The sequence below is a fragment of the Paeniglutamicibacter psychrophenolicus genome (assembly GCF_017876575.1).
Lineage (GTDB): Bacteria > Actinomycetota > Actinomycetes > Actinomycetales > Micrococcaceae > Paeniglutamicibacter > Paeniglutamicibacter psychrophenolicus.
The window spans coordinates 4,569,075-4,625,571 of sequence record NZ_JAGIOE010000001.1; the positions used below are offsets into that span (position 1 = coordinate 4,569,075).

The 56,497-nt window shown below is 64.6% G+C and carries 51 protein-coding genes, 1 pseudogene and 1 riboswitch (1 of these 53 running past the window's edge); of the genes and pseudogenes, 15 read left to right on the forward strand and 37 right to left on the reverse strand.

The window, feature by feature from the left end; translation table 11 throughout:
- The 4 genes from JOF46_RS20540 to JOF46_RS20555 form a co-directional block, all read right to left on the reverse strand.
- On the reverse strand, nt 1-31 hold the start of the coding sequence (locus JOF46_RS20540) for an STAS domain-containing protein (RefSeq protein ID WP_209910848.1). It extends 302 nt beyond the left edge of the window; only the first 31 of its 333 coding nucleotides appear in the window; the start codon lies at nt 29-31; the stop codon falls past the left edge of the window.
- Nucleotides 32-87: 56 nt separating this feature from the next.
- The gene (locus JOF46_RS20545; protein ID WP_209910850.1) at nt 88-2,022 is read right to left on the reverse strand and encodes a glycosyltransferase family 2 protein; all 1,935 of its coding nucleotides are present in this window, start codon (nt 2,020-2,022) and stop codon (nt 88-90) included.
- A gap of 244 nt (nt 2,023-2,266) precedes the next feature.
- Nucleotides 2,267-4,801: an ABC transporter permease gene (locus JOF46_RS20550; RefSeq protein ID WP_209910852.1), complete on the reverse strand. Its 2,535-nt coding sequence runs from the start codon at nt 4,799-4,801 to the stop codon at nt 2,267-2,269.
- Nucleotides 4,802-4,804: 3 nt separating this feature from the next.
- Complete coding sequence (locus JOF46_RS20555) at nt 4,805-5,557, reverse strand: ABC transporter ATP-binding protein (protein ID WP_209910855.1); 753 nt, start codon at nt 5,555-5,557, stop codon at nt 4,805-4,807.
- A gap of 126 nt (nt 5,558-5,683) precedes the next feature.
- Here JOF46_RS20555 and JOF46_RS20560 point away from each other — a divergent pair, with 126 nt between their 5' ends.
- From JOF46_RS20560 to JOF46_RS20570, 3 genes are all read left to right on the forward strand, one after another.
- Complete coding sequence (locus JOF46_RS20560; protein ID WP_209910858.1) at nt 5,684-6,241, forward strand: VanZ family protein; 558 nt, start codon at nt 5,684-5,686, stop codon at nt 6,239-6,241.
- 127 nt (nt 6,242-6,368) lie between these two features.
- Nucleotides 6,369-7,118 carry a FadR/GntR family transcriptional regulator gene (locus JOF46_RS20565; RefSeq protein WP_209910860.1) on the forward strand — a complete coding sequence of 250 codons (750 nt, stop codon included), beginning with the start codon at nt 6,369-6,371 and terminating at the stop codon, nt 7,116-7,118.
- Nucleotides 7,115-7,819, forward strand: a complete 705-nt coding sequence (locus JOF46_RS20570; protein ID WP_209910865.1) for a cache domain-containing protein — start codon at nt 7,115-7,117, stop codon at nt 7,817-7,819. Before JOF46_RS20565 ends, JOF46_RS20570 begins: the two co-directional genes overlap by 4 nt.
- A 49-nt stretch (nt 7,820-7,868) precedes the next feature.
- Here JOF46_RS20570 and JOF46_RS20575 read toward each other — a convergent pair whose 3' ends face one another.
- The 10 genes from JOF46_RS20575 to JOF46_RS20620 form a co-directional block, all read right to left on the reverse strand.
- Nucleotides 7,869-8,693 (reverse strand): gamma-glutamyl-gamma-aminobutyrate hydrolase family protein, encoded by an 825-nt coding sequence (locus JOF46_RS20575; protein ID WP_209910867.1) that lies wholly within the window; start codon nt 8,691-8,693, stop codon nt 7,869-7,871.
- Nucleotides 8,690-9,460: a gamma-glutamyl-gamma-aminobutyrate hydrolase family protein gene (locus JOF46_RS20580; RefSeq protein WP_209910870.1), complete on the reverse strand. Its 771-nt coding sequence runs from the start codon at nt 9,458-9,460 to the stop codon at nt 8,690-8,692. Before JOF46_RS20580 ends, JOF46_RS20575 begins: the two co-directional genes overlap by 4 nt.
- Nucleotides 9,457-10,179 (reverse strand): ABC transporter substrate-binding protein, encoded by a 723-nt coding sequence (locus JOF46_RS20585; protein WP_209910873.1) that lies wholly within the window; start codon nt 10,177-10,179, stop codon nt 9,457-9,459. The genes JOF46_RS20580 and JOF46_RS20585 overlap by 4 nt, the downstream gene beginning before the upstream one ends.
- Complete coding sequence (locus JOF46_RS20590) at nt 10,179-11,594, reverse strand: glutamine synthetase family protein (RefSeq protein ID WP_209910877.1); 1,416 nt, start codon at nt 11,592-11,594, stop codon at nt 10,179-10,181. The genes JOF46_RS20585 and JOF46_RS20590 overlap by 1 nt, the downstream gene beginning before the upstream one ends.
- Before the next feature lie 28 nt (nt 11,595-11,622).
- Complete coding sequence (locus JOF46_RS20595) at nt 11,623-12,852, reverse strand: NAD(P)/FAD-dependent oxidoreductase (protein WP_209910880.1); 1,230 nt, start codon at nt 12,850-12,852, stop codon at nt 11,623-11,625.
- A gap of 2 nt (nt 12,853-12,854) precedes the next feature.
- Nucleotides 12,855-13,046: a ferredoxin gene (locus JOF46_RS20600; protein ID WP_209910882.1), complete on the reverse strand. Its 192-nt coding sequence runs from the start codon at nt 13,044-13,046 to the stop codon at nt 12,855-12,857.
- Between the two features lie 52 nt (nt 13,047-13,098).
- Complete coding sequence (locus JOF46_RS20605) at nt 13,099-14,310, reverse strand: cytochrome P450 (RefSeq protein ID WP_209910885.1); 1,212 nt, start codon at nt 14,308-14,310, stop codon at nt 13,099-13,101.
- A 74-nt stretch (nt 14,311-14,384) separates the two neighbouring features.
- Nucleotides 14,385-15,902, reverse strand: a complete 1,518-nt coding sequence (locus JOF46_RS20610) for an APC family permease (RefSeq protein WP_209910888.1) — start codon at nt 15,900-15,902, stop codon at nt 14,385-14,387.
- Nucleotides 15,903-16,377: 475 nt separating this feature from the next.
- Nucleotides 16,378-17,292, reverse strand: a complete 915-nt coding sequence (locus tag JOF46_RS20615; RefSeq protein ID WP_209910891.1) for a cation diffusion facilitator family transporter — start codon at nt 17,290-17,292, stop codon at nt 16,378-16,380.
- A complete protein-coding gene (locus JOF46_RS20620) occupies nt 17,289-17,687 on the reverse strand; it encodes an ArsR/SmtB family transcription factor (protein ID WP_209910893.1) in 399 nt (132 codons plus the stop codon). The genes JOF46_RS20615 and JOF46_RS20620 overlap by 4 nt, the downstream gene beginning before the upstream one ends.
- A 64-nt stretch (nt 17,688-17,751) precedes the next feature.
- Here JOF46_RS20620 and JOF46_RS20625 point away from each other — a divergent pair, with 64 nt between their 5' ends.
- Both JOF46_RS20625 and JOF46_RS20630 read left to right on the forward strand, forming a co-directional pair.
- Nucleotides 17,752-18,348: a DNA-3-methyladenine glycosylase I gene (locus JOF46_RS20625; protein ID WP_209910896.1), complete on the forward strand. Its 597-nt coding sequence runs from the start codon at nt 17,752-17,754 to the stop codon at nt 18,346-18,348.
- Entirely contained in the window at nt 18,345-19,289 is a 945-nt protein-coding gene (locus tag JOF46_RS20630; protein ID WP_209910900.1) for a DNA-3-methyladenine glycosylase family protein, read from the forward strand. Before JOF46_RS20625 ends, JOF46_RS20630 begins: the two co-directional genes overlap by 4 nt.
- Before the next feature lie 12 nt (nt 19,290-19,301).
- Here JOF46_RS20630 and JOF46_RS20635 read toward each other — a convergent pair whose 3' ends face one another.
- The 6 genes from JOF46_RS20635 to JOF46_RS20660 form a co-directional block, all read right to left on the reverse strand.
- Nucleotides 19,302-19,850, reverse strand: coding sequence for a hypothetical protein (locus JOF46_RS20635; RefSeq protein WP_209910901.1), 549 nt, complete (start codon nt 19,848-19,850; stop codon nt 19,302-19,304).
- Between the two features lie 68 nt (nt 19,851-19,918).
- Nucleotides 19,919-20,533, reverse strand: coding sequence for a hypothetical protein (locus JOF46_RS20640; RefSeq protein WP_209910904.1), 615 nt, complete (start codon nt 20,531-20,533; stop codon nt 19,919-19,921).
- Complete coding sequence (locus JOF46_RS20645) at nt 20,515-21,087, reverse strand: hypothetical protein (RefSeq protein ID WP_209910906.1); 573 nt, start codon at nt 21,085-21,087, stop codon at nt 20,515-20,517. Before JOF46_RS20645 ends, JOF46_RS20640 begins: the two co-directional genes overlap by 19 nt.
- Before the next feature lie 118 nt (nt 21,088-21,205).
- Nucleotides 21,206-22,606, reverse strand: a complete 1,401-nt coding sequence (locus JOF46_RS20650) for a putative T7SS-secreted protein (RefSeq protein WP_209910909.1) — start codon at nt 22,604-22,606, stop codon at nt 21,206-21,208.
- Between the two features lie 18 nt (nt 22,607-22,624).
- Nucleotides 22,625-22,948 (reverse strand): hypothetical protein, encoded by a 324-nt coding sequence (locus JOF46_RS20655; RefSeq protein ID WP_209910912.1) that lies wholly within the window; start codon nt 22,946-22,948, stop codon nt 22,625-22,627.
- A gap of 120 nt (nt 22,949-23,068) precedes the next feature.
- A complete protein-coding gene (locus JOF46_RS20660; RefSeq protein ID WP_209910914.1) occupies nt 23,069-23,356 on the reverse strand; it encodes a WXG100 family type VII secretion target in 288 nt (95 codons plus the stop codon).
- Between the two features lie 144 nt (nt 23,357-23,500).
- On the opposite strand from JOF46_RS20660, the gene JOF46_RS20665 reads away from it, so the two are divergent.
- Both JOF46_RS20665 and JOF46_RS20670 read left to right on the forward strand, forming a co-directional pair.
- Nucleotides 23,501-24,541, forward strand: coding sequence for an RDD family protein (locus JOF46_RS20665; RefSeq protein WP_209910917.1), 1,041 nt, complete (start codon nt 23,501-23,503; stop codon nt 24,539-24,541).
- Nucleotides 24,538-28,995 carry a type VII secretion EssC family protein gene (locus JOF46_RS20670; RefSeq protein WP_209910921.1) on the forward strand — a complete coding sequence of 1,486 codons (4,458 nt, stop codon included), beginning with the start codon at nt 24,538-24,540 and terminating at the stop codon, nt 28,993-28,995. The genes JOF46_RS20665 and JOF46_RS20670 overlap by 4 nt, the downstream gene beginning before the upstream one ends.
- Before the next feature lie 154 nt (nt 28,996-29,149).
- On the opposite strand, the gene xdhC is transcribed toward JOF46_RS20670, so the two are convergent.
- The 6 genes and pseudogenes from xdhC to JOF46_RS20695 all read right to left on the reverse strand — a co-directional run bounded on the left by xdhC (nt 29,150) and on the right by JOF46_RS20695 (nt 36,327).
- The gene (xdhC, locus tag JOF46_RS20675) at nt 29,150-29,980 is read right to left on the reverse strand and encodes a xanthine dehydrogenase accessory protein XdhC (protein ID WP_209910924.1); all 831 of its coding nucleotides are present in this window, start codon (nt 29,978-29,980) and stop codon (nt 29,150-29,152) included.
- Between the two features lie 2 nt (nt 29,981-29,982).
- Entirely contained in the window at nt 29,983-32,337 is a 2,355-nt protein-coding gene (gene xdhB / locus JOF46_RS20680) for a xanthine dehydrogenase molybdopterin binding subunit (protein ID WP_209910927.1), read from the reverse strand.
- Nucleotides 32,334-33,839 (reverse strand): xanthine dehydrogenase small subunit, encoded by a 1,506-nt coding sequence (locus JOF46_RS20685; protein WP_209910929.1) that lies wholly within the window; start codon nt 33,837-33,839, stop codon nt 32,334-32,336. The genes xdhB and JOF46_RS20685 overlap by 4 nt, the downstream gene beginning before the upstream one ends.
- Nucleotides 33,840-34,135: 296 nt before the next feature.
- Nucleotides 34,136-34,326, reverse strand: a pseudogene (locus JOF46_RS22415) (NCS2 family permease); the annotation flags it as partial.
- A gap of 407 nt (nt 34,327-34,733) precedes the next feature.
- A complete protein-coding gene (locus JOF46_RS20690) occupies nt 34,734-35,582 on the reverse strand; it encodes a siderophore-interacting protein (RefSeq protein WP_342592523.1) in 849 nt (282 codons plus the stop codon).
- 133 nt (nt 35,583-35,715) lie between these two features.
- On the reverse strand, nt 35,716-36,327 hold the full coding sequence (locus JOF46_RS20695) for a histidine phosphatase family protein (RefSeq protein ID WP_209910932.1): 612 nt from the start codon (nt 36,325-36,327) through the stop codon (nt 35,716-35,718).
- Between the two features lie 46 nt (nt 36,328-36,373).
- Nucleotides 36,374-36,496, forward strand: a riboswitch (SAM riboswitch).
- A 14-nt stretch (nt 36,497-36,510) separates the two neighbouring features.
- Here JOF46_RS20695 and JOF46_RS20700 point away from each other — a divergent pair.
- Complete coding sequence (locus JOF46_RS20700; RefSeq protein WP_209910934.1) at nt 36,511-36,945, forward strand: hypothetical protein; 435 nt, start codon at nt 36,511-36,513, stop codon at nt 36,943-36,945.
- Here the strand turns inward: JOF46_RS20700 and JOF46_RS20705 are convergent.
- Together JOF46_RS20705 and JOF46_RS20710 are read right to left on the reverse strand one after the other, a co-directional pair.
- Nucleotides 36,942-37,373 (reverse strand): acyl-CoA thioesterase, encoded by a 432-nt coding sequence (locus JOF46_RS20705; RefSeq protein ID WP_209912100.1) that lies wholly within the window; start codon nt 37,371-37,373, stop codon nt 36,942-36,944. The two genes, JOF46_RS20700 and JOF46_RS20705, sit on opposite strands and share 4 nt — an antisense overlap.
- Nucleotides 37,374-37,402: 29 nt before the next feature.
- Nucleotides 37,403-38,485, reverse strand: coding sequence for an App1 family protein phosphatidate phosphatase (locus JOF46_RS20710; RefSeq protein WP_209910937.1), 1,083 nt, complete (start codon nt 38,483-38,485; stop codon nt 37,403-37,405).
- Between the two features lie 128 nt (nt 38,486-38,613).
- Here JOF46_RS20710 and JOF46_RS20715 point away from each other — a divergent pair, with 128 nt between their 5' ends.
- Both JOF46_RS20715 and JOF46_RS20720 read left to right on the forward strand, forming a co-directional pair.
- A complete protein-coding gene (locus JOF46_RS20715; protein ID WP_209910940.1) occupies nt 38,614-39,045 on the forward strand; it encodes a pyridoxamine 5'-phosphate oxidase family protein in 432 nt (143 codons plus the stop codon).
- Nucleotides 39,046-39,086: 41 nt separating this feature from the next.
- Nucleotides 39,087-39,923: a DUF3626 domain-containing protein gene (locus JOF46_RS20720; RefSeq protein WP_209910941.1), complete on the forward strand. Its 837-nt coding sequence runs from the start codon at nt 39,087-39,089 to the stop codon at nt 39,921-39,923.
- Between the two features lie 6 nt (nt 39,924-39,929).
- On the opposite strand, the gene JOF46_RS20725 is transcribed toward JOF46_RS20720, so the two are convergent.
- The 4 genes from JOF46_RS20725 to JOF46_RS20740 all read right to left on the reverse strand — a co-directional run bounded on the left by JOF46_RS20725 (nt 39,930) and on the right by JOF46_RS20740 (nt 45,040).
- A complete protein-coding gene (locus JOF46_RS20725; RefSeq protein WP_209910944.1) occupies nt 39,930-40,808 on the reverse strand; it encodes a 3-hydroxyacyl-CoA dehydrogenase family protein in 879 nt (292 codons plus the stop codon).
- A 138-nt stretch (nt 40,809-40,946) separates the two neighbouring features.
- Nucleotides 40,947-42,410 carry an aldehyde dehydrogenase family protein gene (locus JOF46_RS20730; protein WP_209910947.1) on the reverse strand — a complete coding sequence of 488 codons (1,464 nt, stop codon included), beginning with the start codon at nt 42,408-42,410 and terminating at the stop codon, nt 40,947-40,949.
- Between the two features lie 31 nt (nt 42,411-42,441).
- Nucleotides 42,442-43,629: an acyl-CoA dehydrogenase family protein gene (locus tag JOF46_RS20735; protein WP_209910950.1), complete on the reverse strand. Its 1,188-nt coding sequence runs from the start codon at nt 43,627-43,629 to the stop codon at nt 42,442-42,444.
- Nucleotides 43,630-43,678: 49 nt separating this feature from the next.
- The gene (locus JOF46_RS20740; RefSeq protein ID WP_209910953.1) at nt 43,679-45,040 is read right to left on the reverse strand and encodes an aminotransferase class III-fold pyridoxal phosphate-dependent enzyme; all 1,362 of its coding nucleotides are present in this window, start codon (nt 45,038-45,040) and stop codon (nt 43,679-43,681) included.
- A gap of 82 nt (nt 45,041-45,122) precedes the next feature.
- Between JOF46_RS20740 and JOF46_RS20745 the strand changes: the two genes are divergently transcribed.
- The 3 genes from JOF46_RS20745 (at nt 45,123) to JOF46_RS20755 (ending at nt 48,231) form a co-directional block, all read left to right on the forward strand.
- Entirely contained in the window at nt 45,123-46,676 is a 1,554-nt protein-coding gene (locus JOF46_RS20745; protein ID WP_209910956.1) for a PucR family transcriptional regulator, read from the forward strand.
- A 326-nt stretch (nt 46,677-47,002) separates the two neighbouring features.
- Entirely contained in the window at nt 47,003-47,599 is a 597-nt protein-coding gene (locus tag JOF46_RS20750) for a hypothetical protein (protein ID WP_209910958.1), read from the forward strand.
- A 56-nt stretch (nt 47,600-47,655) separates the two neighbouring features.
- Nucleotides 47,656-48,231 carry an RES domain-containing protein gene (locus JOF46_RS20755; RefSeq protein ID WP_209910960.1) on the forward strand — a complete coding sequence of 192 codons (576 nt, stop codon included), beginning with the start codon at nt 47,656-47,658 and terminating at the stop codon, nt 48,229-48,231.
- A gap of 94 nt (nt 48,232-48,325) precedes the next feature.
- Here JOF46_RS20755 and JOF46_RS20760 read toward each other — a convergent pair whose 3' ends face one another.
- From JOF46_RS20760 to JOF46_RS20775, 4 genes are all read right to left on the reverse strand, one after another.
- The gene (locus tag JOF46_RS20760) at nt 48,326-49,525 is read right to left on the reverse strand and encodes a CaiB/BaiF CoA transferase family protein (protein ID WP_209910964.1); all 1,200 of its coding nucleotides are present in this window, start codon (nt 49,523-49,525) and stop codon (nt 48,326-48,328) included.
- Entirely contained in the window at nt 49,522-51,045 is a 1,524-nt protein-coding gene (locus JOF46_RS20765; protein WP_209910967.1) for an APC family permease, read from the reverse strand. Before JOF46_RS20765 ends, JOF46_RS20760 begins: the two co-directional genes overlap by 4 nt.
- A 137-nt stretch (nt 51,046-51,182) precedes the next feature.
- Nucleotides 51,183-52,745 carry an MFS transporter gene (locus tag JOF46_RS20770; RefSeq protein ID WP_209910969.1) on the reverse strand — a complete coding sequence of 521 codons (1,563 nt, stop codon included), beginning with the start codon at nt 52,743-52,745 and terminating at the stop codon, nt 51,183-51,185.
- A complete protein-coding gene (locus JOF46_RS20775) occupies nt 52,738-53,238 on the reverse strand; it encodes a MarR family winged helix-turn-helix transcriptional regulator (RefSeq protein ID WP_209910972.1) in 501 nt (166 codons plus the stop codon). The genes JOF46_RS20770 and JOF46_RS20775 overlap by 8 nt, the downstream gene beginning before the upstream one ends.
- Nucleotides 53,239-53,365: 127 nt before the next feature.
- Between JOF46_RS20775 and JOF46_RS20780 the strand changes: the two genes are divergently transcribed.
- Entirely contained in the window at nt 53,366-54,226 is an 861-nt protein-coding gene (locus JOF46_RS20780) for an inositol monophosphatase family protein (protein ID WP_209910974.1), read from the forward strand.
- On the opposite strand, the gene JOF46_RS20785 is transcribed toward JOF46_RS20780, so the two are convergent.
- Nucleotides 54,227-54,991 carry a DUF308 domain-containing protein gene (locus tag JOF46_RS20785; protein WP_209910977.1) on the reverse strand — a complete coding sequence of 255 codons (765 nt, stop codon included), beginning with the start codon at nt 54,989-54,991 and terminating at the stop codon, nt 54,227-54,229. It abuts the gene before it with no gap.
- A 225-nt stretch (nt 54,992-55,216) separates the two neighbouring features.
- On the opposite strand from JOF46_RS20785, the gene JOF46_RS20790 reads away from it, so the two are divergent.
- The gene (locus JOF46_RS20790; protein WP_209908689.1) at nt 55,217-56,326 is read left to right on the forward strand and encodes an IS110 family RNA-guided transposase; all 1,110 of its coding nucleotides are present in this window, start codon (nt 55,217-55,219) and stop codon (nt 56,324-56,326) included.
- The last annotated feature ends 171 nt before the right edge of the window (nt 56,327-56,497 follow it).

Consider the following 56,497-nt stretch of genomic DNA (forward strand, 5'->3'; position numbering starts at 1 on the left):
ACGACCCCCTGGCCTGGTGGCTAAGCTCCATCGAGGTTCCTTTCTGTGGCCAGCCGGGGAATCCGGCGACGCGTCGGGTGGATCGGGCTAATTCTCGCCGGGCGCATGGCCCCGATACCGCACGGCCTTGTACAGGACGCTGAGCACCAGCAGGTCAAAGACAACCCAGGCGACGTTGACAAGCGTACCGACCGGTTCGGCCAAACCCGTGGCAAGGCGCACGATCCCGGCGATGGCGGCAACCACCAGAAGAACGGCAACCGTGATCTGCGGCCGTATCAGGCTCCAGCGCGGCCCGCCGGCCTGCCGGCTCTTCGGGGTGACGGAGAAGCCCAGCGGGCGTCCGAACCAGACGTTGCAGGCCGCGGTGGTGCAGGCCTTGATCCAGGTGGGGAACAGCGCCAGGCTGTATTGCTGGCCCCGCCAGGTGGGGACGCCGTGCCCGGCAACGGCAAAGAGCACTTGGTTCACGACCATGAACGGAATGAAACGGATGAAGAAATCGGCGGTGAGGCTGGCCACCGGCAGGATGCCCAGCAGGAGATAGATGATGGGTGCGGCAAAGTAGATGATCGCTGCGAAGCCACTGAGGTAGCTCCACATCGTGGAGAAGTACATCAGCCGCTGGCCCCACTTCAGGCCAGGCTGGGTCAGTGGGTTTTCCCGCAGCAGCACCTGAATGGTGCCCTGGGCCCAGCGCAGGCGCTGGGTCATCATGGTGCCGATGTCCTCGGGGGCCAATCCGTAGGCCAGGATCTCATGGTGGTAGACGCTCTGCCAGCCGCGGGCGTGCATGCGCATGGCGGTGGCCATGTCCTCGGTGACCGAGATCGTGGCCAGCGGCATCAGCGGCTGCGCCTCCCCGGTGCGCTCCACCGTCAGGGCGTCCAGGACCGCCTGGACCGATTCCATGGCGCCCAGCGGGGACCATTCCCGCCCCGAGAGCCGTTGGACTGCTTCGTCTGTGATCACCTTGACCCCGGTTTCGCCCACCGCGGCCAGGTCCATTGCGGCGATCTCTTCCAGGTCCGCCTGCAGCGCCTGCACATCGGCCTGGACCAGGGTGCGGACCGCGGCATCCACCTTTCGTTGGACCTCGTAGGTGAGTTCGCCCAGCGACTGCCCGGCCGCCAGCTGGCTGTCGGCTTGGCCGATGGCAGCCTCAACCTCGTCCAGCATCGCACCGACCAGGGGCGAGTCGGCATCGGCAGCCTTCCGGGCCTGACGGATCGCTTTCTTGGAAGCGGCCAGGGCCCGGCGAATGCTCTTTTCGGTCTCCTGCACGTAGCCGAGCAGGCCGAGTTCCATGAGTGCCTCGCGGCGCAGCACGGCATTGGAGCCGCAGAAGTAGGCCGCATTCCAGCCGTCCTTGCCCTGCTGGATGGGCCCGTAGAAGAGCGGTGCCTGGCTGCCCAGCGGGTCGTCGTCGGGGACATTGTTGAAGTATTGCGGGGTCTGGACCAGCGCGACCTTCCGGTCGTTGAAATAGCCCAGGGTCTTTTCCAGGATGTCGGGTTCCGGGACCTGGTCGGCATCCAGGATCAACAGGAACTCGCCCCCGGTGACCATCAACGCGTTGTTCAGGTTGCCGGCCTTGGCGTGCCGCGGCATGTTGTCCCAGTCCTCGCCGCGGGTGACATACCCGAGCCCGTGATCGGCTGCCAGCTGCCGCAGTTCCGGCCGGTCCCCGTCATCAAGGATCCAGGTGCTGTGCGGATGCCGGATGCGCGCGGCGGCGAGCGCGGTGTTCATGACCAGCTCCAGCGGCTCGTTGTAGGTGGTGACGAAGACATCCACTGTCGCGTCCGGACGCGCCGGCGGCGCCCCGGTCCGTTCCTTCAAGCGCCATACCGTCATCCCGAATAGGAGCACGTCAATCAGGCTGTAGGTCTCGGCGGCAACCAGCGGAACCGCGATCCACCAGGCGTCCCAGTTCAACGAGGCTGCCCAGCGCCAACCGATGTAGTTCACGCCCAGTATCAGCGTGAGTACCACCATCAGGCGTGTCCAGAACCGTGCCATGCCCAGCCTTCCAGCTGCTCCGTTTGATCATCTGCGAGGACGTACCGCACAGCACCCGACAGCGGTGTTTGGGCACGGCCCGGGCGCGGGAACAAGCCGAACATATCATGGTTGACCAGCACGAAGATGCCGGCACCGTGTCAGGTGGGCCTTGGCCGGCAGGGACCATCAGGCTTGGGGGCCGGAAAGCAGGAAGGTCCTGCCCGGGGTTGGGCAGGACCTTCCACACTGGATCACTCCGGCGTTATTCGCTGGCCAGCCCCTGCACCGGGGCAAGCTTTGCGGCCCGGCGGGCCGGGACGATCGAGGCGGCAAGCGCGGCCACGACGGATACCGCGATGACCCCGGCCAGCTGCAGCCACGGGATGGACACGCTCATGGCGCCGAAGGCACCCATGACCGACTGGGCCCCGAGCAGCCCGTAGGCCGATCCGAGGACCACGCCCAGCAGGGCGGCAACCCCGCCAATGAGCACTGCCTCGGTCGCCAGCATCTTCTTGAGCTGTCCCCGGGTCAGGCCCAGGGCGCGCAGCAGCGAGTTCTCCCGGGTCCGTTCCAGCACCGAGAGGCTCAGCGTGTTGGCCACGCCGATCAGCGCGATCAGCACCGCGACGGCCAGCAGGCCCGAGACGATCATCAACAGCATGTCGATGACGGTGTTGAACATCTGCTTTTCCATGACCCCGCCGCCCACGGCGTATTCCTCGACGTTCAGCTCGTCGGCGATGTCGGTCTGCAGCGTGCGAAGCTCCGCGTTGCCCAGCGAATCATCGACCTTCAACCACAGCACGGTGCGTGCGTTGGGGTCCTTGGCCACCGATTCCTTGGTCGCTCCCAGCATGGAAATCGCGGTGTCCCAGCCCACGACCGGCTGCAGCGAGTTGCTTTCGGTGATGAGCATTTCCAGCGTGCCGCTCTTCCCGCCGAAGCCGGCGGCTTCCATGGTCTTGCCCTCGTTGTTGGCCGAGACCAGGACCTGGCCGGAACCCGGGACCTGGCTGCCGTTGTTGAGCACGGATTCGAGAGACGCCGGGTCGGTGGCGAAGAGTTCCTGGCCGCTCTTGGAGCTGCCCACGGCGGTGAGTTCCGCCAGGTCCTGGACGCCGTTCATGGCCTTGACCTTGGCCAGGGACTCGGCAGGGAAGGTGGTCCCGGAGTAGTCGTTGACCTCGACATCCACCAGGAATTCGCTGCCCAGGGCGTCGCCCAGCGAGGCCTTGGCGGTCTGTGCGCCGACCATCATCATGGACACCAGCGTCACGCCGATCAGCAGCGCGGTGGCCGTTGCGGTGGTGCGCCCGGGGTTGCGGACCGCGTTGAGGCTGGCCAGCTTGCCCGGCACGGTTCCGCCTGAGGTCAGCGCGCCGATCGCCGAGACGGTCTTGGGCAGGAAGAGCGAGCCGAGCATCAGCACGCCCGGGAAGGACAGCACTCCGCCGCCGAAGGCGATCAGGATGTTTCCTTCGATGGCTCCGTAGGCAAGTGCCGCGGCGCCGGCGGCCACGAGCAGCGCGCCGAAGACGATGCGCACCTTGCCGGCCTTGTTTCCCACTGCTGCGTCGTCGGCCGGGCGCAGTGCCGCCAGCGGGGAGACCCGCATGGCCTTGCGGGCGGGCATCCACGCGGCCACCAGGGTGATCGCGGTTCCGGCCACGATGGGCACGATGACGGCCTGCGCGTTGACGGCAAGGGTCGCGATTGCCATCTCGGGCACCGTGGCGACCAGGATCTTGATCAGCGCCGCCATGATGCCGGTGGCCAGCAGCACGCCGGCGGCCGAGGCCAGCAGGCCGACCAGCAGGGCCTCGATGAGCACCGAGGAGCGGATCTGTTTGCGGAGCGCGCCCAGGGTGCGCATCAATGCCAGCTCGCGGGTGCGCTGGGCGATGAGCACGGCGAAGGTGTTCATGACCACCAGCCCGGTGACCACCAGTGCGATCAGGGCGAAGACCAGCAGCACGATCGTCAGCTGGTCGTTGCCGCCGGAGAACGCGGCGATGTCCTTGACGATCTGCTCGTCGGGGGTGTTGACCTGGAAGTACTTCAGGCCGGTTCCCTCGAGGGCGGAGGTGATCGGGGCCTTGAGCCCTTGCAGGTCGATCCCGTCCTTGGCGGCCACCACGATGTTGCCATAGCTGGTCTCCCCGGGGCCGGAGAGCGCATTGAGCAGGGACTGGCCGATGGTCAGGTTCATGGCCGAGCCGGTCATCGGGTCGTTGGAGGCCGCGGTGATGCCCGAGACCTTGACCTGGCGGCTGATTTCCTTGCCTTCTGCGGTGGTGGCGCCGATCTCGAGGACATCCCCCACGGAAATGTTGTATTCGCCGGCGTAGGTGGCATCGATCGCCACCTGCTCGCTGTCGGTGGGCAGCGCCCCGGATTCAAGCACCTTGGAACTGAGCTTTTTGTTGGTTGCCGCGGTGTTGGCCGAGGCGTAGTAGTCCCTGCCCCCGGCGTTGACGCTCACCCCGATATTGGCGGAGCCGTGGACGTCCGCCACACCGTCGACGGATTCGATGGCCTTCAGGGTTTTGGGGCCCAGGACGTGGGTTTCAGGCTTGTCCTCGTCTCCCGCGGCCATGTCCATCATGTAGTCCTGCCCGATGACCAGGTCGGCGTTGGCGTAGGAGGACCCGATGCTGTTTTTCAGGGTTTCGGTGGCCGAGGCGTTGACCATGAGGGTGGCTGCCAGGAAGGCGGTGCCGATCATGACCGCCAGGGTCACGGCGATGAAGCGCCGCGAGTAGGTCTTGAGGTTGGCTAGTGCGAGTTGCAGCAAGACTTATGCACCCAACCCGGAAAGAGCCTGGGTGACCGTCTCGACGGTGGGGTCCTCGAGCTGGCCGACCAGCTCGCCGTCCTTCATCAGGAGCACGGTGTCGGCGTAGGAGGCGGCCACGGCGTCGTGGGTGACCATGATGATGGTCTGGCCCATCTCGCGGGTGGAGGAACGCAGCAGCGAGAGCACCTCGGCCCCGGTGCGCGAGTCCAGGTTGCCGGTCGGCTCGTCCCCGAAGACGACCTCGGGCCGGGTAAGCAGTGCACGGGCCACGGCCACGCGCTGCTGCTGGCCGCCGGAAAGTTCGTGCGGCTTGTGGTTCAGGCGGTCGCCCAGCCCCAGGGTGGTGACGATGGTCTCCAACCAGGCCTTGTCGTGCTTCTTGCCGGCCAGGGCCAGCGGCAGCACGATGTTGGCCTCGGCGGTGAGCGTGGGGACGAGGTTGAAGGACTGGAAGACGAAGCCGACCTTTTCGCGGCGCATCTTGGTCAATGCATCATCATTCAGCTTCGAGATGTCCGTCCCGCCAATGAAGATCTGCCCGTCGTTTGCGTCGTCGAGGCCTGCCAGGCAATGCATGAGCGTGGATTTGCCCGAACCCGAGGGGCCCATGATCGCGGTGAACTTGCCGCGGACGAAGGAGACGTCGACGCCGCGCAGCGCCTCGACGCGGGTGGTGCCCTCGCCGTAGATCTTGGTCAGGTTGGTCGCATGGACAGCAAAGTCGGTGCTGGTATGTGGTGCAGTAATGGTCATGGTTCCACGTTATGTTGCCGCTGGATGGTTTTGGATCATCCGCAGGGACCGTTTATTCCATCCCTTGGCTCATACTCGGGTATGAGACAGCGCTTTCACAGGGTCCGGCGATAGAATCGCAAACCTATGCTCTATTTCGCGGTTCCAACCGTTGCCCTGCTTGTCATCGTCAGCCTGGCCGCAAGCGCTGCCCTGCTGGCGGTGCTGCTGCACTTCACCTCCCGCGGCCGCGAGCGGGCAGTGCGCCGGGTGTTGCTCGTGGCGATCGCGGTGTGGGCGTTGGGCTTGGCCGTGGCGGTTTTGCCGGCGGCGCCGCAGCCGGATCCCTCGATTCCGACCGGCACCTTCAACTGGGTTCCGTTCCTCGCGCACCAGCAACGCGACCTCGGAGTGGAGATGGTGGCGAACCTCGGGCTCTTTGCGCCGCTGGGTCTCATGCTGGCCTTCCACTGGCGCCGGTTCGCGGTGCTCAAGACCACCGCACTGGTGCTGGGCCTTTCCGTCTGCGTCGAGACCACGCAGCTGTTGCTGCGCAACAACCGGGCCTCGGACATCACCGACATCATCACCAACACCGCCGGAGGGTTTGCCGCGGCGCTCATCGGTTGGGCACTGGTTTCCGCGGCCATGCACAGGCGGCCCACGGCCGAAGCCGCCGCCCAGGAATCACTGCGCCAGCGGTAGCACTTCGCATTCCACGTCCGTCTGCGGCTCAATATGCAGTCGTTCACAGACGTCAAGCCAGAAGTTGCCAGTAGACTGGGCAGAATTCCCGAATGTTTGGCTTGGAGTATCCGGTTTGGCTTTGAACATGTCTTTCCAATCGCAGATTTATCGCTCACTGCCTGAGCTGGAGCGCTCCGACGCCATCGTCAACCGCATCTCCAAGGCGATAACGCTTGGCATGTTGCGCGTCGGAGAACGCCTACCCAACGAACTCGAGATGTCCGAGATGTTCGGGGTTGCCGTAGCCACCCTTCGAGACGCACTTGCCGTCTTGCGCGAGCACGGGATCGTGGAAACGAGACGTGGGCGCAATGGCGGAACATTCATCCTGAAACAACCGCAATTCCAGATGGAAGCCATGAGGGATTGGCTAATGTCCACCTCAATTGCCGAGATCAGGGATCTGGGCGACGAGCAGTCAGCCATTGCCGCCGCGACCGTACGGTTGGCGTGCGACCGGGCCGAGCCTCACGAATTGGAGAGGCTGCAGGACATGGCTCGCGCCTTGGTGCTGGCAGACGATGCGCAGTCCAGGGCACGGGCCGACAGCCGCTTCCACATCGAACTGGCCGTGACAGCCCAATCGACCCGCTTGGCCAACGCAGAGATTCGCTTGCAGGCCGAAACGGTGGAGGTGTTGTGGTCGCCGCTGGCGGGCGACTTTGACGCCGAACGGGCCACCGCGGAACACCTTGCCTTGGTGCGCGCCATCGCAGACAACCGTAGCCAGCAAGGTCAGCAACTGGTGATTGAGCATATCCGGCGCAATACGCACCATCTCATCGACACGAAGTTGGCACTGAGCTACTCGACCGATTCAAAGGAGACCGAATGAGTCCCTCCCAACCGGCGGTTGTGGCCTTGGGGTCCATCGCGAAATGGTTCAATGACGCATCGGCGGACACCTACGCGTTGGCCTCCGCGGTCAGCGACCTGTTCACGCTCGGCCCGGCCCCCGGCGTACCCGTTGCAAAAAACGAGCTTGCCGGATTGAAGGTCCTGGCCTGTGCCTTCCTGAAGGATCACCCATTCGCGGTGGGGTCCGGGGCAACGTTCGCCTCGGCGGTTGTCAGTGAAGGCCAGGGCCTGCTCGAATGGTGGTCGCCGGGACCGCAGGGGGTCGAGAAGCTGCAGTTTGACCTCGACCCGGGCGGAGAACGGTTTTATGACTACGAACGGCTTCCCTTTTTCACCTCCGCCGAACGAACCGGCGAGGAGACCGTTTGGGGCCCGTATGTCGATTACTTGGGTTCGGACGAATACATCCTTACCCACGCCGCTCCGTTCTATATCCACGGAGAATTTGCGGGTGTGGCGGGCTATGACGTCACGGTGCGGGTGCTGGAGGATATCTTCCTGCCGATAATGCGTTCGATTCCCGGGGACGCGGCGCTGCTGAATGCCAGTAACCGGGTCATCATCGGCAATTCTGGCGCTTACCTTGTCGGAGAGCGGATCAAGTCCGCTCCGGACGGAAGCGACATCGTTCCGATGGACGTCCCTCATCTGGGCTTCTCCATGCTGGTCCCGTCATAGCGGGATGGCGGGTCAATGGTTCATCGACCCGCCATCCGACGGATGTCCCTCAGGCCTGCCGGGCCAGCTGCCGGCGCCGAAGGACGGCTTGTTCCACGAGGGCACCGAAGATCGCCCGGCGGTCCGCGTCCGATCCGTCACGGTCTTCCGGATGCCATTGCACCGCCACTGCCCAGGAGTACCCCGGGTGTTCGGTGCCTTCAATGATCCCGTCATCGGCCACGGCGCTGACCACCAGGCCCGGAGCCACTTGGTCCACCGCCTGGTGGTGTCCGGAACGAACGGTGACCCGTTCGCGTCCCAAGATGGACCTGATCTTGCTGCCCGCGGCCAGGGACACCGATTCGTTGAGGAACATCGGCTGCCCGGGCTGCCCCTGGTGCAGGGTCGAGGGCACGATGTCCGGCACCAGTGTTCCGCCGAGCGCAACATTGAATAGTTGGGATCCGCGGCAGATGGCAAGCAGCGGTTGGTCCTGCCCGAGGGTTCGATGGATCATGTCGATGCAGAACTCGTCGGCTCTGCGATCCACGCCGTAGGCCTTGGGGATGGATCCCCGGAGCCCGTACAGTGATCCGTCGACGTCCCCGCCACCGAGGAATAAAACGGCATCGGCAGCCTCCGCAGCCATGGCGGACTGCGGGTTGGCCGCCGAGCTGTCGATCAAGACGGCCCGCGCACCGTTCTCGAAGAGTTGGTCGAAGGCACTGCGTGTGAAGTCACGCATGATCTCGTAGCTTTCTCCGCTCATGCCGGGGAAGGTCAGCGAGACCACAACCGCCACCAATGGCGCATCGGGGGGAAGCAAATCAAAACCTTCCGGGATGATCTCTTCCATGCCCAGCATCATGTCTCCGGGGGCCTCCGCGCTCATAGTTTAATTGCCTCCAATATGTTCGTTTGATCGGTTGCTGAGAAATCGCTCCGGCGGGTCCGGGATGTTTCGACCACCCAAGTGAACAGCGCATGGTCGGTGGACGAGGAAGCGGCCAGATCCTCGGGGTGCCATTGGACGGCAAGCAGCGGGGCGCCCGGAACCTCCAGTCCCTCGATGACCCCGTCCGTGGCCGTGGCGGAAACCCTCAGCCCGTCGCCGACCCGGTCCACGGCCTGGTGATGGTACGAGGATGTCATCACGGCGGCAGTGCCCAACACCAATCCAAGGAGCGTCCCCGGATCGCAGGTCACCGGGTGTTCGGCGCCTCGGTGTTCGACCGTGCCGGGTTCCAGGTGCCCCACCAACGTTCCGCCATGAACCACGTTGAGCAGTTGCAAGCCCCGGCAAATCGCCAAGGTCGGGGTTCCCGTCTCCAGACAGGCCCGCAGGATCTCTGCCTCGAATTCGTCCTGCCCCTCGTAGTCGGCCGGCCAGTAATGTTCGTCGGGCTCGTTTCCGTAGCGGCGGGGGTCGATGTCGGCACCGCCGGGAATGACCACGCCGTCGAGCCGTGCAACCTGTTCGGCCGCTGATTCGCTGCTGCCAGGAAACAGGACCACGGGTTCCCCTCCGGCCCGGTCGATCGACCGCAGGACTTCCACCGCGACTGCGGTGCCGGCGAAGCGCATGCCCTGGACCTTGCCCGACCACATGCCCGGGACACCGATCAACGGGCGTCGGCCCGTCGTCGCACCGGCGCTCATGCCGACCTGCCCGCGGTTGCCTTTACCCCGTGCTCCAGCGGGAAGACGAGCCCGGGCATCCAGGTGTCCCACACCTCGCGCAGGCTGCCGTCGGCGATCACCTCCGCGAGCGCGGCGTTGAATTCCTCGCGCAGCCCCGGGTTGCCCTTGGCGACCCCGATCCCCCACGGGTTGCGGGTGGCCACGGTGAAGGCAACATCGTAGCGCGGGTCATCGCCCAGAGGCACCAGCACCACATCGTCATCAACCATTGCGTCCACGCTCGAATCGGCGACCGCAGCCAGCATGTCTTCGTAGACGGTGTCACCGCTAAAGGGAACGATGACCGCTCCCTCGAAGGTCCGGGCCAGGGCCATGTTGGCGCTGCCGTCGATGGCGGCCACCCGGTAGCCGACCAGGTCGGCCGGGGTGCGGGCGGGATCGTCCTTGCGGACCAGGACCGTCTCGTCGAACACTGCATACGGGCGGGTGAAGTCCACCACGGCCTGGCGCTCGGGAATGATGCCCTGCCCGCACCACACCGCATCCACCCGGTGGTCTCGAACCGCGGGCAGCATCTCGTCCCATCCCATGACGACCCATTCGACCGTAAGGCCCATGCGTGAGGCCACCAGCTCCGCTGCGGCGGGTTCGTAGCCGGTGCGTTGGCCGTTGCCATCGATCAGCGAAAAGAGCGGGGGTGCGACAGCGTCGATGCAGGCCAGTTTCAGCGTTGTCATTACGGCATCGTCTCCCAGTACATTTCACGGTCCCATTCGGTGATCGACCCGCAGTAGCGGGCCCATTCTTCTTCCTTGAGCTTGGTGTAGATGGATACCAGGTCTGCAGGAAGCTGCGAGGTCAGGTAGGTGTCCGAGACGAACGCCCCAACGGCGTCGCCGAGGGTCAGCGGAAGCTGCGCCCCGAGTGCGGGTGCGCTGTCACAAGCCTCGTCGGGGGCCCCCGGCTCGAGCTTGCGGTTGATCCCGTCTTCCATCGAGGCGATGAGCAGGGTGTGGGACAGGTAGGGGTTCACCGCGGCGTCCGGCACCCGGTACTCCATCCGGCCGTTGGCGGAGATGCGGATCAGGCAGCCACGCGAGTCAAGGCCCCAGTTGGCGGTGGAGGGAGCAAATTGCCCGGCGTCCCAGAACCGCTTGTAGGAGTTCACAGTGGAGGCCATCACGGCCATGGATCCCTGGGCGTGGGCCAGCATGCCGCCGATGGCGTGCCGGGCGGTTTCCGAGACATGCAGTTCCACGCGTCCGGCGTCTTCGATGACGTTGGTGTCCCCGTCCCAGAGGCTGAGGTTGTGGTGGCAGCCGTTGCCCATCTGGCCGTTGTAGGGCTTGGGCATGAACGAGGCGGTGACCCCGAATTCGCGGGCGACCTGCTTGCATATCTGCCGGTAGGTGACCAGTCGGTCGGCGGTGTTTTCCACGCGGTCGTACATCCAGTTCAGTTCGAGCTGGCCGTCGTCCTCGTAGTCGCCCTCGATCATGTCCAGGCCCATGGCCTTGGAATACGTGACGAGCTTCTTGTAGATCGGGCGCATGCGCTCGAGATTTTCCACCTGGTAGGCGGGGCTGGAGCCGGGACGCTTGACGACTTCGAGACCGGGGCCTTCCCACGTCATTTCGGGTTCGGTGCCCGAACGCACCTCAAACCCGGTTCGTTCCGTGAACGCGGCGTGGGTCCGTGCCAGCAACGAGCGCGTGTCGATGGCCAGCGGACGGCCACCAACCTCCGGCAGGTGCGGGGGCTCGTAGGCGGTGCAGAAGATCCGGGCCACCGAGGTGTCCCAAGGCAATACCACGAATGAATCCGGCTCCGGCAGTGCCCAGAACTCGCGGGCCTCGATGCCGCCGCCGATCAAGTTGCCGTGGCGGTCGTTCTGCAGGTCGGAGAGCGCCGTGCGGTGGAAGGCGATGCCCTTTTCCAGGTTGCGGCGGAAGTGGTTGGCCGGAACCATCTTGGCCACAACGCGCGAGCCGATGGTGGGCAGGGCGTAGTAGATGTACTCGACCCCTGCGGCCTCGATCTTCGCTGCAAGGTCCTTGACGACCCGGGGCTCGAGGTTGCTGGCCTGGTGCCGGAAGAAGGCTTCACGGTCCATCATGGCGTCGGTTTCGGTGCGGATTGCTTGCAAGGTCATGGAACTCAACTCTTTTCTGCTGGAAGTCTTAGATGGTGACAAGCGCGCCGGCGTCGAGCACCAGCTGGCGGTAATGCAGATTCCTGGATGCCGGTAGGCCGGCATTGACGACGCCGATGAGTGTGTCTCCCCGGTAGTACCCCACTGCCACTCCGGCGTGGGGCCGGTCCGGGTCGCCCTCCAAAACCCGGGTTTCCTCGGCCAGGGCAGGGGAACCGACGCCGTTGATCCGGGTCCCGAAGATGTCGGTCCAGAACGACGGGAGCGGAGCGGGTGCCTCTGCTGGAGGCTGCCCTGAGAGCCCGGCGACAAGCGCCGGCGCCGCGATCTTGGCGGTGTCTGTGGGGGTCGCCCAGTGCTCCACCCGCCGGGCCGGAAGCCCGTTGCGGTCGTCCGGGTACCGTGCAATATCCCCGACGGCGACGACTCCAGGAATCGGTTGCCCAGCTATTCCCAGGACCCGTAAGTGGCTGTCGCATTCCACGCCGTCGACGAGGTCAAATCCGTTGCCCTGCAGCCATTCAACGTTGGCACGTGAACCGACGGCTTCGACGATGACGTCGACGTCGATCACGCTGCCATCGGAAAGCTCCATGCCCGTGCAGGATTCGGTGCCCCGATAGGCGACTACGGACACCGCCTGCCGACAGTCCACGCCGCGTTGCGCGAGCATGTCCCTCACGCCGGAGGAGAGTGCATGGCCCAATGGGCGCTCCATGGGGCCCGTGCGCCCTTCCACCAGCGTCACCGCACACCCCAGTGATGCTGCGGTGGCAGCGCTTTCGCATCCGATGAACCCCGAACCGATGACGCCCACCCGGGTTCCCGGCCGGAGTGCTTCATGCAAGGCCAATGCATCGTCGATGCTGCGAAGCACGTGACGCCCTGCCCGCGGACCGGGCGCAGCGACCCGTGCGGGCCGCAGACCGGTGGCAACGACCAAGCCGTCGAAGTCGAGTTCCTCCCCGCTGTCCAAGGTGATGGTGCGTGCCGCCAAATTGGATGCAGTGATCCGGGTTCCCAACCGCCATTGGATTCCGGTGGCGCTGCGTCTGGGACGGAAGGCCAGTTTGGCCAGGGCTTCCTCCGGGGTCCCGGGGGCCGCCAAGACGTCTTTGGAGAGCGGCGGCCGGTTGTAGGGTGGGTGCTCTTCCTCGCCAATGACCAGGATCTCTCCTGTCCAGCCGGCGGCCCTCAGCTGTTCGGCTGCGCGCAGACCCCCGAGCGAGGCGCCGGCGACAATGATCCGCTGGACCATGGCTAGTCCTTCAGGAAGATGGCTTGGACCGGGCATACGTCGATGGCTTCTTCGACCTCGTCGAGCAGCGCATCGTCGAAGGACTCCTTGTATTCCAGGATCCCCTCGTCGTTCATCGAAAAGACCTTGGGGGCCGCAATGGCGCATTGGCCATGGTTGTCGCAAAGCGTGCGGTCGACGGTGATCTGTGCCATGGAAGTACTCGTTTCTTTGGTGCTGGTGGTGATGTCAGGCGTTGGGCGGGGCTTAGCCTCGTTTGGTGAATCCAATTGGCAACCGGATAGGGCCGGTGTTGCCCGAGTCGGGCAGCCATTCGTCCCCGCCAGTCAGGCGTGGATTGCCAAGGCGGCTGGCCAGCAAAGGCAGGGCCTCGCTCATGTCCGCGCGGGCCACGAAGTGTCCCAGACAGTGGTGGACTCCGCCACCGAACCCATAATGGGCCGGGTGCTCGCCCAGCAGGTCCAGTTCAGGGTTCGGGAACGCAAGCGGGTCGGTGCCGGAGGCCTGGGTGAACAGGTGCACCGTGGTGCCCGCTGCGATCTCGAGCCCCTGGTAGGTGAAGTCCTCCACGGCCTCGCGGGTCACCCAAGTGACGGTCGGGTTGGTGCGCATGACCTCTTCGACGGCCTTGGGCCCAAGCTCCGGCCGTTCGGCCAGCAGTTCCCATTGGTCCGGGTTGCGCATGAAGGACTGCATGGCTAGGCCCAGTTGGTTGCGGGTGGTGTCCATGCCTCCGAAGATCAGTAGCACTAGTGCGTTGCGGAGCTCTTCGTCGTTGAGCTTGTCGCCGTCCCGGCTTGCCAACACCAGTCTGGAGACGAAGTCCTCTCCCGGATTTGCTTGGCGGTCTTTGATGAGATCCTCCGCGTAGGCGTAGAGCTCGGCCACTGCCGCGTCGACCTTGTCCAGGTCCTGCTTGAAAGTGACGCCCAGGGCCAGCCCGATGGTGGAGGCCAACCGGGCGATCGTGGGCCATTCGCTCTCGTCGATGCCCAACAGGATGGTCAGCACGCGGGTGGCGTAGGGCTCGGCAAAGTCGCCGATGAATTCGCACTCACCCTTGTCGATGAAGTCATCGATCAGCTCGTTTGCCAGCGCCTGGAAACGCGGGACGAGGTCCTTGATGAGCCGGGGGGAGAATGCCGGGTTGAGCAGGCGCCGTATTCGGTGGTGGTCTTCGCCCTCCAATACAAGCAGGTTCTTGGTCCACCACTCGAAGAACAACCCGCCGTGTATACCGTTGTGTGCCGGCCACTTGGCACTGCCCTGGATGAGCTTGGGGCTCTTGAGCAGTTTGCTGACTTCTTCATAGCGCAGCACGGCGATGCCATAGTTGGTTCTTGCGTACCAGCTGGCTCCTCGGGCGTTGCGTAGTTCCTCCGATTGCATGGCGAAGCTCGGATCGGAAATGTCTAGGTAGGGTACGGCAAGCTGGTTCGGGACGATTTCGACACTCATGGTGCGATCCTCTCGTTTTGTGTTGGTGGCCTTGACGGACTGATCCGGTTGACCGTTTCAGTTGATGCGAAGTTCTAGTTGCCGGCGGTGGCTCGCTGCTGCTTGATGGCGTCTGCGGCCGGGGCATCGCCCTTGAGATGTGGCTTGCGAAGGACCAGATACACGAGGCCGATTCCCAGCACGAAGATCGAGGAAATCAAGACGATGTAATTGGCGAACCATCCAGCTTCCGGTGTGCGCGGCCAAGCCATGTTGATCATGCCCAGCACGCCCCAGAGCATGGCCATCACGGTCACGGGCATGCCCCAGCGTCCGAGCTGGTACTTGCCGGCCGGCTTCCAGCCCTTGAGCCGGGCACGCAGGGATGCCAGTACGACCATTTGGAAGCCCAGATACATGCCCATGGCGGCGAAGGAGATGATGGCGACCAGTGCGTCTTCGGAGATCTTGGAACCGATCACCACCAGCGCGGGAAATATGCCAGCGATCAGCAATGCGTACGGCGGTACGTGGCGGTTCTCGCTGAACCGTGCGAGCAGGCCGCTGAACGGTAGAATACCGTCGCGCGCCATTGAGTAGGTCAGGCGGCTTGCGGCGGCCTGCAGGCTCAAGACGCAGGAGACGAAGGAAATCAGAACGACTCCGAGGACGACCTTGTATCCGACCGGGCCGAAGGCAGCCATCAGTACGCCAACGAGTGGATCGGAGTCGGCACCCGAAATCACGGCGCCGAAATCGGGGACGGCGAGGATCAGGGAGAGACAGACGAACATTGCTGCGGCTCCCCCTATGTAGATGGTCATGCGCATGGCCTTGGGGATGGTGCGGCCGGGATTCGGGACTTCCTCGGCGACGTCGCCGCATGCTTCGAATCCGTAGTACTGGAAGATCCCGATGAGTCCGGCCGCGGCGAATGCCACGAAGTAGTCGGATCCTTCACCAGCGCCGAAGGAGTCAAAGAGCACTGATAGGTCGTGGTTGCGGTGACCGATGATCAGCCAGAGGCCTACAACGATGGCACCGCCGAGTTCCGCGATCAGGCCGAGCATTGCGACCTTGTTCAGCACTCCGGTGCCAAGAAGGTTCAGGCACGTCGCCAGGGCGATGATGACAAGCGCTGCCAGAATTGTTGCGTTGACGCTGCTTTCCAGACCGAGGAATGCTGCGAGGTACGGGCCAGCTCCGTAGGCCACGGAGGCGATGGTGGTCAGTAGCGCGGCGAGGTAAACCCAACCATTCATCCAGCCCCATTTGCGGCCCCACAGCCGTCTCGACCATGGGTAGACGCCGCCGGCCACCGGATAGTTCGACACCACTTCACCAAAGACCATGGCGACGAAGAGCTGTCCTGCGCCAACAATGACCAAGGACCAGATCATCGGCGGTCCGGCGGTGCCCAAAGCAATTGCGAATAGGGAATAGATCCCTACGACGGGCGACAGATAGGTGAATCCCAAGGAGACGTTTCCCCAGAACGTCATTTCACGTTTGAACTGGGTTTCATACTTGTAGCCGAGCGACGCCAAATGCGCCGCATCTTCGTCAAGATCGTGGGGCTTGGCCTCGGGTGCTTCACGTGACTCTATGGACACGACGACTCCTTGTTGGATTGCGGTGAGGGATCGAGAGATCAGAGCCACAGGACCTCGTGATGCTCGTCACGTGCGCTCTGAAAAAACTGTAACAGTGAATGATTTAGAAGACAAGGGTTTGCGAATATGCTTCTTCAGAGGCTGGCCTCGAGCAGGATTCCCACGGAACCGCATGGCTTTCCGCCGGTTATTTAGCTAAATGCCAACCATTCGTCGCCAATTCCCCGTCACGTCGCCCACGGGACTCGCTGCACGCGCGCGAGGCCGCGCCACATTACATTGAATTGCAAATGTTATCTGTGGCACTAAACGCGCCACCGAAGACAAAGACGTTCTCACGGCATGGACGGCATTTCCTTGCGGGATCCGGCCAAGCGCGGGCTTCCCGGAGCGCCTTCCGCTACAAGACAAGAAACCCGTGGCGCAGTCCAAGGGACTGCGCCACGGGCATGACTTGCATACGGAACCAAGTTTGTCAGTCGTGCCGCCCGTGCTCCGGGGTCTGGTGGCTGTAGGACTCGATCTGGAAAGTGGAGTGTTCGATGCTGACCTCGAAGTGCTCGGCCACGCAGGACTGCAATTCCCCCAGCAGGGTGGCCGCGGCACCGGTGTGGAACGCCGCGTCCTCGACCACCACGTGGGCCGAGAGGATCGGCAGGTTCGAGGCGATCTGGCTGGCGTGCAGGTCGTGGACGGCGAGCACCTGGGGGTGCGCAACCAGGTGGGCCCGGACGTCCTCGAGGTCCAGTCCCTTGGGCGTGGATTCCAGCAGGATGTGCGTGGTCTCCCCCAGCAGCTTCAACGCGCGCGGGATGATCAGGATCGCGATCAGCATGGCGGCGATCGAGTCGGCCTGCATCCAGCCGGTGGTGGAGATGACGATCGCGGAGATGATCACGGCGACCGAGCCCAGGGCGTCGTTGACGACCTCCAGGAATGCCGCTCGCATGTTCAGGTTGTCGTCCTTGCCCGAGGCGAGGACCAGCATCGAGGCGACGTTGCCGAGCAGGCCGATGATGCCGAAAATGAGCAGCCCGCTGCCGGCGATTTCCGCCGGCTGGAAGAGGCGGCGGATGCCGTCGACGAGCGCGTAGATGCCCACCCCCAGCAACAGGGTCGACTGGAGTGTTGCCGAGAGCACCTCGGCGCGGCGGAATCCCCAGGTTCTCTTGGCCGTGGGCTTGCGCATGATCAGGGTGGCCGCCGTGAGTGCCAGCAGCAGGCCCGTGGTATCGGTGAGCATGTGCGCGGCGTCGACGAGCAATGCCAGCGAGTTGGTCAACAGTGCACCAATGACCTCGGCCACGAGGATCGTCGCGGTGATGCCGAAGGCCCAGGCAAGTTTCTTTCGGTTGGTCGTTGCCAGGCCGTGGTCGTGGTCGTGGCTCATCGGTTGGCTCCTTCCCGTGCCGGAGCCGGGCCGTGGACCTCGGTGAAGTCGTGTGTATCCAGTTCGTTCCCGTCGCTGGTGCCGATGTAGTGGTTCGCGTCGCCGAGCAGGTCGAGCAGCAACCGCGGGTTGGCCAGTGAGTACATGCTGGCACGTCCCTGTGCACGGGATATCACCAGGCCGCAGTCGCGCAGGCAGGAAAGGTGGGCACTGACGGTGCTCTGGGCCAGGCCGAGGTGGTCGGTGAGTTCCTTGACCTTGTGTTCCCCGGTGCGCAGGTGGGCCAGGATCATCAGCCGCGTGGGGTCGGCCAATCCGTGGAAGAGTGCTGCCGCCGCGGCATGGCCTTGGATGGCTTCCTGGCGCTCGTGGTTCACACGATCTATCATCGTCATATTACGATGATATCGAATCATTCGGATAAAACAAACGGACGCAAGACCGTGGCAGGATTGGACCATGAGCACCGGAATAATCATTGGCGAAGACAGCCTTGCCCGCCCCGCATGGGCGGCGACAGACCCGATGATGCGCACCTATTACGACACCGAGTGGGGCATGCCCGTGCGCGACGAGCACGGGGTCTTCGAACGGCTTAGCCTGGAGGCGTTCCAGTCCGGGCTTTCCTGGGCAACCATCCTGCGCAAGCGCGAAAACTTCCGCGAGGCCTTCGCCGGCTTCGACCCCGAGGCCATCAAGGGCTTCGACGAGGCCAAGGTCGAGGAACTCCTGGGCAACGCCGGGATCATCCGCAACCGCGCCAAGATCCTGGCGACCGTCAAGAACGCGAAGGCCACCATCGCCCTGCGCGAGGACGGCGGACTGGCCGACTTCATCTGGTCCTTCCGACCCGAATCCACCCCGATGCCCACCGCCATCGAAGAAGTCCCGACCACCAGCCCCGAGTCCCTGGCCATGTCCAAGGCGCTGAAGAAGCGCGGTTTCGCCTTCGTGGGACCCACCACCATGTTTGCACTCATGGAAGCGCTGGGAATCGTGGACACCCATCTTCTCGGCTCCCACCGCCGCGGCACCTCGGGCGTCTGGCCGGCATGAGCTCGCGCTTCCTGGCATCCAACGGTCCACTGGATCCCGGTCACATGATGCGCACGCTGGGCATCCACTCGATCCCCACGCTCGACATCCACGAGCCCGCCGAGCATCGGCACACCCGGCTGATCGCCGTCGATTCGGGCCCGAAGGCCGTAGAGCTGGAGTTCGCCACGAACGGAGTCCACCTGACCTGCTCCGGGGCCAATGCCAACGACCTTGACCAGCTTGAAGCCGCGGTCCGCGCATGGCTTGACCTGGACACCGACCTGTCCGGAGTGCAGGAATCCTTCTCCCCCGATCCTGTGCTTGGCCCGCTGGTTGAGGCGCGCCCGTGGTTGCGGCTGATCGGATATCTCAACGGCTTCGAGGCTGCGGCCACCACGATCTTGGGCCAGCAGGTGACACTGGCCGCCGGTAGGACCTTTGGTGGACGCTTCCTGGCGGCGTACGGTGGCGAGGGCCCCGGCGGACTGCGGGTATTCCCGGCCCCCGAGGCCGTGATCGCCCGAGGCGTTGACACCCTGCGCGAAACCATCGGCTTGACCAAGACCCGGGCGGGCACATTGTTCCTCATGGCCGAGGCATTTGCGGCGAAGGGTTTCACCGGGGCGCCCGAAATCCCCTTGGATCGCTCGGAACTGCTGGCCTTGCGCGGAGTGGGCCCGTGGACCGCGGACTACCTGCAGATGCGCGGGCGAAGCGATCCGGACGCCTTCGTGCCCGGGGACCTGGTCGCGCGTCGGGCCCTGGACAGGATCAGCGAACGCGAGGCGGCGGCACTTGCAAGATTGTGGGCGCCATACAGGTCCTACGCCATGGTCCATCTCTGGGCCGCGGATTCGATGGGCAGTGCTCCCCGCGCAGCGAGCAGCCGAACGTTATTCACGAGTCCTGGGGGCGAGAACTCCACTGATGTTCAGATGACTCCGGGATCTTCTACTTAACAGGTAGCGCCGCTAGAACTGTGTCTGCGTCCGCTCGGTGACAACCGGGATATCTCGACGTTCAAATTGGTCCAGGATCGATTCATAGAGTCGCATATATTCAACAGCAGGGTAATGGCGAAGAAAGATCCTCACACAAGGCCTTCCATTTTTCATTTTGCACCTCGGAATATCCAATGACTCGTCAACATAGATATCCAATGAGTAGTTCAGGTCGGCACGGTCCCATAAAACTCGTACCTTCGCATCATTCGCATGATGAACACTCGTTACCGAGACAACGGAATCCCACGAAATCTTGTGGCCACCGCGCACAGTGATCCCACTAGGCTTAACCTTCAAATCAATTGATTCATTCCCCTTGCGAGACGCCCCCACCAATCCCGTGGATAATCCGACGACGCCAAAAATAAGGAGTATCCCGCCAACAGCTGCCGGGATACCCTGCGAGACAATTTGGGCCAGATAACTGGAGGTCGCAGGCAAGTCGTTTGCAATCAGGTAAAGTCCGAGAAGAAAAATAATTCCACCCAACAACAATACGGAAATACTTTGTTCCATTCGTGGGTAATAATGCAAAGAATTTGTCACGAACTCTTTGGGATCCGGGGTCCTATTTCTGGAATTTTTCAAAGATATTCCGTTCCGTACTCATCATCGTCCTCAAAAGAGACTGTATCGAAGAGATCGACCATCGGATCCATCATGAAACCCAACGTTGCTAAATTAGCGTCATAGGCTTCCAGCAGGAAAACCAACCCATGACCGCGTGCAGCCGTTCTCACATGACCAATCGCGGGCAAGATGGCAGCCCCATCGTCTTCGTGAGGGAGATCAACAGCGATGGTCGACGTCGTTTGCACAATCTTGCCAAACACGTCCGATTCATAATCCTTGACTTGTATCGGGGTCGCCGACTCGTATTTCGGCAACGACAGTTCCGCCAGGCTCTGTTCCGTGTCATCATCGAGAATTATCAGGTGGGCAGTGCCCATCGCATGACCGTCTTCGGGCGAGTACCACAATGTATGCTCGGCCTCTGCCACTTGGTTATTCACCACGTCCAGAGCCATCATTCGATAGACCTGCCGCAGATCAACATCGTCTGGAATGGCCACTTCGGCAAGGTCCTCGGCCCACTGCTCTGCCGAGGCCCATTCCTCTTCAGGGAAGGACCGTGGAACCGGGATCCAGTAGTCCAGATCCGGTGCGATTTCATATGACGTCACCGAACTGGCACCCACTTAAACGTCCCTAAAATTGCATATCCAAGTTGTCGCAAACCGTCGGCGAATTCCTCGCCGTTGTCGGCCTCAACGTGCGCATAAGAATAGCGCAGCCACAGCCCAGCCTTCGGATCAGGGTCGACACTGCCGTCGGGCAATGGGCGAGGAACAACCATGTTCAAACCGTTATTTTGCAACTCCGGTGCTTCGTCGGCACGCTCCATAGAGGTCCAGAGATACCACTCCGCCCCGTCGACTGCTTCAGATTCCAGAGGGGTACCCCCTGCGGCTTTACGCACGGCATCCACTAGTGTTCCAGCGGGCCCGACCTTCAGCGGGGTCATGATCATGGAGACCGGCATACCACCACTGCTGAGTTGTTTGACCGGCATCGCGAACCCGAGCGAACCACGACGCCGTAAATACTCGAACAATTGATGCATTTTCTGTCGAAGCAACAAGACCACATCCGCACGTCCACGTGCTCTGGGTTCCGCTGTCACAAGCTTCGTCAACATTTGTTCATGCTCGACGCTCGTATTGAACTCACGCCATCCCGATGGATACAGCATGCTGTATCCAATCCCCCGAGGATTCGTTTTTGACTCTGGAGGGCCTTGGCTCATCGTTTCTCCCGCAATATCAAGGTCTAGTTTTAACGTACTATCATCAAGCCAATTTCCTCTGCGGCTACTTATCGCGAGTCAGATCCCAGATGGTTGGAGGAGCAGTCACAATTACGGTACCGCCATCTTCTCCGATGCCATGTTTCAGGATCTTCTTTGCCCAGTCTTGTGCCGCAGGGCCAAGTTCATCGGAGTTGTTCAGAATATATCGAGCCAGCTCTCGATGCCTGGTGGCCCCGCCGCTTGTCAAGTACCTGACGTACTTCAGCTTGTCGTCATCGAGGGACTTTTTGGATCCCGCCATGTAGCCGTCGTGCTTTCGGTTCTTTTCCTTGAACTTGACCTGCTGGTACTCCTTCTCCATCTCGCGGTTTTTGCGCCGGATCTTTGACTTGGTATTCCGGTGTCCACGAATCGTGGTTTTGAGCGGACGCTTGGTATTCGTCTTGATGGACGATCTGACTATGCCTCGCCCAGTACTGGTCCGCGTTTTGCTGAAGGCCTTGAATCCGCTCTTGGGCCCAGCCTTGATCCCGCTCTTGAAGCCTCCTTGGAACACCTTGCCCAAACCCGAAAAAGCCTTGCCTGCGAAACGGCCAAAGGGGATGAGTCCCACGATCGCAATTCCCAAGCTGATCCAATCGCCATCGCCTTGAACCATCTTGATGACCTCGATAGCCAAAACCGCTGCCGCCAGGACCATCGCCGCCAGAGCAACGATTGGCCCCCAGAATGGAGAGGTAACAAATACCGCTGCAATGCCTATTAAGAGCGCGGCCCAGCCCAAGATGGAGCCGAGTGTGGAGAGGAACTTGTCATCGTTATCTGCGGCATCGAAGGCGTCCTCGATCTCATTGACCGCTTCGTCATAGGCGCCTTCCCAGTAGGACACCCGGCCGTCGAACTTTCCCCACAGCTCACGCAGCTCTTCTTCGGCTTCATCGCGCGCTGAATTCGCGGTTGTAAGCTCATCTTTTGCTGCGGACTTCTGTTCGTCGGTCGGTTCATCTTCCCAAATCATCGTGCGATCGTAGTCATCCACCGTGCCTTGTTTGTCTTCCGCGGTGTCCTTCGCTGCTTCCGCGGTCTGGTGCGCTTCCTCAATGTCATTAATCAGCGCGTTCAACGACGAATATGAATCTATGCCACCCTCGGCAGTACACATCTGCAAGGAGCCCTGGACCTTGTCCAACGCCTCCGAGTATTTCTTCAAGGCCTGGCCGGTGCCGTCATATCGAATAGCGGCCTTGCGCAGGTCGGGAAACACCTCCCCGGCTGACTCACGAATCTTGGCTATGGCCTCGGACTTCAAATCCGATGTGCCCGTGCTGATGTCTTCCAACCGGTTGGCCGAGCGTTCCATCTCTTCGCCCGAAGTAATCAGGGCCAAGGCACTCCGGCGCAAATCGTCAGGGGTTCCGTCGATCAACTGCAGGGTCTCACCGTGTGGCGATTGCAAACTCATACTCTGTATTCTCTCCGTCTACGTGGCTGCCTTGGGCGCGTCAGTGGCGCGGGAATTCAAGAACGCTTTCTTCGTATCCAAGTCCCACTTCTCAAAGCCCTCCTTGATGTCCTTCAGGCCCGTGTGCACACCTTCGAGATTCTTCACCAAATCATCGCGGGTATCGTTCCAGTTGTTTTCGAAATCCTCAACCCGATCTTTCAGGTCACCCTTGCCCATCGGGTTGCCCACGGAATTGGCGATGCCCTTCGCGATTTTCGAGGCATCCTTAAAATCCTTGATGCTACTGTCGAGCTCGGTGACGATCTCATCGAGACGGGCCAAATAAATCTCATCAGCCATGGTTGAACGACTCCTTAATGTCCCAGCACACTCCATAAACGCCGCTCATACGGCGTGCCAGCAAAATGTGGCCGCCTCGATGTTCTCTAAGACGACCACACGACCCAGCTACGCGGGGATCTACTTGCCTGCCATGGAACGGTCGGTATCCTGGATCTGCTCCATCATGTCGCGCAATGCGGTCGCCATGTCGTTGATGCCTTCAAATGCCCGCTTCAGTCCGTCTTGCAGATCCTTGTAACCCTCGCCGAACTGGCCCGAAGCATGTTCCGTCGTGAAATCATCACCCAACAGCTTGTCCACACCGGACTGCAACTGATCCAGCACGCCGTCCAGATCGTCGCGTCCGGTATCCAACTTGGAGGCCATGGCTTCCATTTCGCTGTAATTTGCCTTGAAATCGCTCACAACAATGCTCCCTCAAACTTCGACAGGCCCTATCGCCGGGCCGCTCCGATTCGTACTAAATCTACGATAATGTGACAACTGGATTTATCCAATGGGTAGAACTCCCCGTAGCGGGTCAACACCCGATTAACGTAGAAAGGACATATGGACGCCGTCGCATCATCCCTCGCCAAGGCACACGAACTCGGGATGCGCCCGGCCGAGGCCCGCCTGCGCTTCTGGTCCTATGTGATCGACTACTCGGTGTCGCTCGCCGTCCTGCTCCCGGCCGGCATCGGGTACCTGATCTACGTTGTCACGAAGCAATACTCGGTGGTTCCACTGGTCCTGACCGGGGCCAGCGGTTTGTTGTTGGTCGTCTACTTGATCGTTTTGCTGAGCCTGAACAGCCGCAAGGGAAGCTCCCCCGGCAAGGCCGCAATGCGTCTGCGGTCCGTGCGCCTGTCCGATTTCGCGGCACCGGGCTTCCCGCGGGTCTTGGGCCTGGCGTTGGTATTCCTTGGCAGCCACCTGATCCCGGTGATTGGCCCGCTATTGTTGTTGGTCTCCTGCCTGTTCGATCGCCGGCACCGCCGCGGCTGGTTGGATAAGCTGGCCGGCAGCTACGTGCTCGACCTGCGCAGCGGAATCGACCCCGCCAATGAGCGGATCCTTGCCCGCGCCGAATACCTGCTCACCCGCCCCGACCGCGACAACTCCGAGCACCTGCCCGAGTTGGGCACGGTGGCCCACGGCGCACAAGCCGAAGAAGCGGTCCTGTCTCCACGCCCGCGGTCCAGCGCCGGGATCGTCGGGGCGCTGAACAGCGACTGGCATGCGGCCGCCGGCGGCACGCGGGTGGTCCGCCGCGCCGCCTTGGCCTTCGACGACGGGTCCTATGTCCCGGTCCCCGATTCCGGGCTGATCGGCCGCGCTCCGGTGGCCGACGCGGGTCCGTCCAACGCCTTGCTGATTCCGCTGAAGGACCCCGAACGCCTGCTGTCCAAGACGCATCTGTCGTTCGGCAGCGATGGGGCGGACGTGTGGATCATGGACCTGGGTTCCAGCAACGGCACCCAGGTCACCACCGCCTCCGGCCGGCCACACAACGTGCCGGCCCACACCCGAGCACTCCTGAACGACGGCGACATCGTCCAGATGGGCAGCCGCACGTTCCGCATCACCTTCCAGGAGACCGAGAAGTGAAAATCAAGGCCACACTCAGGCGCCACGATGCCAGCACCGTCGACGTCGTATTGACCTGCGACGCAACCGCCACCGTTGGCGACGCGGCCAGGGCGCTCGCCCGGGACCAGGCCCCGGAGCACCCCACGCTGCTGGCCACGGCGGCCGGAACCGCCTCGGTGCAGCTGGACCCGCAGACTCCGCTCGCCGAGGCGGAGCTCGGCTCCGGCTTCACCATCGAAGTGGTTCCGACCACCGATGCCTTCGTCTCCGGCGGCTCGGCCGCCGCGGTGCTGCGGGTAGCCAGCGGGCCCGACGCGGGCATGGCCTACGCGCTGCCCGCCGGAACCTCAACGCTGGGGCGGACGGAACAGGCCACCGTCTTCCTGAACGACCGCATGGTCTCCACCAGGCATGCCCGCATCGAGGTCGGCAACAGGATCGAGCTGGTGGACCTCAACTCGGCCAACGGGATCCTGGTGGACGGCGGGCTGGTCCAGCGCTTGGCGGTCATCCCCGGCCAGCTGATCACCCTGGGCGCCACGGACGTCTACTTCGAGATGCTGACCGGGCACACCACGCACGAGTCCCCGGTCTACGAAAAGGGCGGCTCGATCAATTTCAACCGCTCTCCGCGGGTCGAGATCCGCTACCCGGGCAAGGAGCTGAGCCACCCGGCCATCCCCCAGGAAGCCTCGCCGAGGCTCTTCCCCTGGCCGATGATCTTCGCCCCGCTGATCATGGGCCTGACGATCTTCGCCTTCACCCAGCGGACCCTGTCACTGATCGTGGTGCTGGTCTCGCCACTGATGATGCTCGGCAACCTGATCGGCCAGCGCACCCAGAACAACAACAAGCTGCGCCTGGAAATCGAGACCTTCGAGCGCCAGTTCGAGCAGCTCGAGGACGAGCTGTTCGCCGGGGAGGAAGCCGAACGAACGCACCGGCGCAGCGAAGCGCCCGCCACGGCCACCGTGTACGACCAGGCCGAGGTTCTCGGCCCGCTGCTGTGGACCCGGCGCCCGGAACACTGGAACTTCCTGTCCCTGCGCCTGGGCTCCGGCCGGGCGGCCAGCCGCAATACCGTCACCGACCTCCACGACCGCGCCGGGCTGCAGGACTACGTACAGCGGGTCGAGGAACTGACGGCGAAATACCGGATGATCGACGACGTGCCGGTCATCGAGCTGCTGCCCTCCGCCGGGGCCATCGGCATCGCCGGCCCGCGCGTGCAATCCGCAGACGCGCTGCGCGCGCTGGCCGTGCAGCTCTTCGGCCTGCATGCGCCCAACGACCTGTGCACCGCCGCCATCATCGACCCCGCCTGGACCGATGACCTTGAATGGTTCAAGTGGCTGCCGCACACCACCGGCCCGCGCTCCCCGCTGGCCCAGGTGGCGCTGGCCGATACCCAGACCTCGGGCACCGTGCTGCTCAACGCCCTGGAGGAACTCATCTCCCTGCGCAGCCACGCGGAGTCCTACCGCCTGGGACCGCTGTCGGCGTCGGCCACCTCCATGGAGCTGGGCAAGGCCGTCGGGGAACACAGCGACAGGGGCTCGCGTGCCAAGGACCTTTCCCTGGTCCTGTTCGTCACCCATGATGCCCCGGTGGATCGCGCCCGGCTCTCCCAGGTCATTGAACGCGGGCCGGAGGTCGGAATCTACACCATTTTCGTCGCCCCGACCCTCGAATCCCTGCCGGCCTCCTGCCGCACCTTCGTGGATGTCAGCCAAGGGCTGGAAAAGGCGACGGTCGGCTGGGTGCGCGCGGGCGAGGAAGTCCGCCACGTCGCCATGGAAGGGGTCTCCCGCGAACACGCGGAACACTTCGCCCGGCGGCTGGCCCCCATCGTGGACTCCAGCTCGCTGATCCCGGACGCCTCGGACATCCCCGATTCCGTGTCCCTGCTGCGGATCCTCGGCACGGATCTGGCCGAGTCACCGGCCGCGGTCATCGAGCGGTGGCGGCAGAACAATTCGGTCATCGACCGCACCGCGGAAGCCGGGTCGCTGCCGCGGCTCAAACGCGCCGGGACCCTGCGCGCCTTCATCGGGCAGGGCACCCCCGATGCGATGAGCCTGGACCTGCGCACCCAGGGTCCCCACGCCCTGGTCGGCGGCACCACCGGCTCGGGCAAGTCCGAATTCCTGCAGGCCTGGGTGCTGGCGATGGCCGCCGAGTACAGCCCCGACCGGGTCACCTTCCTGTTCGTGGATTACAAGGGCGGCTCGGCATTCGCCGATTGCGTGGACTTGCCCCACTGCGTCGGGCTGGTCACCGACCTGTCCCCGCACCTGGTCCGCCGCGCACTGACCAGCCTGCGCGCCGAGCTGCACCACCGCGAGAAGCTCTTCCACCGGAAGAAGGCCAAGGACCTGCTGGAGCTGGAGAAGCGCCAGGACCCGCAGACGCCCCCGGCGTTGGTGCTCGTGATCGATGAGTTCGCCGCCTTGGCCGGTGACGTTCCCGAATTCGTGGAGGGCGTGGTGGACATCGCCCAGCGCGGCCGTTCGCTGGGCATCCACCTGATCCTGGCCACGCAGCGCCCGGCCGGGGTCATCAAGGACAACCTGCGCGCCAACACCAACCTGCGCGTGGCGTTGCGCATGGCCGACGCCGCGGATTCCAACGACGTCGTGGAGGATCCCGTCGCGGCGGGCTTCGATCCTTCCCTGCCCGGGCGAGGCATCGCCAAGACCGGCCCCGGCCGGCTGGTTCCCTTCCAAAGCGGTTACGCTGGCGGCTGGACCACCGACGAACCCGAACAGGCCGAGGTGCGCGTCGAAGACCTGCGCTTCGGCGGCACCCGGGTGTGGGAACAACTCGAGTCCCAGGCTCCCAACGTCGAGGAGAACAGCGGACCGAATGACCAGAAGCTCTTGGTCACCAGCTTTGTCGCGGCCGCGAGCAATGCTGCGATCCCGGCGCCGAGGCGCCCCTGGCTCGATGACTTGTCCGCCACGATCGACCTGCGCGACCTGAGCGCGGACAGTGACAGCAAGATCCCCCTGGCCCTGGCCGACATCCCAGAGCGCCAAGCCCAGGAAACGGCCTTCTTCGAACCGGATACCGACGGCCACCTGCTGATCTACGGCACGTCCGGTTCCGGCAAGTCCGCGGCCCTGCGCAGCATCGCGATCGCCGCCGGGGCCAACCCGGGGGCCGGTGCGGCCGCCGTATACGCGCTGGAATTCGGCACCAGCTCGCTGCGTTCGCTCTCGCCCATGCCGCACGTCGGCGCGGTGCTCGGAGGGGATGACGTGGAACGCATTCAGCGCGTTTTCCGCACGCTGGCCGAACACCTGGATGACCGTTCCGCCCGCTACGCCACGGCGAACGCCGCGAACCTGAGCGAATACCGCCAGCTGACCGGGGATCTGGGCGAGCCGCGCATCTTCGTGCTGATCGACGGGTTCGGCCAGTTCCGCAGCGACTGGGAACTGGGCCACGGACGCAGCGAGTTCTACCAGGTGTTCATGCGGATCGTGGGCGAGGGCCGCCCGCTGGGCGTGCACGTGATCGCCACCGCAGACCGCTTCGGCGCCGTGCCCACCGCCATCAGCGCAAACATCACCCAGCGTGTGGTGCTGCGCATGGCGGACGAGCAGGCCTACAACGTGCTGGGCGTGCCCAAGGATGTGCTCAGCGAACGCAGCGCCCCCGGACGGGCCGTCATCAAGGGCCATGAGGCGCAGATCGCGGTCTTGGGCGGTACCGCCAACGTTGCCGAGCAGACGGCGCTGACCACCGCATGGGCGCAGGAACTGCGCGCCGCCGGCGTCCCCCAAGCGGCCGGAATCGAAGCGCTCCCGCAGTCCTTCGAGGCCTCCGAATTGCCTGATTCCGCCAATGGACAGCCGGTGATCGGCCTGTCCGATTTGACCTTGGGCCCGTGCGGATTCGAATCGGTTGGCACCTTCGTCGTCGTCGGCCCGCCGCAAAGCGGCAAGACCAACACCATGCGCGCCATGGTCACTGCCCTGGCACGGCAGAATCCGGCGACCCAGTTCTTCCACCTCGGCGGGCGCCGCGCCGAGCTGCGCAGCTGGCGGGCCTGGAACGGCGCCGTCTCCGGGCAGGAGGAAACGCGGCGTTTCGCCAAGGACATGCTGGAGATCGTCACGGACGAATCCATGCCGGGCAAGATCGTGTTCGTGCTGGAGAATATCAGCGAGTTCGCCGATTCGGATGCCGAACGTCCGCTGAAGGAACTGATCAAGGCCATCAACCGGTCCGACCACTTCCTGGTGGCCGACGGGGACGTCAATCAGTTCTCCTCCAGCTTCGGGCTGCTCGGCGAGCTGAAGTCCAGCCGGCATGGCCTGGTGCTCAAGCCCGACGGCTACGACGGCGAATCGATCTTCAAGGTGCCTTTCCCTCGCGTCAAGCGCCACGATTTCCCGCCGGGCCGCGGCTTCATGGTCCAAAACGGCCAGCGCGCGCTGGTGCATGTTCCCCTGGCTGACCAGTAGGCGCGTCTGGATCCAGCGCCGGCGGCCACGCAATCGTGTGCTGCCGGCCAGGGCTGCCGCCGCCCGGAAAGACGAGTGTGCGGCGGGCAACGTTGCGGCGGTGGGAGATGGCGCATGGACCGGAATGGAGCGCGAGCCGCATTGCCCCTGCGTGCTATTTCACAAGCGGGATGGCGTGCCTTCGATTCCCTGCAGGTTCGGCATTCATCCGTTGCAGCAAATGCGCGGCAACGCTCACGGCGATCGTGGCCGGGAACTTTCCGGCGACCTCGGGCAGCCCGATAGGGCAGTCGATCCGGTCAATCAGTTCGGGCGCATGGCCGCTTTGGCCAAGTTTCTTTTGAAAACGCACCCATTTGGCGCGCGACCCGATCAAGCCGATGGAGCCAAGGTCCGGATGGCGCAAGGCTGCGTCGCACAGGTGGAAATCCTCGGCGTGATCATGGGTCATGATCAGCACATGTGTACCTTCTGGCAGGCAACTCAAGACCTGTTCCCCAAGCACCGCGACCTGCGAATGCACCCGTGCCACGCTCGGTTCCAGGACAGCAAGTTCTTCGAGGACTTCGGGACGGGAATCGGTCAGATACAGTTCAAGATCATGCCGGGAAAGTATTCGGGCCAGCTCCATTCCGACGTTTCCGATACCAAAGATCGCCACCGATTCCGGTACCGGCAAGGGTTCCAGCAATAGACTCACTTCTCCTCCACAGCATTGCCGCCCATAGGTCGCCGGGGTCTTGTCATTCAGCTTCAGGGTCATGGCCTGCGGCTCCTGCTCGCCGCGCGCAATCATTTCGCGGGCCCGGCTCATGGCCGCCATCTCCAGGTTGCCGCCGCCAATGGTGCCGAAAATTTCGTCCGCGGCGATCACCATCTTTGCCCCGGCCTCACGTGGCGCATGGCCGCGCACGGCGGCGATGGTGAGCATCACCGCCGGGCGCCGTTCGCGACGCAGCGCCGCAACCGCCTCAATCCACGACATGGCTACTGCGTCTTCTCCCTAACCTGGCCGTGTTCGCGAACAGATTCGATGGCCCAGAACACCGCTTCCGGGGTGGCCGGGGAGGCGAGCTCCACCGAGCAGCCATCCGGGCCAAACGCCGCGACGGCCTGCCGGAGTGCTTCACGGACGGAAAAAGCCAACATCAGTGGCGGTTCGCCAACCGCCTTGGACCCGTACACGGCACCATCCTCATGGGCTTTGTCCAACAGCGAAACGTTGAAGATCTCGGGCATTTCGGAAAAGCTGGGAATCTTGTAGGTGCTCGCCGCCTGGGTTGCAACTCGTCCGCGTCCCGGGCCGTCGGAGGTATCCCACCGCAGATCTTCCAGGGTCAGCCAACCGGTGCCCTGCACGAATCCGCCTTCGATTTGCCCCAGATCCACCAGCGGCGACAACGAGTCACCTACGTCATGGACGATGTCGACCCGGCGAAGGGTGTAGGAGCCGTCAAAGCGGCTGACCTCGACCTCGCTGGCAGCGGCCCCGTAAGCGAAGTATTTGAACGGGCAGCCGGACATCCGGCCCAAGTCCCAATGCAGTCCCTCGGTACGGTAGAACCCGGCGGCCGAGAGCTGGATACGCTGGAAGTAGGCCTCACGCACAACCTCTTCCCAGCTCAGTTCCTGGCTCTTGCCCAGGGCGCTGATCCTTCCGTTGCCAAATCGAACTTCGTGAGCATGGACGCCGAATTTTCCAGCGGCAATCTGCGCCAGCCGGGTCTGGATCTGCTCGCAGGCGTCCTTCACGGCACCGCCGTTGATATCGCTGCCGGAGCTGGCGGCGGTCGCCGAGGTATTGGGCACCTTGTCCGTTCGAGTCGGAGCGTTGCGCACCTTTGACAGGGGCACTCCCAAGGTTGTGGCCGCGACCTGCAGCATCTTGGTGTGCAGCCCCTGTCCCATTTCGGTGCCGCCATGGTTCACCAACACCGACCCGTCCTTGTAGACCAGCACGAGGGCACCACCCTGGTTGAAGGCGGTGAGGTTGAAGGAGATCCCGAACTTCACCGGAGTGAGGGCCAATGCCCGTTTGGTGTTTTCATTCCGCGCGTTGAATTCGTTGATTTGCGCCTCACGTTGCGTTATCTCGGCGGATTCGAGTACCTGTTGCCAGGCCACTTCAAGCCGTTCGGGATGGCGCACCGGTTGGTAGTACGGGGTGTCTTGACCCTGCGTGTAGAAATTGCGCCGGCGCAGCTCGCGGGCCTCAATGCCCAGCTTGGGTGCGACCCGGCCCAGAATATCTTCCATCACCAGCATCCCCTGCGGTCCGCCAAAGCCACGGAATGCGGTTTGTGAGGTCTTGTGGCATTTGGCAATCCGTCCGTGCACACGGATATTCGGGACCCAGTAGCCGTTGTCTATATGGCACATCGCTCGGGTGAGCACCGGTTCGGATAAATCAAGGCTCCACCCGCCATCCGCGGTGAGGCTGGCGTCCAAGGCCAAGATCTTGCCTTGCGCGTCGAAGCCGATCTTCCAGGTCGCGTAGAACCCATGACGTTTGCCGGTCATGGTCATATCCAGGGTGCGGTCCAAGCGAACCCGCACCGGACGCCCGGTGAGTACCGCGCCCAGCGCGGCCACGGCAGCATAGCCGTGTGACTGCGTTTCCTTGCCACCGAACCCGCCACCCATCCGCAACACCTGGACCGTCACCTCATGGGCCGGGATGCCGAGCACATGGGAGACAATGGCTTGGGTTTCGGTGGGGTGCTGGGTGGAGCAATGAATAAACATTTGACCTGATTCATCAACCAGCGCGAGCGAGTTCTGCGTCTCAAGATAAAAGTGCTCTTGGCCGGAGAATTCAAAGTCTCCTTCAAATAGATGTGTTGCGTCGGCAAAGGCCCCGGCGACGTCCCCCTTGTCGATGGTGGGCCTGATCCCGTGGAAGCTCTCCGCGGCGATGGCTTCCCTAATGGTGATCAGCGAGTCGAGCGGCTCGTAGTCCACTTTGACCGCACCGGCACCGGCCTTGGCTGCTTCCAGGTTTTCGCCGAGCACCCAGGCCACCGGCTGGCCGTAGAACATCACCTCATCTACCGGAAGCATGGGTTCGTCGTGTTTGGCACCCTGGTCATTTACACCTGGGATATCTGCGGCCGTGATGACCCGCACCACCCCAGGGATTGTGCTGGCACCGCTGGTGTCCAGGTTGAGGATTTTCGCATGCGCGTGGGTGGACTGCACCGGGTAGGCGTGGAGCACCCCGGTGAGGCGCTGCGCCAAATCATCGGTGTAGAGCGCGGTGCCGGTGACATGTCCGGCCGCGGATTCGTGCCGCTGGATCTGGCCAACAATGGCCCAGGCGGGACGTTGGGATAGGTGACTCATGAGAGCGGCTCCCCCTTTGCTGCGGTGGAGTGGTCAAGCTGTTCGGCATAGAAACGTTCTAATGAGGACCTGAGCATGGCCTTTCGGTAGCCCGAGCTGGCCCGGTGGTCATCCATGGGCGTGCCCTCTTGCGCCATCGACTCGGCGGCCGCATAGATGGTGTCTAGGCACCATTCTTGACCTTCCAAGGCAGCCTCCGTGGAGGTGGCTCTTAATGGGGTGGCTGCCACACCTCCTAGTCCAATGCGAGCTTTGGTGATGTGGTTGTTTTCGACGGTCACCGCATAACCGATGGCCACACTGGAGATATCGTCAAAGCGTCGTTTGGAGATCTTCTGAAAACTGGTCAGGGGTGCAAGCGGCAGTGGGATGCGAATCGCGGTGATCAGTTCCCCGGCGGCGCGTACGGTCTGTCGATAACCGGTGAAGTACTGCGCTAGCGGCACAATGCGACTGCCCGAGGTGCTGCCCAACACCAGTTCTGCCTCCAGTGCCAGCAGCGCCGGAGGGGTATCCCCGATAGGCGAACCGGTACCCAAGTTTCCGCCAATGGTGGCGCCATTTCGGATAAGACGTGAGGCGAACTGCGGGAAGAGTTTACCCAGCAGCGGGATCTTTCCTGCTAATAGACGTTCGAGTTCGCTCAGGGTGCAGGCCGCACCGAGCTCGATATAGTTTGCGGTGACGTGAATTTGGCGCAACTCGGCAAGCCGGTCGACGGCCAGCATCGATCGGGCACGCGCGCCCTTGATATTTACCTCAACACCCCAGTCGGTGCCCCCTGCCACGAGCAGGGTTTCTGGTTCTGCGGCCAAGATGCCGAGCACCTCGTCCAGACTGGCGGGACGCCTGAAGCGACCAGTAGCTCCGGTGGGGGTGTCCACACGAATGATATCGGTGGACACCGCCGCCGGTGCGGCTAGATCACGCCGGGCAGCAAGCTCATCCTGTGCATCCGGTGCACCCAAGGCATAAGCCGCGTCACGGATGGGCCGATACCCGGTGCAGCGGCACAAGTTCCCGGAAAGCGAATGCAGATCGAATCCATTGGGTCCGCACCGGTGCGCCTCGCCGTGATCCGCGCTGACTGCGGTGTTGGCGATTCGCTCCGGGCGGTAGTATTCGGCGGCCATGGAGCAGACGAATCCGGGGGTGCAATATCCGCACTGGGATCCGCCGCGATTGGCCATCTCTTCCTGCACCGGATGCAGGTTTTCCACGCTACCTAGGCCTTCGGATGTGATCACTTCCTGTCCGTCGAGCGTCGCGGCAGGCAGCAGGCAGGCGTTCAACGCCGTCCAGCGGGTCCCCTGCCCGTCGCTGCGGGCCACGAGGATCGAGCAGGCGCCGCATTCGCCCTCGGCGCATCCCTCCTTGCAACCGAAAAGCCCCTCGCCACGCAGGAAATCTAGTGCGTTGGTATGCGGTGGGCCATCGAATTCACGGACGGTTCCGTTGACGGTTATTAGACAGCTCGATTTTTCGGTTGTCTCGGCGGTCATGTCGCTGACACCTCCTGCGCCTGAGAGCTCAGGCGCACTGTGAATGATTTGGATGGCGGACTAGTTTCCGTCAGGGGTCATTCCTGGGGAAACGCTCGGTGAGCTACACGCGGAAGGTGAAGCTTCCGCGCGGCAGCGATTAGCTTCCGTGCGCGATCTGGCCCTTGGACCAGGCAACACATCCAGCCATGATTAGCCTCCAAATTTCGGATCATGGAAATTCAAGCTCATTCATTCCAAGTGAAGTGCATCACAGCAAGTAATGTCAACTTTTTATCGTGACGAGGTCGGGCATGTAGTGCGGGGATCGGTCCGCGGGCAAAATACACCAAGAACCCGGCGGAAACTACCCACATCAACGGATAAATCTTCCCATGGCGACCGGCCGCTGCATTCACCACAATCCAAGCGATAAACCGGCACCAATACCGTTGGCAATGGAGTAGGCCGGTGGCATGGTGATCAGCGTCAGGAAGGCCGGCATTGCCGTCACCCGCACACACATTGCGGTCAAGGCTGGCTCAATCTAGGCTAGAAATGCAGACCCCCCGACGCACGTTGGATATGGGGGTCTAGCTGTTTAATCGGCTAGATCTTTTGCGGTTCAGTGGAAGGTGCGCACGCATGATCCATTTGAAGTCACCGGGCACCAAAACAACGACGAGACCAGGCTGGGTCTGGACAACAGTCAGCTACCAAGCGCGCCAAGCGTGTGAACGAACTTTGCCTTCTTGGGCACCTGCCTTCGCGCAACGCAACGGCATGAGGCCTCAGCTTGAACTTGCTTCGGCGTAGGAACCCCGCCCGAGTCATTACCGCTTCGAGCAGGCGATGACTCGTCGAGGCAGAGCCGCAGCGAAGACCTGCGGGAGACCACCCGCCCCGAAGCCCATGTCAGGCGTTGAGCGCTTCGGGGAAGATCTGTCCGATGGGCGACTTCTTTTCGGCCTGGAATTCGTCCTCGGCACGGCCGTAGGCCCAGTAGGCGGACAACGACATGGCCCGGCGATCCACTCCGCGTTCGCCGTTGAGGTAGGCACGCAGCGACTTCATGGTCTCTCGCTCGCCGTGGGCAAAGACCTGGAGGGTGCCTTCGTGCCACTCGGCGTTGCGCACGGCTTCCTCGAGCTTGGTGTTTTCCGGGGTGAAGTAGCCGCCGCGGTGCAGCCAGTGCACGGTGATCCCTGCCGGCACATCCAGCTGGACCTCGTCCTCTGGTCCTGCGACCTCGAGGTAGATGTCCCCGACCATCTCCGGGGTCATGTCTTCGACGGCGGCGGAGATCGCCGGAAGCGCCGTCTCGTCGCCGATGAGCAGGTGCCTGTCGAATTCGGGGTTCGGCGTGTAGAGGCCGCCGGGGCTGGCGAAGCAGATCTGGTCGCCGATCTTGGCGTTCTGCGCCCACGGGCCGGCCAGTCCCTGGTCTCCGTGGATCACGAAGTCGATCTGCACGGTTTGGGCTTCGAGGTCCACGTGCCGCAGCGTGTAGGTGCGTCGGACCGGGAAGTCTTCAGGGGCCAGCTGTTCACGCAGGGCATCGAGGTCGTACGGGGGCACCAGGCCGAGCTCGGGCTTGGCGAAGAGGATCTTCACGTAGCGGTCGGAGACGGCCTTGTCCTGGAAGTTCACGAATCCTGGACCCCCGAAGGTCAGGCGCATCATGTGCCGGGACAGTTGCTCGGTGGCCAAAACCTCGAGGACAACCTGGGGCCGAACCGGACGTGCCGAACGCTGGATGCTCACCAATTACCGCCTTTGTGGATTAGGGAAGATAAGCCTAGCCTAATCGACCAAGCCCCCACTTAGCCAATGCCAACGTCATGAACCCGAGCCGCAAGGCCCCATGCAATCAACCGAAGGCCACGAAAAATTGCCGCTACTCCAGGTGTTGGCCCTGCCAGCTGCGCAGCCTCCAGCTCGATCCCGTCGCATCCTCCAGGGTCACCACACCGGTGTTGGCCAGCGGCACGGGGGAAAGCAGTGCAGAGTCGAAGTTGGCGCTCCGGGAGGCAAGCCAGGTCACCAGCATTGCCGCGTGGCTGACCACCACCAGCTTCCCGGTCCCGGCATTTCTGGCCCCCTCGATGACCGCGTCGAAGCGATCCAGTGCGGTGCGGGCGTCCTCGCCGCCGGGCACCCTGGCCGAAAGGTCGCCCGAGAGCCAGCGGAAGAACACGTCGCGGTAGGCCAGTTGGGCGTCGCGGTCGGTGCGCATTTCCAGTTCCCCGGCGGAGATCTCGGTAAGCCCGGCGTGCTCGGCCACTTCCAATCCGCGGGCTTGCGCCAGCGGACCGGCCGTCATCCTGGCCCGCAGCAACGTCGAGGAATACACCGCGTCGACGTCCCGCCCCTCGGCGCCCAACCGCTCCACCAGCGCCTGGGCCTGCGCAATCCCGGTCTCGTCCAGTGGTGCCCCGGGGGCAGCGGTGTCCAGTGCCTGCGCCACGTTCGAGGCGGTCTGCCCGTGGCGGATCAAGATCAGTCTCATACCATCACCCTAAATCGTCATCCCCGTTTTGGTACGATGAAACCAGCTTCACGAGATGCGCGCCAGCTTTAGGCTCCGACCAGGCGCGTACACCAACCCCATGCTTCACGGGTGGTTCGGATGACGAAGCGGTCCTTGGCGGCAACCGCCCCGGGGACAAGAGCACACGAAAGGCGCCGTCCCTTGCGCAACCAGTCATGCCCGTCCGAATCCTGTACGTCCTTCCACCCCGGCCACCGCACCAATCCGCGGGCGGTCAAGTCCCTGATGGCCCGACCCACGCTGTGGGCTCCGGCCGATGTGGAGGTCATGGTCTCCCCCGTCCAGGGGCTCACGCTGCACGTCTTTGCCGGCGGGACCCACCACCAGGTCTTCGCCCATGACCTTCCCGTGATCGCGCACCTGCTGCGCATCGCCCCGACCCGTCCCGAGGGCGTCTCGCTGGGCCGGGTGAATTTCCACAACAACGCGCTCGCGCTTCCGGCGGACCCGCGGCGCAGCGCCGGGCTGGGTTACTTTTCCTTCAGCACCGAGCCGCTTGAGCCGTGCAGCTTCGAGCGGGACGAGGCCCTGGCCCGGGACTTCGACGCGTTGACGGCCGAGCTGCAGCGCTCCTAGCGGAAGATCGGCTCGGCCGCGTAGCGGGCCATCGCTTCCTTGTTTTCCGCCGACAGCCGCAGCAGCCGCTGGGTCTCGACGGAAAAGAAAGCCAGGGTCGTGGCGGCACGAACGCACACCCCGCCGTCGACCGGATCGTGGAATTCGTAGCAGATGTCGAAGCTTGCTGCCTTGATGGCGCTGATCCACAGGTCCACGTGCGCCGGGACGTTGCGGTAATCCAGCGGCTTGACGTAGCGCACCCGGTGCTCGACCACCAGGATCTGGGTGTTTTCCGGGACCGCGGAGAACAGGTCGACCAGCGGCTCGATCCCGGGCTTGCCGGTGCCGCCGGGCACGCCGAAGCCGGCGATGCGCGCCTCTTCCATCATGCGGACCAGGTTCACGTTGTTGATGTGGCCGTACGCGTCCATGTCTCCCCAGCGCATGGGGACCTCGACGCGGAGCTTGGGTTCGTTCACTTGCCCGGCCCCTGCTCGGCGTCGGGGCTGATGAGGCCCAGCTCCTGAAGCTTTTCGGCGATGCGTGCCCCGTCGGACTCGTACACCCACGGCACCCCGGGAGTGGAGTTCAGGATCCCCTGGCTGCGTCCGCCGGCCAGCACGGCCTCCGAGGGGGTCAGCTGGCGGATCACGATCGCCGCGACGTGGTCGGGGTAGCGCCTGGCGAATTCGGCGTAGAGGTAGGGGTCGTGCTGGCCGTCGTCGCCGATCAACAGCCACTTCAGGTTCGGGAACTCATTGGCCAGGCGGCGCAGCTGGTCGGCCTTGTGCTGCATGCCCGAACGGAACCAGCCCCTGTCGGTGGGCCCCCAGTCGGTCAGCAGCAGCGGGCCCTGCGGGTAGAGGTTGCGCGAGAGGAAACGGGTGAGCGTCTGGGCAACGTTCCAGGCTCCCGTTGACAGATAGAAGGTGGGGGCGCCGGGCTTGTCACGCATCAGCTTCTCCATCATCACCGGCATCCCCGGGGTGGCGAGGCGGGCGTGCTCGGACAGGACGAAGGAGTTCCAGGCGGCCAGCAGCGGGCGCGGCAGTGCGGTGACCACGATGGTGTCGTCCACGTCGGAGAGCATCCCGAATTCGGCGGCCGCGTCGACCATCATGACCGGGGCGGCCACGGCCGCGGAACCATCGGTGTGCAAGGTGATCTCGTGCCAGCCCGGTGCCAGCGTGGCGGCGACCCTGACGTCGAGCACTCCCCCGCGGTCGGCCTGCACGGCAAAGCGTTCGCCGTTGATGTGCACCTCGAGCTGCCCGTGCGGGACGATCGGGGAGATGAAGTTCCGCCAGCCACGCACCCCGTCGGCGATGACCTTGGCGCGGTGGCGCCCCGCATCGAATGCGCCGGGCTTGGCCAGCACCAGCCGCGCAAAGATGCGCACCCAGCCGTTTTCCGGGTCCGAGAGCCCGTAGCCGGTGTAGGGCAGGACGGTGGGCACCAGGCCCCGTTCGCGGGCCCGTGTTGCGCGCAGTTCCAGGGCGCGGTCCTCGAAGCGTGCGGCAATGTGCCGGGCGCGTTCGGCTCCTGTTTCCTTGACCATGAAACCCAGTCTTTCACGAGCCGGGGGCAGGGAGTGGATCGAAAGGATGAATTGGGCCGCGTTGCCGGAAAGTTCACTTGCCGTTGTCAACTCTGGTATTTTTCTACGTTTCGTAGAATTATGAAGGCATGATGTTTGACCATGATGCAGATGAACCCGTGCTGGTGCTGACCGAAGAGCAGGCCTGGAGCTTGCTCGAGAGGACCTCCCACGGCCGCCTGGCCACCGCGGTGGGCGGCACCGTCGATATCTTCCCGCTGAACTTCGGCCTGGTGGGCAAGACCATATACATCCGCACGGCTCCAGGCGAAAAGCTTGCGGCCCTGACGGTGCACGATGCGGTGGCCTTCGAGGCCGACGGCATCCTCTCCGACGAGGCCTGGTCGGTGGTGGTCCACGGACACGCGCACCAGCTGCAGACCACCGCGGAGATCGAGGAGGCACGCAGCTCCGGGGTCTCGCCGTGGACGCCCACCATGAAGGAAGCCTGGGTCAAGATCGAGGTCGCCAACATCTCGGGTCGCCACTTCCGCCTCGGCACACAGCCCGAGAGCGACTAGCACCACGGCACCTTCCGACCGGAAACACCCGAGGAACGACCATGGTCGATGCGCGTGCACAAGCCGCACTGGCGCATGTGCGCGCCCTGTCCCGCGGTGGACAGATCGATCCAAACGCCAGTGTCACCATCCATTTCCATCCCGATGCACCGTTCGGGGACACCACCGTGATCGAGTCCCTGGCCCGCGAGGGGATCTACCGGTCGCAATTCGAAACCGGCACCGGCAACGGCGGGCTCACGGCAGTGCCCGGCGGGGACCGCTACCTGTGGGAAAGCAGGCTCTTTGGCGGGCACTACGACGACGCCGAGGCTGCACTCCGGCCCAAGTACTGGTCCCTTGACCTGCGGCGCGACGGGTTCGGCGGCTCCCCGCGATTCGGCTCAAGCTACCTGCGCCTGAACCCGGCAGTGCTTCAGCGGAGCACCTTTTGCTTTCCCGACAGCGTGTTCGGCCCCACGCATTTCGGGACCGCGAGGCGCTTCGGGATTCCGGAGCCGAAGGGCATAAATCCTTCCAGGGACCCACTCGATGACTACATCGAGGCCCACGTCCACGGGGTGCTGGAATTGCGCAGGGACGTCGAGGCGATCGTGCTGGACCCCTCGTACCGCGGCACACCGATCGAGGCGGCGGCCCGGAAGCTTGGCTGCCCGGTCCATTGGCATCAGGGCTTCGCGGCAACGGGCACCATGCTGCACCAACCCGGCTACCGCGGGAAGGGACCGGCCGAACTCGCCTCGCGGCTGGCCGGGGACGGGGAGCTTGACCCCTCCGGGCTCGGGCACGCCCGCTTGCGGCCCGGGCTGGATCCCCAGGAGCTCAAGAAGGTCTGGCACCTGTTGGCCCGCTACGGCCGCAAGCCGGGCGGCCCGTAGACGCGCCTACTTGTAGTCGTAGAACCCGGCCCCCGACTTGCGGCCCAGCTTGCCCTCGGCGACCAGCGCGGCCACACGCTCGTTGGGGGCGTCCTCGGCGGCACCGGTCTCGGCGTACGTGGCCTGGGCGATGAAGTCGATGACATCCAGGCCGACCATGTCCATGAGCGCGAACGGGCCCATCGGGTGGCCCAGCGCGGTGCGCGCGGTGGTGTCGATGTCCTGAACGCTGGCGATGCCCGAGTCGGCCAGGAACAACGCCTCGCGCTGGATCGCGCCCATCAGCCGGTTGGCGATGAACCCGGGGATCTCCCGGTTGATCAGCACCGGTTCCTTGCCCAGCCGGCGGGCCAGCTCCATGGTGGTGTCCACCGTCGCGTCGCTGGTGGTTTCGTGGCGCACGACCTCGACGCACTTCATGACCAATGCGGGGTTGAAGAAGTGCATGTTGCACACCTGCCCGGGGCGCCCGGTGGCTTCGGCGACCTTGGAGGATCCCAGCGTGGAGGAGTTCGTGGCCAGAATGGCATGGGCCGGGGCCAGTACGCCGAGCTTCTCGAAGATCTGCGTCTTGATGTCCAGCCGCTCGGTGGCTGCCTCGATCACGAAGTCGGCGTTGGAGGCGGCGGAGTCCAGGTCGGTGCTGTAGGCCAGCGCATCAAGTGCCGCCGTTGCGGCGTCCTGCCCCAGCTTCCCCTTGGCCACCCGGGAGGCGGCCCAGGTTTCCAGTTCGGTGCGTGCCGCGGCGAGGCCTTCCTCGGAAATGTCCTGGATGGTGGTGGAATACCCGGCCAGGGCTGCGGTCATGGCGATCTGGCGTCCCATGGTTCCCGCGCCGATGACCAGGATGGTGGAAATGTTCTCGATGCCGGTTGCTGTGCTCATTGTTGGCTCCATACATTCGTAAGGTGTTCGCTGGCTCACGTTGGCGGCCATGCCCGATGCTTATCCTAGACACGGCGCGAGGCGCCCGCCGCATCCGGACATGCCGGATGACGGAGGACGCCCCGATTCGACGTGCGGCTAAGCCCCGCGCAGGTACACGGTGGTGGTGTGCGTGAAGAACTCCTTCGCCGCCCCGCCCTGTTCCTTCGGACCGTAGCCGGATTTCTTGGCCCCGCCGAACGGGACGTGCGGATCGGCGCCGGCCGATTCGGAGTTCACGTGCAAGATGCCCACGTCGATCGATTCCATGGCATCCAGCGCCTTGGTCAAATCCTGGGTGAACACCGCGCAGCTCAGGCCGTACTCCGAGTCGTTGGCCAGCGCGAAGGCCTCGGCGGTGCTGGCCGCGCGGCACACGGAGATGACCGGACCGAAGAACTCGTCCCGCCAGGAAACGTTTGCCTCACCGGCCGGGATTTCCAGCACCGTGGGAGCCACGAAGGCCTCGCCGAGCCCCGAAACGTCGCCGGCGAAACGCACCGTGGCCCCCTGGGCTATCGAGGCTTCGATGCCCGCACGGATCTGTGCGGCGGCCGCGGCCGAAACCACCGGGCCCATGTGGACGGCCGGGTCGGTGGGGTCCCCCACCTTCCATTCATCCAGGCGCTCGGTGAGCCGGGCGAGGAATGCCTCGGCAATGCCGTCCTGGAGCACCAGGCGCGAGGTGGCCGTGCACTTCTGCCCGGTGGAACGGAAGGCGCCAAAGAGCACTTGCTCGGTGGCAAGTTCCAGGTCCGCGTCGTCGAGCACCACCGAGGCGTTCTTTCCGCCCATTTCCGCCTGGATCGGCACCCCGGCACCGGCAGCGGCGGCGGCGAGCTGGCGTCCCACCCCGGTGGACCCGGTGAAGGTCAGCCCGTCCAGCTCCGGGTGGTTCACGATTGCATCCCCGAGCGAGCCCGAACCGATCACCAGGTTCAGCACGCCGGCCGGCAGGCCGGCCCCGACCAGCGCCTGGGCCAGGCGCAGCGCCAGCAGCGGAACGCTGGATGCCGGCTTCCACACCACGGTGTTGCCGAAGACCAGCGCCGGGGCGATCTTCCACGCCGGGATGGCAATGGGGAAGTTGAACGGGGTGATCACCGCGACGACACCCAGCGGCTTGCGGGTGACCAGGATCTGCTCGCCGCGGCGCGGGGAGGAGAAGACCTCCCCGGCCAGGCGGTCGGATTCCGCGGAGTAGTAGGTGAAGATCTGCGCGGCACGCAGCACCTCGCCGCGGCCCTCGGTGAAGGTCTTGCCTTCTTCCCGGGCCAGTTCGGTGCCCCAGGCATCGGCGTTTGCGGTGATGATGGCCGCGGCGCGGGAGAGGTATCCCCCGCGTTCGGCCATGGGCGTTGCGGCCCAGCCGGCCGCGGCCTGGCGGGCCGCAGCCATGGCGGAGTGAACGTCGGCCTCGGTGGCGGTGCCGCCGGCGGCCAGCAACTGGTTCGGGTTGGTCGGCGAGCTGGATTCCAGCTCGCGCCCGGTGCCTTCGACCCATTGGCCGTCGATCAGCAGGCGCAGCGGAACAACATCGGTCTGCGTAATGGTTTCAGTCATGTTTCCCTCGGGATAATCGTGCGGGGACTTCTTAGCGGAAGGCCGGGACGCCGGTGAGCTTGTTGCCCAGGATCAGCGTGTGGACCTCGTCGGTGCCCTCGTAGGTGCGCACCGATTCCAGGTTGTTGGCGTGGCGCAGCGGCGAGTAGTCAAGGGTGATGCCGTTGCCGCCCAGGATGGTGCGGGCCTCGCGGGTGATCTTGATGGCCTCACGGCAGTTGTTCAGCTTGCCCACGGAGATCTGGTGCAGGTCAAGGGTGCCGGCGTCCTTCATGCGTCCGATGTGCAGGGCCAGCAGGTAGCCCTTGTTGATTTCCAGGGCCATGTCCACGAGCTTGAGCTGGGTCATTTGGTAGCCGGCCAGCGGCTTGTCGAATTGCAGGCGTGTCTTGGAGTAGGCCAGCGCGTCCTCGAAGGCGTCGCGGGCCGCGCCCATGGCGCCCCAGATGATGCCGTAGCGGGCCTCGTTCAGGCAGGAGAACGGGCCTTTGAGCCCGACGACGTTCGGCAGGACCGCGGTGGCCGGCAGGCGCACGTCGGTCAGTTCGATCTCGCACTGGATGGAGGCACGCATCGAGAGCTTGGGCTCGATCGGGGTGGCCTTGAAGCCGGCCGTTTCGGTGGGGACCACGAAGCCGCGGATGCCCGTCTCGGTCTGCGCCCAGATGACGGCGACCTGGGCCACGTTGGCCAGGCCGATCCAGCGCTTGGTGCCGTTGATGACCCAGTCATCGCCGTCGCGGCGGGCGAAGGTCTTCATGGCGGAGGGGTCCGAGCCGGCGGTCGGTTCGGTCAGCCCGAAGCAGCCGATGGCCTCGCCCTTGGCCATCTTCGGCAGCCACTCGTTCTTCTGTTCCTCGGAGCCGTGCTTGTGGATCGCGCTCATGGCGAGGGAACCCTGCACCGAGACGAAGGTGCGCAGCCCGGAGTCCCCGGCTTCCAGCTCACTGCCGGCGAGGCCGTACTCGACGGCGGTGGCCCCGGCGCAGCCATAGCCTTTCAGATGCATGCCCAGCAGGCCGAGCCTGCCCATTTCCGGGACGATTTCCAGGGGGAAGACCGCGTCGGCGTACCAAGAGGCGATGTTGGGCTTGATGGCTTCTTGGACGAAGGTGCGCACCTTGGCGCGCAGCGCCAGTTCCTCGGCGGAAAGCAGCGCATCGAAGTTGATCAGGTCGGCCGGGTCCAGTTGATGGGTTTCGTGGGTGGTGATGGTCATGGTGTGCTCCTTGGAAAAAGTGGGTGGGGAAGCCCGGGTGCCGGGCGGGCTACTTGGCGGCGTCGGCGATGGCCTGGGCAAGGACGATCAGGCCGTCGCGCAGCAGCTCCTCGCCGATGACCAGCGGGGGCAGCAGGCGCACGACGTTGCCGTGGGTGCCGCAGGTCAGGGTCAGCACGCCGGCCGCGTGGCAGGCCGCGGAGATTTCCTTGGCCAAATCCGCGCGCGGTGCCAGGGTCCCGGCATCGGCGAGTTCGATGGCGAGCATGGCGCCGCGGCCGCGGATCTCGGCAACCACGTTGGTCGAGGTGAGCAGCGGCTCGAGGATTTCGCGGGCGACTTCCTCGATGCGCTTCGCGTTTTGCATCAGCGTCCCGTCCTCGAACTGCTCGAAGACGGCCAGTGCGGCCTCGCAGGCCAGCGGGTTGCCGGCGTAGGTGCCGCCCAGCCCGCCGGCGTGTGGCGCGTTCATCAGCTCTGCGCGTCCGGTGACCGCGGAGAGCGGGACGCCGTTGGCCAGTGCCTTGGCGGTGAGGATCAGGTCCCCGGCGACGCCCTCGTGCTCGGAAGCGAAGAGGGTTCCGGTGCGGCCCATGCCGGCTTGGATCTCGTCGATGACCAGCACGATGCCGTACTTGTCGGCGAGTTTGCGCAGGCCGGGGATGAAGCCGGCGGCCGGGACGATGAAGCCGCCCTCGCCCTGGATCGGCTCGATGACCATGGCGGCGAACGTGTCCGCGCCGTGCTCCAGGATGGTGGCTTCGACCGATTCCAGCGCGGCCTCGGCTCCGGCGGCCAGGCCCTGCGCGGGACGCAGCGGGTTTGCGGAGGCCGCGCGGATGATCTCTGCCGGCAGCGGACCGAAGTTCAGTTTGTACGGGTTGACCTTGGCGGTCATGGCCATGGTGAGCAGCGAGCGGCCGTGGTAGGCCTCGTCGAAGACCAGGACGTTGGCCCGGCCGGTGGCGGCGCGGGCGATCTTGATGGCGTTTTCCACTGCCTCGGCGCCGGTGGAAAACAGGCCGGTTCGCTTCTCGAAGTCGCCCGGGGTGTTCTCGTTGAGCCATTTGCAGACCTGGGTGAAGGATTCGTATTCGGTGACCATGAAGCAGGTGTGGGTGAAGGCCTCGAGCTGCGCGGCGACGCGCTGCGCCACGCGCTTGTTGCTGGCGCCCAGCGATGTCACCGCGATGCCGGAGGCGAAGTCGATGAGCCGGTTGCCGTCGACGTCCTCGATGATGCCGCCGTCCGCGCGGGTCACGAAGACCGGCAGGGCGATCCCGAAGCCGTTGGTGACCTGGGCCGTGCGTTCAGCGTGCAAAGCGGCCGAACGCGGGCCGGGGATGGCGGTGGCGAGGTGGCGGGACTGGGCAATGGTGGCGGCATCGACGGCCGGGAGCGTTTCGGTCATGCGCTCCACGTTATGCCAGGGCGTGACACGCGTCATTAGATGATTTGCCCAAGGAGCCCGTCCGTGTTGGATAATTCAACCCATGATTTCCTTGTTGCAGATGGGTGCCGAGCTCGGGCCCGAGCTGGTGCCCGCCCCGGGCGCACAATTCAGTGCCAAACCGGTGACCGGCGTGCACGTCTCCGAGCTGGAGGATCCGACCCCGTACCTCGAGGGCGGGGAGCTGCTGCTGACCACCGGCATGCCCTTTGCCAAATCCGCCGCGCTCTCCGCCGCCTACATGGCGCGCCTGGGCGAAAGGGAGGTCCGCGCCGTGGGTCTGGGCCTGGGTCCGTGGCTCACCGCGGTGCCGGGGCATGTGCTGGTGGCAAGCCAGGCCGCGGGCATCGAGCTGGCGATCGTGCCCGACGGGGTGCCGTTCCAGCACGTCTCACGCGCCTATTGGCGCTTGTCCGCCCGGGACGACACCGCCAACCTGATGGATTCGCTGGGCACGCAGACCGCGCTGGCACGGGCGGCGATGCGCCCGGATGCCACCAATGCCGTGGTGCGCGGGCTGGCCCAGGCGCTGGGCGGTTGGGCCGCCTACCTTCCTGCCGATGCCGGAACCGAGACCGTGTGGCCGGCCTCGGCCGGTTCGCTGGTGGGGCACCTGCGCGCCGAATCGATCCGCTTCACCAAGGCCGGGGTGCCCTCGGCCGCCACCTTCGAGGTGCAGGGCCAGCCGGTGGTGCTCTATCCGATCCTGCTGGGCACCCGCATCCACGGGTTTCTGTGCATCGGCTCCGGGCGCATGCTGACCCGCGCCGACCGGCAAGTCATCATGACGGTCTCCACGTTGCTGGCCCTGCGCGCGCGGCAGCGCGAGGTCGTGGTCGGCACGACCAACGCGCTGGGAGCGGCGACCACCAAGCTGTTGCTGCACGGGCAGACCGAGGCCGCGCACATGGTTGCCGAGGATGTGGGCCTGGCAGAACTGCCCAACCGGGTCCGGCTGCTCGGGGTCAGGCTCTCCGACGGGGACGATCCGGGGCTGGCGGCGCGGGCCGCCGCGAAGCTGGTGGCCGATCCGGGGTTGCCGGATCTGGTCGCCGCGGTGGACGCCTGCACGCTGCGGCACGTGCAGGACGAGGTCCTCTACCTGGTGCTCCCGGCCTCCGGGATCGGCAACAGGCCGGCGGACAGGGGCGGGCAGTCCCTGGAGCAAGATGCGCTGCTGGGGATTGCCGGGGCCGCCGAGCCGGAGGCCTTTGGCTCGCTGGCCGCGGCACTGGGCGACCCGGTGTCCCTGGGCGAGATCCCGGGGAATCTTGCTGTGTTGCGCCGGGCTGTGCTGCAGGCCCCGGCCGGGCACCTGGTGGCGGTGGACGCCAGCGAGGACACCAAGGCGTCGGTCTGGGTGCAACTGCTGGAGGAGTATCCGCGCGCCGACCTGCTGGCCACCGTCCGCGCCTACCTCGGGGCCCGCGGCACGTGGGAAGATGCGGCGCGGGCCCTGGGCATCCACCGGAATTCGCTGCGCCACCGGATCTCGGTGGCCTCCGGCCTCCTGGGCGTGGACCTGGATGACCCGGATGTCGCCGCGCACCTGTGGCTGGCTTTGCGCCGCGAGGAATCCGGCGTGGGGAAGCGCTAGCGCTTTTCCGGACGGAGATTGGGAGCAACAGTCAGCTCCGCATTTTTGCGCCCGCTAAAAGTCCTCCAAGGACGAGGCCCCCGCCCCGCCGGCATCATCGTTTCGTCGGCGGACCCCAGCCCTCCGGCTGGTTGGCGGTCCTCATGGCGGATCGGGGACGCGATCTCTCAGTTCTCAGCCTTGATGACGCAGGGTCCCAAACCCGCTTCAGCCCACTGTTTCACGAATCCAAGCCGGGGTTCACTCTGCCAGTCATGAATTTCTTGGTTGCCAATTTTTCCTGATGATACGTAGAGATACTCCGTATATGCTCGTATCATTCAGGCATGAGCTACATGGCTTTCGACTACGAGGCGGGACTGGACCAGGCGTTGCGTCGGCGAGGTGGCCCGATGAGTGCACAGGATTTCATCACCGTCGTGGAAGAGGTCACCAACATTTCAGCCGAGCCCCTGACAGCCGGTGAAGTTGATTTCTTGATGAAGCACACGGACCTGACCGAGGCCGATCTCAGCCCTCACGGACGTGCAAAGACGCATCTCCGCGTCCTGGCCGAACGGTCCAGATCGAGGGCCTTGCTTGATGAAGCGTCCCTGAGCACCGCTGAGGTGGCAGCCTTGCTGGGTCGCGATCCCGCCAACATTCGCCGTTCGCGACTCGAAGGCGACCTGTATTCACCCGGAGTCGGAGTTCCCGGACAAAGCCTGCGCTTTCCGAAATGGCAGTTCGTCGACAACACCTATGTGCGGGGGCTCCGAAAGATTATTCCCGCTTTCCCCGACCAGTTCCATCCACTGTCCATTGAACGGTTCATGACAGAGCCCAACGATGAATTGCACAGCATGAGCCCAGTTCAATGGCTTGTCTCAGGCGGCGATCCGGATGCCGTAGCCAAGCTTGCTGACGAGCTCGGGTACGAATGAGGCCCAAGAACCCGCGCAAGCCCACAGCACCACTCACCATCGAACCTGATCACGTCATGACATTCGAGGGTCCGCTCTGGCGCATTCACACGACGTCAGGCTCGCATCCCTCAGCCTGGAACGAGATGCACAGATTCGGGCCGATCTCGCGATTCCGATGGGACCCGCATCCACCCCCAACCCGAGTCCACCTTGACGTGGCGATCTCCTATGCGGCTCCGGGATACACCACGGCCTTCGCAGAGGTTTTTCAAGACGACAAGGCAATCGTGCTATCAGCTGGACAGGCGCTGTCGGGCTGGGAGACGGCCCGACAGTTGACCCTGTTGGACTTGGTCGAGAGCGACTGGGCAATCCATCAGGGCGCATCGGCATCCCTCCCTCAAGCCACCAAGGACATCTGCCGCAATTGGTCGAACGCGATCTGGAAAGAACTCAGCGAAAGTTCAGCCATCCCCGTTGACGGACTCTACGTCCCCTCCACAAAAATTGGGGATCCCATGGTGGTGTTGTTTCCTCGTGCAGCAGATGCCTTCCCTCCCGCGCCGGCATTCTCACGCGCGTTGAACCACGCCGATGTGGCAACCATGGCCGCTACCGCCGCGAACAGACTCCGCTGGCATATCCGCTGACCGGAATGCGCAAGCGCGCCGACATGGCCACTGAGGAGCCTGCGGATAGCCGTCGAAAACCACCACCATTGGTTCCGCACTCATGCGGAGGCATTCAGCCGGCCAGTTGTCCCTCGCGTGTGCCCGGCCGGCGGCGCTCCGCCGGACCGGCGAGCCATGCGCGGACCGCCTCGGTGTGTTCGCCCAGCTGCGGCGGGGCCAGGGTGGGTGCATCAAGCTCCGGGGTCCAGGTGATCGGATGGCGCACCTGCTTGCCGACCGTCAGGCCCTCGGCGTTCTGCACCTCGATGACCGGGTCCAGTCCCAGGGACTGCGCGTAGGCCAGGCCCTCGTCGATGCCCGCGACCTTTCCGGCCGGCACCCCGATGCCGGTGAAGCGGGACTGCCAGTTCGCGCCGGTGTCGGCACCCAGCGCGTCCTCGAGCAGCGGGATGAGCACCTCGCGGTTCGACACGCGGGCCGAATTGGTCCCGAAGCGCGCATCGGAGGCAAGCTCCGGAGCCCCGATCTCGGTGCAGAGCCTGGCGAACTGGCCGTCGTTGCCGCAAGCCACGGCGACCGAGCCGTCGGCGCACCCCAGCAACTGGTAGGGAACGATCGAGGGGTGCTCGTTGCCCATGCGGGTGGCGACCTTGCCCGCCCCCAGGTAGGCCTGGCCCTGGTTGGCCAGGGCTCCTTGCAGGCTGGAGAGCAGGTTGACCTCCACGTGCGCGCCGTGCCCGGAGGAGTTTCGGGCACTCAGCGCCGCGAGGACCCCGATGCTTGCGTCCTTGGCGGTTAGCACGTCCACCAGCGCGACCCCTGCCTTCATCGGGTCTGCATTGGCCTCACCGGTGATCGACATGAGCCCGCCCAGGGCCTGGACGATGAAGTCGTAGCCGGGCAGGTGGGCTCCCCCGGTGGAGCCGAAGCCGGAGATCGAGGCGTAGACCAGCCCGGGGTTCTGCGCCGAAAGTTCCGGATATCCCAGGCCGAGCTTGTCCATGCCGCCGGGCTTGAAGTTTTCAACCAGCACGTCGGCGCGCAGCGCCAGCCCCCTGGCCACGTCCCTGTCGGCGGGGTCGGCGAGGTCCAGGGTGACCGATTGCTTGTTGCGGTTCACCGATTCGAAGTAGGTCGAGCCGGTGGCGGAGAAGGGCGGACCCCAGCTGCGGGTGTCATCCCCGGTGCCGGGGCGCTCGACCTTGATGACGGTGGCCCCGAGGTCGGCCAGCGTCATGGTGCACAGCGGGCCGGCCAGGACCCGGGAGAAGTCGGCGACGATGATTCCCTCAAGGGGGCGGATCTTGCTCATGCGCGTTCGGATTCCTTCACGTTGTTTTCGGTGGGCGCGACCTGCGGGACCTGCCCGAATACTGCCCCGGCCTTGGCGGCCTTGCGCATCGCCAGGCGGGCCAGCAGTTCGTCCTCGGCGTTGATGCCCGGTTCGATGCCGCGCGGCACCCGCACCAGGAAGGCGAAGCCCATGGCCCACCAGGCCCCGAAGAGCAGCCACGGCTGGATGCCGATCGCGGCGGGCATGCCCGGCAGGTAGAGGCTGATCAGTGCCGCACAGAAGATCACCGAGGTGACGCCGATGGCCTTGCCGAAGTTGCCCTTCCCGCCGATGCGCAGCGGGCGCTCCATCATCGGTTCGCGCTTGCGCAGGATCACGAAGGCGACACCGACCAGCAGGTAGGCGATCACGATCGAGGGCGATCCGGAGTCAACGAGCCAGCCGAGCATGGCCGAGCCGAAGAACGGGGCCAGCACCGAGAGCCCGCCAATGAACAGCAGCGCGTTGACCGGGGTGTGGTACTTCGGGTGCAGCTTGGCGAACCAGGCCGGCAGCATGCCGGAGGCGGCCATCGCGTAGAGCAGCCGGGAAGCACCCATGAGCAACGAGTTCCAGGAGGTCAGGATGCCGGCGATGCCGCCGGCGATCAGCACCTTGGCCATCATGGCCGAACCGAACAGCGCGCCCATCGCATCGGCGGTGGCCAAATCCGAGTTCGCCAGGGCCGCCGGGCCCATGCCCGAGGAAGTCGCCATGATGACCATGACGTACCAGGCGGTGGCGATGAGCACGGCAATGACCACGTACTTTCCGATGCGCCGCGGTTCGATGTCGCATTCCTCGGCGGACTGCGGGATCACGTCGAAGCCCACGAACATGAACGGGACGATGATCATCACGCCGAAAAACCCGGCGACGCCGTTGTTGAAGAACGGTTCCATGGTGGCCGTGGATCCGCCGGTGAAGGACCCGAAGAGCAGGACGGCGCCGATGGCGAAGAGGAAGAGCACCACGAAGGTCTGCACCACGCCGGCGGTCTTGATGCCGCGGATGTTGATGGCCGTGATGACCACCCCGCCCAGGACGCCGACCAGCGCCCAGGTCAGGTAGACCTCGGATCCGGCGATGTCCCAGAGGTGGACCTTGTTCAGGTCGGGGAAGAGGTACAGCGCGGTCTTGGGCAGGGCGACCGCCTCGAAGGCGACGATGGTGATGTACCCACCCACGATGGCCCAGGATCCGGCGAACGACCAGCGGGCGCCCATGGCCCTCAGCAGGTAGTTGTGCTCGCCGCCGGCCCGCGGCATCGCGGCCACCAGTTCGGCGTAGGTCAGCCCGACCACGGCCATGATGCCTCCGCCAACGACCATGGCCAGGGATGCACCCAGCGGGCCGGCGGTGGTGATCCAGTCGCCGGTGAGCACCACCCAGCCGAAGCCGATCATGGCACCGACTCCAATGGCGAGGGTGTCCCATCGGCCCAGGACCTTCTTGAGTGCGGGTGCTGCGGTGCTGCCTTGCGTGGGGGTGCTGGTCATCGCGGTTCCTTCCGTGGGTACGACGCAGCTCACATTACGCAAGCGGCGTGACGGAAGTCTCGGACGCATCATCCAAAGCCCGGGTCAATTCATCCGAAACGACCGGTCTTTGCCCACGTCAACCCGTGATCACACTTTTACACCGTTCGGCGCAGCGGCACTTCCTTGATAAACAGGATGCACACCAGGCCGATGACGGCGACGATGGCCGAAGTCATGAACACCACGCCGGTGGCATCGCCGAGCGCATTCTCATACATGAGGCGCACCGCGGGCGGCATCTCCGTGAGGTTCAGCGAGGTTCCCCCTGCCGCGACCCCCGTGGAACCGTCCGGCGAAACCAGGTGCGCGGACTTCAACGCATCGAGCACCAGCACCGAGACCTTGTCCGAGAGCATCGCACCGAGCACCGCCACGCCGGCGGCACCCCCGACGGCCCGGAAGAAGGCCACCGAGGAGCTGGCGGTGCCGATGTCGGTGACCTTCACGGTGTTCTGCACCGCCAGGACCAGGTTCTGCAGCATGAACCCCATGCCCAGGCCGTTGAAGAACATGCCGGTGGCCAGGATCCAGTAGTTGGTGTCGTGGGACATCATGCCCAGCAGGCCCAGTGCGCCGACGTTGAGGATGGCGCCGATGACCAGGAAGATCTTCCAGCGCCCGAAGCGGGAGATCAGCTGGCCGGAAAAGACCGAGCCGAAGAGGTTTCCCGCGATCATCGGCAGGGTCATGACCCCGGCCAGGGTGGGGCTCGCCTCGCGGGCCACCTGGAAGTACTGGCCCAGGAAGGCTCCGGATCCGAACATGGCCACGCCGATGGAGATCGAGGCCAGGATCGCCAGGGCGGTGGTGCGGGTGGCGATGATGCGCAGCGGGATCACCGGTTCCGGGACCCGGCCCTCGACCCAGAGCAGCAGGGCGATGAGCACCAGCGAGCCGCCGACCATCGCGTAGGTCTGCCAGGAGTTGAACTCGTAGAAGCCCTCCTTGCCCACGTAGGAAACCCAGATGAGCAGCACGGAGACCGAAATGGTCACCAGCACCGCGCCGGCCCAGTCGATGTAGACCTTGCGCGGGATGTGCGCGATGTGCAGGGTCTTGTGGATCAGCCACATGGAGATGATGGCGATGGGGATCCCGATGAAGAAGGTCCAGCGCCAGCCCAGCGGGGAATCGACGATCAGGCCGCCCAGCAGCGGCCCGCCGGCCGTCGCGGCCGCCATGACCCCGCCGAAGTAGCCGGAGTACTTGCCGCGCTCGCGCGGCGGGATGACGGTGCCGATCACCGCCATGCCCATGGCGGTGAGTCCGCCCATGCCGATGCCCTGGATGACGCGCGCACTCATGAGCATGGGGATGTTGATGGCGAACCCCGCCAGCACGGAACCGGTCACGAAGATGACGATGCTGATTTGCAGCAGCTTCTTCTTGTCAAAGAGGTCGGCAAGCTTGCCCCAGATCGGGGTGGTCGCGGCGTTGGCCAGCAGGGCCGCGGTGATGACCCAGTTGAAGTCGGTCTGCGTGCCGTCCAGGGCATCCATGATGGTGGGCAGGGCGATGGCAACGATGGTGGTTGCCAGCATGGCCGCGAAGAAGGACGCCAGGACGCCGGTGATGGAGCGCAGCACTTCCTTCTGGCTCATCTGCGTCTGGTCGCCGTGGCGCTCCCGCGTCAGGTCGACCGACTGCTGCTCAGACATTGGGGTTCTCCCTTGGGTCCTGCGGGGCCATGGTGGTCTTGCCGCCACGGGCATCCAGGCCGGCGCGAAGCACGCCCTGGATGTCGTTCACGGTGGCTGCGGCAGCGGAGATTTCCGTCTCGTCCCAGTCCTTGAGCAACCCTGCGAGCAGGCCGGCACGCCTGGTGTAGGCCTGTCCGATCTCTTCCGCGCCCCTGGGGGTGAGCGAGATCAGTTGGGCCCGGGCGTCGGTGGGGCTCGGCGCGCGCACGAGCAATCCCGCACCCTCGAGTTCGGCGACCTGGCGACTCAGCGCCGCGGGACCGATGCCGATCCATTGGGCGACGTCGGTGGCGCGGGTCGGCTGGTGGCGCTGGATGTAGGCCAGCACGCCCAGGGCGGCAAACCCCAGGGAACCGCTGGTCTCCCCCGCGTGCTCGATGCAGCGCAGCGTGCGCCGCAGCGCCATGAGGCTTTCTACCAGTTCAAGGGTTGGTGTTTCGCCGCGCGACAAGGGGATCGAGCTCCTTCAAGAATATGGTTGACCAAGGCAAATGTTGCCTCAGGCAACCATATTGGCAATTTAGTTGCCCAGTCAAACTAATTTGATGCTTCTCACACCGGCGCTAGGCTGGTGGATCGTGAGCACCGCAAACTTCAACACCTCCGATATCGACCTGGCCGCACGATTGCGCACCATTGCACTGGACGCCGCGCGGCTGGCCGCACCGATCCTGCGCGACGCGTTCCGGTCCGGGGTGGAACGTGAGAACAAGACCAACGCCCATGACCTGGTCACGGCCTTCGACAGGCGCAGCGAGGCGGTGATCCGCGAACACCTCCTGGCGGCCGAACCCGACTCCTGGGTGCTGGGCGAAGAGGGCGGTCGCACGGGCTCCGGTTCCATCCAGTGGATCGTGGACCCCATCGACGGCACCAGCAACTTCACCCACGGCGTTGCCTTCTTCTGCATCTCCATTGCCGCTGCCCGCAACGGGGAACTGCTCGCCGCGGTCGTGCTGGACCCGATCGCCGATTTGGAGTTCACCGCCGATGCCGAGCATGCCTACCTGAACGGAAGCATCCTGGCTCCCTCGCCCAGGCCAGAGCAGCGGCACGCGAACATCATGACCGACTACCCCTCGGCCGAGGCAATCGCCCTCGACGGGGAATCGGCGCTGCGCGAGTTCGGCTCCTGGGTCTCGTCCTTCGCCACGGTGCGCCGCAAGGTCTCCGCGGCCCTGGCGCTGGCCCACGTGGCCGCCGGATGGTGCGACGCAACCATCGGCTTTGACACCAAGCCCTGGGACGTCTCCGCCGGCGCCCTGCTGGTGCGCCGCGCCGGCGGGCACTACCTGGGCTTCCGCTACGACGGGCTAACGCTCCCGGACCACGAGGCCCCGTGCTTCATGGCCCTGGGCCCCGGCGCCGACTACCCGGTGCTGGATCTCTCGATCCGCCGGATCATCGAGGCCCGCAAGGACCGGGACGCCGGAAAATAGTCAGTCCAGCTCGCGCGCATTGACCTGGTCGGGGAACTGGATGTCCTCGACCTTGCGCACCAGCACGTCACTGAGCTCGCACACGGCCACGGCATGGGGGCCGGACTGCGAGTCCTCCACCAGCAGGTTTCCCGCCGTGTCGTGGATCCGGCAGCTGACGTCCTCGTCGCTGCCGCCCGGGTTGGTCGCGGTGATACCGCCAAAGAGCGTGGAGGCTTCCACCGTCTGCGCATACGGCTCGCGCAGGGTGGCGGTTTCCGGCGGATCCGCGGTCTTGGCCACCGTGACCTCGTATTCCCCGGTCCCGTTGGCACTGAATTCAAAGCTTTGGGTGTTGTCAAAGTACGAGAGCATCGTGGAGAACAGCACCGCGTAAAGGATCGACACCAGCAACGCGAAGGTTCCTGTCACCAGGGCGGTGACGCTGAAGCCGCGGCTGCTGATCCGCCTGGCGATGCCCACGATGCCCAGCACCATCGCCAAGGGACCCAACACAAAGGAAACAAAGCCCACGAAGGGCACCAGAGAGAGGACCGCGGCCACGATGCCGGTGACCATCGCGAAGACAGTCATCCCGTGCGTGCGCGGGGGCAGGTGGCCGCCGGTTCCATAGTGGCCCTGCGGAGGGTATTGCCCCGGGTACGCCCCCTGGTAATGCCCCGGATAGGGCTGTTGGTTCCGGGCGTATTGCCCCGGGTACCCGCCGGGGGCCGGCCACGATCCATGGCTCGGATCGCCACCGGGGCGGGCATAGGGGTCAGACATGGGGCTCCTGGAACGCGGGGACGGAAAGTGGCAAATGCCGGAAACCGTTCACAAAGAAATTACCTCTTGGGGGCGGTTGGCACAATTTCCGTTCCTAGACAATATGTAAGTGAGGCCGAAACCTCCGCTTCAAGCTTTCGTGGTTTGCCATGCGTTCGGGTCTTGGCCTTGCAGCCAAACCGCTGTGGAATGGTAGTGCCACATTGAAGGTTGGAGGTCCCGGCTATGTCCGAGCGTACCTATATCGGGCTCGATGTCCATGCCCGCAGCATCGTGGGATGCGCCCTGAACATCGACACCGGCGAATTGACCCGTTCACGTTTCGAGGACGACCTGCTGGGCACCGCGGAATGGGTACGGGGATTCGGCCCCGGGGTCCGGGTCGTCTACGAGGCCGGTCCCACCGGCTTCGGGCTGGCCCGGCACTTCCGGGCTGCCGGCATCGACTGCGTGATCGCCGCACCCTCGAAACTGCTGCGGGCCCCCGGAGACAAAATCAAGACGGATCGGCGCGACGCCAAAATTTTGGCGACCATGCTGGCGCTGGGCGAGGTCACCGAGGTCACGATCCCGGACCCCGGGCAGGAGGCCCTGCGGGACCTCTCCCGCGCCCGGCATGTCGCCTCGGCCGACAATGCGCATGCCAAGCAGCGGGTCAATGCGATCCTGCTGCGCCACGGCATCCTCTTCCAAGGCGGCAAGTCCCGCTGGACCCGGGAACACCTGAGGTGGCTGCACCAGCAGCACTTCGAGGACCCGGCGCTCGAGTTCGCCTTCCAGGAATCCCTGGCGCAGGAGGAGTCCATGTCCGTGCGGCTGAAGCGGATCGACAAGGAGGTGGCCCGCGTCGCCGCGGACTGCCGCTACACCGAGATCATCAATGCCCTGGCGTGCCTGCGCGGCATCAGCACCGTGGGTGCCTTCGGGCTGGCCACCGAGATCGGGGACTGGACCCGCTTCAACGGGGCCACCATCGGCTCCTATCTGGGCCTGGTTCCCTCGGAGCATTCCTCGGGCGAGACCCGCACCCAGGGGCGCATCACCAAGGCCGGAAACGCCTACGCCCGCCTCCTGCTGATCGAGGCCGCAACCGTGCACAAGCGCCCGTACCGCAGGCCCGGGATCCTGGAGCTGCGCCAGCTCGAGCTGGTGTCCCCGGCCACCGCCGCCCGCGCCCGGCAGGGCAACCAACGGCTCCATGCCCGCGCCGCGGCCCTCGAGGAACGCCACAAGATGCCGGCGAAGGCCAGGACCGCCATCGCCCGCGAACTTGCCGGCTGGTGCTGGTCCCTGGCCGCACCCCTGCAGGAAGGCCGCCCCATGGCAGGACGGTGACCCCAAGACGTGCCCCGGCGCGCGCACCCGGACGAGGCAACATGCGGAGCCAACACGAGAACCGACTATGGGCAGGCCCCCAAGCCGACGCCCGATCCTAGACGACGTCACGCTCCACTCGAATTCCTTGTCATGCGGTACCCAACCCGCGTTTGTCAGTCTGACCATGCC

Coding starts and splice junctions, on each gene's coding strand:
- JOF46_RS20740 (WP_209910953.1), bottom strand. CDS start 45,040: ATGACCGAAACGCTCCCGGCCGTCGATGCCGCCACCATTGCCCAGTCC.
- JOF46_RS20615 (WP_209910891.1), bottom strand. CDS start 17,292: ATGAGCCACGACCACGACCACGGCCTGGCAACGACCAACCGAAAGAAA.
- JOF46_RS20595 (WP_209910880.1), bottom strand. CDS start 12,852: ATGGTCCAGCGGATCATTGTCGCCGGCGCCTCGCTCGGGGGTCTGCGC.
- JOF46_RS20555 (WP_209910855.1), bottom strand. CDS start 5,557: ATGACCATTACTGCACCACATACCAGCACCGACTTTGCTGTCCATGCG.
- JOF46_RS20645 (WP_209910906.1), bottom strand. CDS start 21,087: ATGCTGTATCCATCGGGATGGCGTGAGTTCAATACGAGCGTCGAGCAT.
- JOF46_RS20605 (WP_209910885.1), bottom strand. CDS start 14,310: ATGAGTGTCGAAATCGTCCCGAACCAGCTTGCCGTACCCTACCTAGAC.
- JOF46_RS20570 (WP_209910865.1), top strand. CDS start 7,115: ATGAGTCCCTCCCAACCGGCGGTTGTGGCCTTGGGGTCCATCGCGAAA.
- JOF46_RS20755 (WP_209910960.1), top strand. CDS start 47,656: ATGACATTCGAGGGTCCGCTCTGGCGCATTCACACGACGTCAGGCTCG.
- JOF46_RS20545 (WP_209910850.1), bottom strand. CDS start 2,022: ATGGCACGGTTCTGGACACGCCTGATGGTGGTACTCACGCTGATACTG.
- JOF46_RS20735 (WP_209910950.1), bottom strand. CDS start 43,629: ATGACCATCACCACCCACGAAACCCATCAACTGGACCCGGCCGACCTG.
- JOF46_RS20665 (WP_209910917.1), top strand. CDS start 23,501: ATGGACGCCGTCGCATCATCCCTCGCCAAGGCACACGAACTCGGGATG.
- JOF46_RS20770 (WP_209910969.1), bottom strand. CDS start 52,745: ATGTCTGAGCAGCAGTCGGTCGACCTGACGCGGGAGCGCCACGGCGAC.
- JOF46_RS20590 (WP_209910877.1), bottom strand. CDS start 11,594: ATGACCTTGCAAGCAATCCGCACCGAAACCGACGCCATGATGGACCGT.
- JOF46_RS20565 (WP_209910860.1), top strand. CDS start 6,369: ATGTCTTTCCAATCGCAGATTTATCGCTCACTGCCTGAGCTGGAGCGC.
- JOF46_RS20785 (WP_209910977.1), bottom strand. CDS start 54,991: ATGTCTGACCCCTATGCCCGCCCCGGTGGCGATCCGAGCCATGGATCG.
- JOF46_RS20655 (WP_209910912.1), bottom strand. CDS start 22,948: ATGGCTGATGAGATTTATTTGGCCCGTCTCGATGAGATCGTCACCGAG.
- JOF46_RS20710 (WP_209910937.1), bottom strand. CDS start 38,485: ATGGTCAAGGAAACAGGAGCCGAACGCGCCCGGCACATTGCCGCACGC.
- JOF46_RS20620 (WP_209910893.1), bottom strand. CDS start 17,687: ATGACGATGATAGATCGTGTGAACCACGAGCGCCAGGAAGCCATCCAA.
- JOF46_RS20685 (WP_209910929.1), bottom strand. CDS start 33,839: ATGACCGCCGAGACAACCGAAAAATCGAGCTGTCTAATAACCGTCAAC.
- JOF46_RS20765 (WP_209910967.1), bottom strand. CDS start 51,045: ATGACCAGCACCCCCACGCAAGGCAGCACCGCAGCACCCGCACTCAAG.
- JOF46_RS20730 (WP_209910947.1), bottom strand. CDS start 42,410: ATGACTGAAACCATTACGCAGACCGATGTTGTTCCGCTGCGCCTGCTG.
- JOF46_RS20725 (WP_209910944.1), bottom strand. CDS start 40,808: ATGAGCACAGCAACCGGCATCGAGAACATTTCCACCATCCTGGTCATC.
- JOF46_RS20720 (WP_209910941.1), top strand. CDS start 39,087: ATGGTCGATGCGCGTGCACAAGCCGCACTGGCGCATGTGCGCGCCCTG.
- JOF46_RS20625 (WP_209910896.1), top strand. CDS start 17,752: ATGAGCACCGGAATAATCATTGGCGAAGACAGCCTTGCCCGCCCCGCA.
- JOF46_RS20630 (WP_209910900.1), top strand. CDS start 18,345: ATGAGCTCGCGCTTCCTGGCATCCAACGGTCCACTGGATCCCGGTCAC.
- JOF46_RS20585 (WP_209910873.1), bottom strand. CDS start 10,179: ATGACAACGCTGAAACTGGCCTGCATCGACGCTGTCGCACCCCCGCTC.
- JOF46_RS20580 (WP_209910870.1), bottom strand. CDS start 9,460: ATGAGCGCCGGTGCGACGACGGGCCGACGCCCGTTGATCGGTGTCCCG.
- xdhC (WP_209910924.1), bottom strand. CDS start 29,980: ATGTCGTGGATTGAGGCGGTTGCGGCGCTGCGTCGCGAACGGCGCCCG.
- JOF46_RS20575 (WP_209910867.1), bottom strand. CDS start 8,693: ATGAGCGCGGAGGCCCCCGGAGACATGATGCTGGGCATGGAAGAGATC.
- JOF46_RS20695 (WP_209910932.1), bottom strand. CDS start 36,327: ATGAGACTGATCTTGATCCGCCACGGGCAGACCGCCTCGAACGTGGCG.
- JOF46_RS20600 (WP_209910882.1), bottom strand. CDS start 13,046: ATGGCACAGATCACCGTCGACCGCACGCTTTGCGACAACCATGGCCAA.
- JOF46_RS20635 (WP_209910901.1), bottom strand. CDS start 19,850: ATGGAACAAAGTATTTCCGTATTGTTGTTGGGTGGAATTATTTTTCTT.
- JOF46_RS20790 (WP_209908689.1), top strand. CDS start 55,217: ATGTCCGAGCGTACCTATATCGGGCTCGATGTCCATGCCCGCAGCATC.
- xdhB (WP_209910927.1), bottom strand. CDS start 32,337: ATGAGTCACCTATCCCAACGTCCCGCCTGGGCCATTGTTGGCCAGATC.
- JOF46_RS20705 (WP_209912100.1), bottom strand. CDS start 37,373: ATGCGCTGGGGAGACATGGACGCGTACGGCCACATCAACAACGTGAAC.
- JOF46_RS20750 (WP_209910958.1), top strand. CDS start 47,003: ATGAGCTACATGGCTTTCGACTACGAGGCGGGACTGGACCAGGCGTTG.
- JOF46_RS20745 (WP_209910956.1), top strand. CDS start 45,123: ATGATTTCCTTGTTGCAGATGGGTGCCGAGCTCGGGCCCGAGCTGGTG.
- JOF46_RS20715 (WP_209910940.1), top strand. CDS start 38,614: ATGATGTTTGACCATGATGCAGATGAACCCGTGCTGGTGCTGACCGAA.
- JOF46_RS20760 (WP_209910964.1), bottom strand. CDS start 49,525: ATGAGCAAGATCCGCCCCCTTGAGGGAATCATCGTCGCCGACTTCTCC.
- JOF46_RS20560 (WP_209910858.1), top strand. CDS start 5,684: ATGCTCTATTTCGCGGTTCCAACCGTTGCCCTGCTTGTCATCGTCAGC.
- JOF46_RS20650 (WP_209910909.1), bottom strand. CDS start 22,606: ATGAGTTTGCAATCGCCACACGGTGAGACCCTGCAGTTGATCGACGGA.